Below are 56,757 nucleotides of genomic sequence, written 5' to 3'. Positions count from 1 at the left end.
CGGGTGTGCTGAAGCAGAGTGCGACGGCGGCGACCAGGGCGAGCCAGGCGCCGACGCTGTAGTGCAGGGTGTTGCGGCGTGCGGCGCCTTCGCTGAGGTAGATCAGGCCGACGATAAGACTGGATCCGGCGGGCCAGAGAATGTTCTGCAGATCGGGAAGATTCAGGGCGGATGTGAGGCCGGTGATGGCGACGGCCAGGGCGGCGAAACCGATGATCCAGGACAGGCCGAGGAGTTTGCCGGTGTGGGCTTCGGATTCGGCGGCGCCGAGCTGGGCGCGCAGGGCGGCGAGGGTGGCGCATACCGTGCCGATCGCGAGACCGATTCCGAGCAGGGTTATCGGTAGCCACTCGGGCAGAATCAGTACAGGGCTGGGGCCCTTGGAGAGCGCGGCGGATCCGTGTCCGACGACGTAGGCGAGTCCGAAGCTGATGTAAGTGGCGCGGTTGTCGACATCGCCGGGGCGGGCGGCGGGCGCGATGCGGGTGGTGGCGGTGGCGGTGCTCATGGCAGTTCGTCTCCGGGTTCGAGATGCGGTTCGGCGGATGTGAGATTCGTGGGTGGGAGAAACCGGCAGTGGTCACGCGTCGGGGACGAGGACAACTTTCCCGGTGACCGTGCGTGATTCGGCGAGGCTCAGCGCCGAACCTGCCTCGGACAGTGGGAATTCCGCGGCGATCTGTGCGGTGAGCACGCCGTCGGCCAGCAGTCGCAGGACCTGTGTGAGGTCCGCACGCAGACGGCTGCGGAAGGAATCGAGGCGGCGTTTGCCGGCCCAGAAGTTGTAGAAGCGTGCGCTCTTGCCGTTGGGCAGGTAGTTCCAGAGTGCCAGTTGCGCGAACAGTTTCAGTACGGGCAGTTGCGAATTGCCCTCGGTGTCCTTTGTCGCCGCGGTGCCGTAGGAAACCAGTGTTCCGCCCCGGCGCAGCAACTTCCACGACTCCGCTATCGCGGCACCGCCGACGTGATCGAATACCGCGTCGACACCGTCGGGCGCGATCTCGGAGATGCGCTGATACATCTGCGGATCGCGGTAGTCGACCGGGATCGCGCCCAGTTCGCGCACCGCCGTGTGGTGGCGCGGGGAGGCTGTGCCGATCACCGTGATCCCGTGGTGCCGGGCCAGCTGTACGAGCGTCGATCCGACACCACCGTTGGCACCCAGCACCACGATCGTGCCACCGGAACGCACCCCGGCGGTGCGGTGCAGCATCTGCCAGGCCGTGACGCCGTTGACCACTACGGTTTCGGCGGCGGCCGCAGTCACGCCGTCCGGTACCGCCACCAGGTCGGCAGCATCCAGGAGCAGTGAACTGGCCCAGGCGCCGACTTTGGTGACCGCGGCGAACCGGCGACCGATCAGGCCGGTATCCACCCCGGGGCCGGTGGCGGTCACCGTGCCCACCACGTCGTACCCGGGCACGAACGGGAACGGCGGCTGGTCGAAGTACTTGCCGCGGCGCATCTGCTGTTCGGCGAACGAGACACCGGTCGCGTCGAGGCGCAACACGACCTGGCCGGCGGCGGGCGCGGGGAGTTCGCGAGTGGTGACCTGGAGGCCGTCCGGTTCGACCTTGCCCGGCAGGACGATCTCGGTGATTCGGCTGGTGACAGTGTTGCTGTCCATGGTGGTGTCCGATCCTCTGGGTTGCGATAACGCTCGTAAGGTTACGGCTGTTAGGTGAATTTACGCAAGAGCTAACACCTGTAAGTTTTGTTCTGTAAGGTGACGGTATGCGAGAGGAAAAAACAGCGACACCTATCCGTACTCGCAACCGTCGAGGGGAGGGGGGCCGGTTGCGCGACGAGATCGTGGCCGCGGCGGTCGAACTGCTGGACGAGACCGGCGAGGAAAGCGCCATAACCCTGCGCTCCGTCGCCCGCCGCGCCGGGATCGCCGCGCCCTCGATCTATCGCCACTTCCCCGACCAGCCCGCCATCATGCTGGCCGTGGTGCGCAATGCCTTCGACGAGCTGGACGAACAGTTGCGCACCGCGCTGACCGCCGCCGACTCACCCCGGGAGCGGCTGCTGGCCGTGAGCCGCAGTTATCTGGAGTTCGCCGCGACCCGGCCCGGGCGCTACCGGGCCATGTTCGCCGGGGTCTGGATACCCGATCTGTCCCAGGGCTCGGTGACCCGCGACGATATGGCCACGCTCGGTCAGGAGAGCCTGCGGTTGTTCGCCGGAGCCTTCGGGGACTGTGTCACCGCCGGCTGCGCGACCAGTACCGATGTCCTGGCGGATACGGTCGCGCTATGGCTCGGCCTGCACGGACTCGCTCACCAGCGCATGGTCTCCCCGTCGTTCCCCTGGCCACCGGATATCGCCGACCGCGTCATCACGACGCTCGCGCACCTCACCGGGTGACCTGCCGGAGTTACGGCGGCACGTGACCTGTCGCGCTCCCCGGCGGCCATATGGACCGTTCACTCAACCGTCACCACCGCGAGGTCGCGGTTTCAGCGGCTGTTCCCTCCGATTCGTACGGTGGAGATCTCAGTGCGAGTACGGAATTCGAGGGACGGGGCCATGACGGATATCGTGCAGGCCGATACCGATGCTCTGCGTGGTCTCGGCAAGGATCTGTCCGGCCACGCCGACGTTATCGACGAGCTGAAGCTGGAAAAGACTGTCACGATGCCGGGGTCGCCGGTGCAGGCTGTCGCGGTCGACGTCGGCGAGGCAGCGCTCGCGGCGTTCCGAGCTCTCAGTCGGAACATAGCCCAGATGTCGCATGCGGCCACCGCGGGGGCGAAATCGTACGAAGAGCTCGAGCGGCGGTTCAGCGATCACTTCGAGCGGCTGCGGGGCGAGCTGCCCTCGTGACGACCATCGCCCATGTCCGAGGGTGCGTACCCACCTCGATGGGGACCTTCGGATCCGAACTGCATGCCCGGAATGCCGATTTCATCGAGCACGTCGACCAGATGGGCCGTGATGTCGCCGACGTGGTCCAGCACTGGCGCGGTGCGGGCGCGACGGCGGCTTCGGCCCGCGCGCTCGGCGAGCGGATGGCGGCCACCAATATCGATGAGGTCGCCGCGGCCCTGGTAGTCCTGTTCGACAGCTACGGCAAACAGCTGGACGGAACGAGAACCACTCTGCTGAACGTTGTCGACAAAGAGGCGGCGGGTGCGGGTATGGCAGTGGCCGACGACGGTTCGGTGACTGCGCCGCAGTATCCGCAGAGCGGGACCCTGGTCGGCCAGATCATGCAGTCACGGCTCGTCCAGCAGGCCGCGGACTTCGAGGCCGAGATCAAGGGCCTGCTGAAATCGTTCGGCGACGACGAAAAGCAGGCCGCCGATATGCTCCAGCAGGGTGTCGGCTTCCTGAAGATCCTGCAGAAGGCGCCGACGACGCCGATGTACTCGGCGGACGGGCGCTACAAGCTCGGTGCGCCCGAACGGCCCGGCCTCGAACACGACGACACCTTTCTCTACAACACGAAGGAAGGCACATTCGACGACTGGTTGAGCAAGGTGTCCTGGCAGGGCAAGCTGCTCGGCGGCGAGATGATCCGGTCGGACCTCGACGACGCGACCGCGATGTACGCCCACTACTGGGACAACGACGGCAAGCCCATCGGATTCGATTTCAGCGAGGCCTACCGTGAGGACGGTGCCATCAAGGACGCGGTCGACGACGAAATCCGCCGATCGGCCGCCGCGGCCGATATGTTCGCCCGGGCGGGCAACAAGGAATTCCGGATGACCGGCAAGCCCACCTCCATCGGGAAGGACACCGCGTATCCGGAAACCGAGAACTGGCAGAAAGCGGTCGGCGGATACCAGCAGTGGAGCAGCTCGAACGTCCGAGTCGAGGGCAACCGCGTCACCATGGACGTCACGGTCAACGCCGATGACTACTACAACTTCGACAAGGGAAAATCGGATATGGCCACCGGAGCCTCGGACCAGGAAAACGGCCGGTTCGCCGAGGTCGGCTGGGCCAGACCGTTCGAATCGCACGGCAGCTTGACACGGACCATCTCCTGGGAGATGGGTAACCCGCCCGCCCATGCGGACAGCGGGGGAACCTCGGATCCGGAACGGAACGCCGGCCGGGAGGATCGCACCGACAACCGGGATTCCGGTGACGGCAAACGCGCCCCGGACAACAACCGAGACACAGGGGGCACGCGTCCGAAATGAAACCGACGTTACGACTGTGCGCGGCCGCTGCCCTCACCCTGGCTCTGTCGGCGCCGCTCGGCTGCGGCGACAAGCCGCCAGACGTGGTCGTCCGGCACGACGCCGAGCCGCTGGTGAAATATTTCCCGGCCATCGGCGCGCCGGTCGCGGTCTCCTGGGTCGAGCGGGACAACGAGTCGGGCCGGGCACCGGGGCCGAGCATCTACTGGATCGATGCGGTCGTGGAACTCGCGCCGGATACCGCGGCGGAGCTGCGCGAAACCCACGTGCCCACCCAGCCGGTGGATCGGCCCCCGCTCGAGGGGCCGTTGCAGTCCGAGATCCCCGCGGGCACCTACCTGTCCGGCCACGATCTCGATATCGCTCTGCGCAGGTCCGAAGCGTGGGGCGGCGGTGCGACCGGCTACCTCCATCGGGACCGGCCGGTGCTGGTCCTGCAAGCCTCGACGGGCGGTTGAGTATGACGGGACCCTACGACGAACTCGGGCTGAAAGTGCAACGGGCACAATATGAGCTGGAACGGATTCGCGGTGTCGGCACCGTACGCGGGGTCACCGTCGTAGTCGACGCCGAGAACCGCCTGCTCGCCGTCCACGCGCCCAACGGCACAGCGATCCACGCCGCCTACCGGGCCGCGTTGGCGGATAAGGAGCCGCAGGTGGTCGCGGCGATGCGGGAGCTGTCTGCCGACCCGCAGGTGCAATCGGTGCAGTTCTTCGCCGAGGCGAATACCGCTCGGCTGGAGGCCGAGCGGCACGCTCGGGCAGAGTCCGAGGAGGAGGGCGGCGCCATAGGCCGCTTCTTCGAAGACAGTTGGTGAACCGGACTCATCCATTGCGTCGGTGCTTCCGGAGATTCGTTCAGAACCAGGTGGTGGGGCGGAGGTAGTTCGCCAGGTCTACGAGGGCGTAGCGGTGGCGGCGGCCGGGGGCCAGCCGGGCCAGGGTGCGCAGACCCCTTTCCGCGCCGTCACGTAGCGCGTTCTCGGTGAACGCGACACCAGTGAACGGTGGGCGAGGTTGTTCCGGGGTGTTGCCGGCTTGCAGCCAGGCCAGTGCGCTGCCGAGGGCGATGACCCGCAGCTGTACCGCCCGGCGTTCATCCTGGGGGAGTGCCTCTACCCGGGCGCCGGCCTTGCGGAGGGTTCGTTCGGACAACTCCCCGACGGGCGCGCTGGTCAGCAGGAGCAGGACGGCGGTCATCCGGGCGGTGGTGAAATAGCGTGAGGAGGCGGGCACTTCGTCCAGCGCGGCGACCGCCTCCGCGTAGCGTCCGGTGGCCGAGAGCAGGCGGGCGAGGCCGAACGCGGCGCTCACCAGGCCGTGGTCGGTGCGCCAGGCGGTGGCGTAGAAGTTCTCGGCGTAGGCGCGCCAGGCCTTGGTCTCGTCCGGATGCCAGTGCTGGAGTACGAGTTCGGCGGTGGCGGCCAGGGCCAGTTTGGGCGGCAGCTCACCCGGCAGCACGCGCAGGACGGCGTCGAAGGCGGAATAGGCTTTCTCGTAATCGTTCTCACGCAACCCGGCCAGACCCGTGTACCAGTCGATCCGCCAATCGCGCCGGTTCGCCCGCGGGATCGCGTCGAGCAGTTCGGTGGCGTCGTGGATCCGGTCCAGGTCCAGCAGGATCCGGGCTTCGGCCAGTCGCAACTCCAGTTCCAGGCTCTCCGGTGCCGCCGCCGGATCCTGGGCCAGTTGCTCGCGCGCTTCGTGCAGTGCCGCCAATGCCTGATCCGGATCTGCCTGTAGGGAGTCCGACAGCCGGCGAGCGACGGGGTCGGCGGGTGACGGGAGGGGGATCGGCAGCGCGGCCGCGATATCGGCGGCGTCGAGCGCGGTGTCGTGGCCGACGCCGTCGGCGTAGGCATCGGTCTGGCCGATCAATTGTTCGGTGCCGAACGCGGTGCGCTGTTTACCGAACACCACCGAACGGTGCGGATGTTCGGTTCCGGTGTCGAGCGCGAGGATCTCGCGCAAAACTCCGGACAGCTGATCGGCCATCGCGCCGGCCGAAGGGAATCGGCGGTCGGGTTCCGGGTCGGTGGCGCACAGCAGCAGGCGATGGAACGATTCGTACTGCGCCAGGATCGGTTCGTCCTCCGGCGTCGGCAGACCGTCGCGGTAAGCGCCGTTCTCGGTGGGAATATCCAGGGTCAGCACGGCCAGCGTCCGGCCCACGGTGTAGATATCGGAGGCGACGGTGGGACCGGTCCGGGCGATTTCCGGAGCCTGGAAACCTCTCGTGCCGTACAGATTTCCGTAGGCCTCGATCGGGGCGACAGCACCGAGATCCAGCAGCTTCACCTGATCCTCGGTGACCATGATGTTGTCGGGCTTGAGGTCGTTGTAGGTGAGCTCGGTGGCGTGCAGGTAGTCGAGAGCGGGCAGAACCTCGAGCACATAGGCGATCGCCTGCGCCACCGGAATCCGTTCGGGGCGGGGATGATCGTCGAGCATACTGCGCAGCGAACGGCCGCCCACGTACTCCATGACGATGAACCCGATCGGCTCGCCGCCGGGCGGTAGGTGTTCGACGAAATTGTGGATCTTGACGATACCCGGATGCGCGACCTCGGCGAGGAACTCGCGTTCGGCCACGGCCACGGCCTGGGCCTCGATATCCTCCGCGTGCAGCAGACCCTTGAGCACCACCCAGCGGTCGCTGACATTCCGGTCGATGGCCAGATAGATCCAGCCCAGCCCGCCGTGCGCGAGACAACCCTGGATTTCGTACTGGCCGGCGACCATATCGCCGGGCCGCAGGGTCGGGCGGAAGTCATAGGCCGCCCCGCAATTCGCGCAAGTGCCGCGGGTGGTTCCCGGCCCGCTCGCGCTCGTCCGGCCGACGGGTTTTCCGCACCGCCAGCAGAATCGTTTCCCTTCCGCCACCACCGGATCGGCCAGCACGGCCTGGGTGGGGTCGGCGGGTTCGATGGGCGGGATCTCGACCAGACCGGCGACAAGCGTGCGCACGACAGGCCGGGAACGTGCGGTCCGGGTACTGCGTCCGGTCCGGACCTGGCCGCCGCTGACCCGGCCCGAACCGAGACTGGTCGCGGCCCACGGCTCCCCGGCCGCCACAGCCGCGGTGCCGGGGATCGCCTCGGTACCGGGGTTTTCCCCGGTGCCGGACTCCCCGGGCTGCCGGGTGACGTCGAGTGCGCTGGTTTCCGGCGGTTCCGGGTCGTCAGCGGACCCGCGCCGGTTGCCGGACTCGTCCGTTGTCACGGTGATCAGTCCCGATAGACCGGCTGCGGAGGTGCGGGCGTCGGTCCCAGGACCCTGAGCCACTGGGTGTAGAGCCGGCTCCAGGTTCCGTCGGCACGGATCCGGTCCAGCGTGCCGTTGACGAACCGTACGAGATCCTGGTCGTCCTTGGGGATACCGATCCCGTAGGGCTCCTCGCTGATACTCGGGCCCACCAGTTCGGTATGCGGGTCCTGTTCCGCGAGCCCGGCCAGGATCGCGTCATCGGTACTCACCGCGTCCACCTGGCGCTGCTGTAGAACCACCAGGCAGTCGGCCCAGGTGGGCACGGTGAGAATGGACGCGTCGGGCTGGATCCGGCTGATGTGCTCGAGCGAAGTGGTGCCGCGGATCGTGCACACCCGTTTGCCCGCGAGATCTTTCAGGCTGTTGATCCCGGAATTCTGGACGGCCAGAACTCGCTGGTGGGCCTGCAGGTACGTCGTCGAGAACGCCACCCGCTGCAACCGGGCACAGGTGACCGTCATCGTTTTCACGACCATATCGACCCGGCGGTCCACCAGCGCAGCCTCCCGCTCCTCCGAGCCGAGGCTGCGGTATTCGATGCGGTCGGGATCGCCGAACAGGTCGCGGGCCACCTCACGCGCGATATCGGCGTCGAATCCGACGATCACACCGCTGTTGGGGTCGCGGAAACTGAACAGGTTACTGCCGGTGTCCAATCCGACGACCAGCCGGCCACGGGCACGGATACGGTCCAGCGCGGCCCCCGTGGCTGCCGGTCCGGCGGGGCGCAGGCTCGCGGTCGGATCACCGCAATTCGGATCGTCGGGCACCTGCACGGGACCGTCCGCCGCTATCGCGGTCGCCTGCGCGGGCAGGGGCGGCTCGGCGTAGTCGCCGTGCGGTGTCTCACTGTGCGGACCCGGTCCGGTGGCGCAGCCGGCCAGGAGCAGCGCGGTGCAGGCGATCCCGGCCCGTAGCGGCCAGGAACGGCCCGTTCGCCGCGATCCGGTTCGCGTCGCGGCCGATCGGCGCGGGGCCGCCGGCCGGAGCGGGTTGCGCGCAGGTCTCATCGATACTCCCGCAGTCTCGGCCAAATTCCGAAGGCGATATACGCCGCGGCCGCGATACCGAGGATCACCGCGCCGGGCGCCAGATAGTCGAGTACCCGTGCGCTGTGGAAAATATTGCTGCGCAGGGTTTCCCGAGTTTCGGTGATACCGGCACCCAGGGCGTTGTCCAATGCTTCCACGTGGACGGTCGCGTTCTCGGCACCGGGCCCGGTGGCGATCGTAGCGGCGCGGGCGAACTCGCCGCGGTTCAGTGTGTCGTTCATCCGCTGGTGTGCCGCCAGCCAGTGCAGTAACGCGGCGCGTGCCTCGGTGGTCGCGTGGTCGGTATGTCCGGCGAGCAGTTCGTTGAGCCGGGTGATGTTCGCGTCGAACGCGTGGTCGTAATCGCCGGTGGTATCACGCCGCACCAGTTTCAGGGTTTCCGCGGAACGCGCCTGCTGCGCCAGGATCCGGCCCTCGGTGAGCCGGGCGGCCGGAACCGTACCGTCGGAGCGGCCGGTGGACATCGCCGCGGCCGATACGGATCCGGCGATCACCGTCCACAGCAGCAGGATCAGTACCGCGCCCGAAGCCAGGAGCAGACCGGGGTTGAACGTCCGGTGCCAGCGCTGCGCCAGCAGGCGCTGCGCCCAGACCAGTCCGCCCAGCGCCGCTACGAGCAGGAGAATCGCGGGCCACGGTGGCCGGACATGCCGGTCCTGCGCGCTGTCCACGGCGTCCGCGCGCCGGTCGTAGAGCTGCTCGGCCACCGGCAGCAGCTGCATCTGCATCTCGTGTGACGCCTCGCTCAGATACGCGGCGCCGACCGGGTTTCCCTCTCGATTGTTCGCTCGCGCCGTCTCCACCAGACCCGAGTAGACCGGTAGCCCGGAGCCGATGCGGTTGCGCTGCCGATCGTCCTCCTCGCCGTCGCTGGACAGCGTCACCAGTTCGGCGCCGGCCTCGCCCAGGGCTTGGCTGTAGCGGTCGCGTACCTGCTCGGGTTCCAGACCGCCCGATATGAACGCCGTCGCCGCGGCGGCGTCCGCGACCGAGAGCGATGTGTAGAGGCGGTGCGCGGCATTGGCGTCGGGCTCGGTGTCGGCGAGCAGGATATCGAGGTCGCTCTGCCGGTCGTGCACGGTTGCCGCGGTGATCGCGCCGGATCCCAGGCACAGCACGACAAGTAGCAGCCCGATACCGATCAGTCGTCCCGGTGAGGATTGCGCGAACAGGCGTACGCGCGCCGGATCCACCCACTTCCAGGCCATTTCGACCCTGGGCCGCACCGAGTCGCTCCACCCGGGAGCGGGCACCGGTTCCGGCTGGGCCGGTTCGGGTTCGGAGACCACCCGATCCACCGCCGACCGAGTCATGTCCACCCTCCAACTCTGGGCGCCGTGCGCGCTGTATCACTCTGCCGTATGTGGGCGATATCGCTCACACCGCTGTCATGAGCGTATTCGGTATTGTGCACGCTCGCGCTCTGACGGCCACAACGACCATCGATACGACCCGGTACGGCAGGATGGAGGGACGGTCGACGAGGACGGTGCGAGATGCGCGGAGATGGAGACGGGTGGGCTTTGAGCCCCGGTGGGGTGCGGCACTGGGGGAAGTTCGGCGCGGCCGGGTTGTTGCTGCGGGCGCCGATCGGCAGCGGCGGCGCGGCCGTATTGCTGCAGCATCGGGCGCTGTGGAGTCATCAGGGCGGAACCTGGTCGCTGCCCGGCGGGGCCAGGGACAGTGACGAGACGGCTGTGCACACCGCGGTGCGGGAGGCGGATGAGGAAGCCGGGATCAAGGTCGCCGATATCCAGGTGCGTGCCGAACGGGTGACCGCCGTCGCGCCCAGCGGCTGGACCTACACCACGGTGATCGCCGACGCCGGTAAGCGCTTGCCCGTCCGGCCCAACAAGGAGAGCGTCGAACTGGCCTGGGTTCCCGAGGACGAAGTGGACCGCTTTCCGCTGCATGCCGGCTTCGCGGACGCCTGGCCGGGGCTGCGGGCGACCTTCGCCCGGATGGATACGAGCGAGTGCGCGCGGGCCGACGCGGCCGAGTTGGCCGTGACCCTGCCCCGCACGATCGATCTGGGCGCGGAATTCGTCTGGCTGCACGCCGACCCCGAGGGCCCGGGCGAACTGGCGGTCCTGCTGGATCCGCCGTATCCGGCCGAGGAATCCGATGGCGGGGAGTCCTCGGATGCGGCCGCCGCGGTGGCGGCGGCCGGTGATCCCGCCGCCGGGCCCGGCGAGACCGTTCCCGTGGAGGCCAGGGTGCTGGGGATCCCGCGGGGCCGGGTCCTGGGGCCGGAGGCCTGATGGGCGACGGGGGTGGCGGCCGGCCTTTTGTCCTGCTGTCGGTCGCGGTGAGTGTCGACGGATATATCGATGACACGGCCCCCGACCGTCTGCTGCTGTCGAACGAAGCCGATTTCGACCGGGTGGACGGATTGCGGGCCTGGTCGGACGCGATTCTGGTCGGCGCGGAGACGGTGCGCCGCGACAACCCGCGGTTGCTGGTCAAGAGCGCGCAGCGCCGCCGGGCCCGGGCCGCCGCCGGGAAACCCGAGCATCCCCGGAAAGTCACCGTGACCGCCGCCGGGAACCTGGATCCGGATGCCCGTTTCTGGCATCACGGCACCGAGGAGAACCCTCCGCTCGTCTACACCACCGAAACCGGCGCCCGGCGGCTGGTCGAGCGGCTGAGCGCGCCCGCCGAGATCGTCGCGCTGGGCGCCGAGCTCGAATTCGGCGCCCTCCTCGACGACCTCGACGCACGCGGGATCGCACGTTTGATGGTCGAGGGCGGTGGCCGGATCCACACTGCTTTCCTGGCCGGTGGGCTGGCCGATGAACTCCACCTCGCCCTCGGACCCGCCCTGGTGGGGGATCCGCGGGCACCGCGCTTCCTGCACCCCGCCCGATTCCCGGGTGGATCTACTCACCGCATGGAACTGCTCGAAGTCTCCCAGCTCGGGGATGTGGCAGTGTTGCGGTACCGACCCCAGGAGACCCGATGCCCGAACCCGACCACCACTACTGGATGAACCGGGCGATCGAGCTGGCGCGGCGCAGTCCACCGGCTCCGGGCGCTTTCTCGGTGGGGGCGGTGATCGTGGCCGACGGTACCGAGCTCGCCACCGGCTACTCGCGCGAAGCCGACCCCAAGAACCATGCCGAGGAGGCCGCGCTGGCCAAACTCGACCCGGCCGATCCACGGTTGCGCCACGCCACGCTGTACAGCACCTTGGAGCCGTGTTCGGAACGTGCCACCAAGAGCAGGCTGCCGTGTACGGACCGGGTGATCGCCGCGGGAATCCCGGCCGTGGTCATCGCCTGGCGCGAACCCGCGACTTTCGTCGTCAACTGTGTGGGCGTGGAGAAGCTCGAACAGCACGGGGTGCGGGTGCTGGAACTACCTGAACTGGCCGACGCCGCGATGGCGATGAACCGCCACCTCGACCTGTCCTGAGCCGCAGCTCAGGCCGGCCGGAACAGCGCTTTCAGGTGGCGGTCGGTGTTCAGGTACTGGTTCTCCCACCTGAACACCGAGCATCCATCAGGCCGTGCTGACCCGGTAGATCCGTAGATCCTCCGGGACGCCGCTGAGCGGCGCGGCGAAGAAACTGCGGCGGTAGGGGCGGGCGGTGTGCCCGAGCTCGTCGAGAGTTTCCGGTTCCATGGCGGCGAGGGTGGATTCGGAGATCATCATGCGGCCGTTGCCCGCCGCTTCCATCACCCGGGCCGCGATGGTCACGTCCACGCCCAGCCAATCGCCGCCGATCTCGCGCGGTGAGCCCGTATGCAGGCCGATACGCATCCGGGGCCGGTAGCTGCCCACCGCGATATCGGCGAGGTTGCGCCGGGCCGCGATCGCGGCCTCGACCGCGCCGTCGGCGGATGGGAACACGGCCATCACTCCGTCGCCCATCCGTTTGACGACCTGTCCACCCCGTTCGGCGATGGGCGGTTCGATCGCGCGGGCGACCTTGCGCAGCAGATCGAGGGTGGCTTCGTCACCGGCGGTCAGCGACCACGACGAGAACGAGACCAGGTCGGTGAACATCACCGTTATCTCCTGGGTGCCCTTACCGCGGCCGAGGCGTTCGAGTGCCGCCTGCCACACCTGCAGGGCGCCGAAGCCGATTTCGCGGGCGGCGCTGGGGCTGTCTCCTACGAGCCGGTCCGCGGCGCGGGCGACGGCACGGGCGCCGCCGGGGCCGGTGACCGAGAGTGGATCGCCGAAGGCCGGATCGCCGGGAAGTTGGGTGCGCGCCTTCCGGAGGACCTCGATCACGTCCGGACGCTGGTTGGCGGCGTTCATGAACGCGGAGAGCGGGCCGATCCGGGGGCGGGTGGTGCCGCGGGTGCTTTCGGTGGTGGACGCGGGGCCTTCTGCCACGGTGGGTGCGGGGCCGTCCGCGGTTACGCGGCGCTGCCGGTTCCGGGACTGCGGGGACCGTACGGTCGCCGGATCACCGTTCCCCGGGACGGGGGTCAGCTCGATTGTCGGGCCCTCGGCGCCGCTATCGGCCTCCGGCTCCGGTGCGGGGCTGCCGGAGGGTTTGTCGTTCACGCCCCGAGGGTATCTCAGGGGGTTGGACGTGGGTGGAGTGCTGAGGATCGTCACCTGTCACCTCTCTATCGGAGGAGTGCGGCACGCCGTTGGGTCCGCCGATGGAAAACGTGTGGTGCCTTGCCTGAACTCGATGGTAGCGAGGGCCGCGGGGCCGGAGGTGAACGCTCGGTTACTGATAGCCGGCGTTCGCGATGCGGCCCGGCCGCCGCGAATCGATGATCAGGACAAATGTCCAGGATGTGATTACGACCACCGGTCCGGCGCTCGGTGCGCCGGACCGGTGGTAAGTGCACCCCGGCGACCGGGCAGTGGCCGCCGAAGCGCGGGGTACGCGAAATCCTCCCGACAAGGTCGCGCACCCGTTACCCGAGCGGCGAGGGAAGCGGCTCGGGTAGCTCGCGTCAGGCGTCTCGCCGGTTGACCAGCAGTAACGCGATACCGGCGACGACGGCGACGAAGGCGATGAAGTAGGCGAGGCTACCCCACGCGCCCCAGTGCCAGCTCGCCGAGGACAGTGTCTCGTCCATCGTCGCGAAGCGGCTCGCGTTCTGGAACGGCAAGAACGCGCTGATCTCACGTCCCACTTTACCGAGCGCTCCGACCAGCGGTTCGATGATCAGCTGCCACAAAACGATCAAGGAAATCGCCGCGGCGGATTGCCGTACCAGCACGCCGACCGCGATCGCCAGCACCACATTGAGGAAGGCCAGGATCGGTACCGCGTACAGCGCCCGCCAGTTGCCGTCGAGCATCAGCGTGGCCCCCGCGTCACCCGCGACCGCTTTGGCCACCGCATAGGCGGCGAAGGCCAGCACAGTGGTGAGGACCGCCGCGTAGAGGCCCACCAGTACCGTCTTCGCACCGATGACGAGCGTCCGGTTGGGTACCGCCTGGAACGTCGTGCGGATGATGCCGAACCGGTATTCACTGGTCACGGTCAGGGTGGCCATGATGGCCAGCACCATGACCCCGAACCCGGTGATACCGAGGAAGGCGGTATCGACCGTGAGGGCGGGGGCGCCGGAGGACTGCGGATCATCGGCGGCGATCCGCCCGATGAGACCGAACAGCGCGGCGAAACCGACAGCCAGAGCCACCACGATCGCCGAGCACCACCACGGCGAGCGGGTGGAGGTGAGTTTGATCCGCTCCGCGGCGATCACACCCATTACTGCGCACCTCCCAGGACCTTCGGCTGTTGCGGCGCCGGCGAATCCGCCGCGAGCACCGCGGCATCACCCGCGGAGCCGATCTCGCCGTGATATTGGACATCCCCGCCGGTCATCCGCATGAATGCTTCCTCCAGTGAACCGCGCTGCGGCGCGAGCTCGTAGAGGGTGATGTTGTGCTCCCCGGCCAGCGCGCCGACAGCGTCGCTGGTCACCCCGTTCACGACCAGTGCCGCGCCCTCGGCGTTGTCGTCGTTCTGTTTGACCGTCATCCCCTGCGAGGTGAGCAGGCTGCGCAGCTCGTCGAGTTGCGGGCTGCGCACCCGCACCGACGCCTCCGACGCGCGTTCGATGAATTCCGAGGTGGTGGAATCGGAGATGAGCCGGCCCCGGCCGATCACCACCAGGTGATCGGCGGTCTGCGACATCTCCGAGAGCAGATGGCTCGACACCAGAACGGTGCGGCCCTCGGCGGCCAGCCGCTGCATGAAGCGGCGGATCCACAGGATGCCCTCCGGGTCCAGGCCGTTGACCGGTTCGTCGAACAGCAGGACGTTCGGGTCGCCCAGCAGCGCCCCCGCCAGCCCCAGCCGCTGCGACATACCGAGCGAGAATCCACCCGCCGATTTCCCGGCGACCTCGGAGAGGCCCACCAGCCGCAGTACTTCCTCGACCCGCGCTTTCGGCAGATCGTTGGATGCGGCCATCCATTCCAGATGGGCGCGCGCGGAGCGGTTCGGGTGCACCCATTTCGCGTCGAGCAGGGCGCCCACCTCGCGCAGCGGGTGGCGGATCTGGGCATACGGTTTGCCGTTGATCAACGCGGTGCCCGCGGTGGGCCGGTCGAGGCCCAGGATCATCCGCATTGTGGTGGATTTACCGGCGCCGTTCGGTCCGAGAAAACCGGTGACCTGACCTGGTCGCACTGTGAAGGTCAGGTCCTGGACCGCGACGGTCTGCCCGTAATGCTTGGTCAAGCCCCGGACTTCGATCATGGGGACCAGCATGCCCTATGCGAAGGGTCCGTGCGTCGCCCGCTGGTCGTGACCCGCGGTCATCCTGGAGGATGACCCGCATCGGCGAAAACCCCGGCCTACCCCTTACAACTCCGGCGACGACGCCTGAGCCCAGAAGCGCTTGGGTATCCGGCCCGCCGCGCGCGCCCGGTGCCCGGCCCGGACCGCGTCCGCCATGGCGGCGGCCATCAGTGCCGGCTGCCGGGCCCGGGTGACAGCGGTCGCGAGCAGGACCGCCGAGCAGCCGAGTTCCATGGCGAGTGCGGCGTCGCTGGCGGTGCCGATCCCGGCGTCGAGGATGACCGGAACCCCCGCGCGGCCCACGATCATCTCGATATTGTGCGGATTGCCGATCCCGAGCCCGGTGCCGATCGGGGCGCCGAGCGGCATCACCGCCGCGCAGCCCGCGTCTTCGAGTCGTTTGGCGAGGGCCGGATCGTCGTTGGTGTAGGGCAGCACCGTGAAACCGGCGTCGACCAGCTGTTCGGCCGCGTCGAGAAGTTCGATGGGATCGGGCAGCAGGGTGCGCTCGTCGGCGATCACCTCGAGTTTGACCCAGGTGGTGTCCAGCGCTTCGGCCGCCAACTGCGCCGTGAGTACCGCCTCGGCGGCGGTCCGGCAGCCCGCGGTATTGGGCAGCGGTGCGATATCGAGCCGTTTCAGCAGATCGAGCACACCCGTCCCGCCGGCCGAGTCGACCCGGCGCATGGCGACGGTGGTCAGCTCGGTGCCGGAGGCGAGCAGCGCCTCCTCCAGGACGGTCAGGTTCTCCGCCCCGCCGGTGCCCATGATCAGCCGGGAGCCGAAGGTGCGGCCGGCGATGCGCAGCGGTTCGTCAGCCACCCTGGACCGCCGTCAGCACATCGATCTCCCAGCCGCGGCCGACCGGTTCGTCCCAGCGCGATTTGGGGAATACCGCACCGTCGACGGCCAGCGCCACGCCCTGGCACGGCAGTTCCAGCCGTTCCAGCAGTTCCCGCACGGTGAGTGGTTCGCCGAATTCGTGCTCGGCCCCGTTCACAGTGACCCCGATGGGGACCGGCGATACCGGTGCCCCTGATGCTGATGACATTGTTATCGACTACCTCCTGAGAGTGTGGACGCCGCGAACCGCCGCGGACGGGCCGCCGCGGCCTCGGCCAGCGGTTGCCCGTCCAGTTCGGCGAGCACCGCGTCGGCGGTGAGCGCACTGGTCAGCATGCCATTGCGGCCGTGGCCGGTGGCGGCGATCACGCGGTCGGACAGGCGGCCGATCAACGGGAGATTGTCCGGGGAACCCGGCCGTGATCCGGCGCTCGCCTCGACCAGTTCGTATTCACCGATCCCGGGCAGTACGACCTCGGCGTCGCTGATGAGGTCACGGACCCCGGCGACGGTGACCGCGGTATCGAAACCGGCCTCGTACTGGGTCGCGCCGACCACCACGCCGTCGGCGCGGGGCACGAAGTACACGGGCCGGCCGTGGACGCGGGCGCGCACCACCCGGGTGGGGGGCGGTTGCGTGCCGGGGCGCTGCCGCAGCCGCAGGATCTCGCCCTTCACCGGCCGCACCGGCAGCCCCGGCCAGAGCGCGGCGGAGGCGGCGCCCGCGGCGAGGACGATCCGGCTGTGCTCGAGTTCGGCGAGATCCCGGACCTGGACGGGGCGCACGACCACCCCGGCTTCGGCGGCGGCTTTGCGCAACGCGGTGACCAGCTGCCGGTTGTCGATGGCGGGTTCGGCCGCGGCCAGCAGCCCGGCTCGTACGGTGCGCGCCAACGCCGGTTCCAATGCCCGCACCCCGGCGCGGTCCAGCAGCCGCAGATCGTGTCCGCGATCGCTCACCCAGTCGGCGACAGTGCGCAGGTCGGCGGCATCGGCGCTGTCCTGGGCGACAGTGAGGGTTTCGCCGGCCACGAATACATCCACCCCGGTGACGGCCTCGAGCCGGCCGGCGAAACCGGGCCAGCGCGCCAGCGCCGCGGCGCCGAAAGCGAGGACCTCGTCCTCACCGGGCCAGCCTTCGGAGAGCGGCGCGAGCATCCCGCCGGCCACCCACGACGCGCCGCTGCCGGGTTCCGGATCGAAGAGGGTGACAGCCCAGCCGGCTTCCGCGGCCCGCCATGCCACCGCGAGACCGATCACACCGCCACCGACGACGGCGACGGTCGGCCCGGGAGCGGTTTCCGGCATGGTCATCCGCGCCACCTCCTGGGTTTTCGTACGTCCGATATCGCGTCAGGAGTGACGCCGGGACCGTGCGAACCACGCGGCTCCCGTCCTCGGGCGGGATCTCGCGGCGCCGGTTGCGCCCGGTTCGTCGCCCGCGTGGTGAGCGCGGATGTTCGCACCACGTTCTACCTCCTGCAACATATCCACGTTAGCGCGGTTACCGTGGCAGTTGTGCAACCGTCCTCCGCTCGCAGACAACTTCCGCCGCGCGATCGTCTCGCGACCGCCCGGCTGTACCTGTGCACCGACGCCCGGCGCGACAAGGGCGATCTGGCCGCGTTCGCGGACGCGGCGCTGGCCGGTGGAGTCGATATCATCCAGCTCCGTGACAAGGGATCGCCCGGGGAGCAGCGGTTCGGTCCGCTGGAGGTCAAGGGCGAACTCGCGGCGCTCGCCGAACTGAAGGCGGCCACCCGCCGGCACGGTGCGCTGCTGGCGGTGAACGATCGTGCGGATATCGCGCTGGCCGCCGCCGCCGATGTGCTGCATCTGGGCCAGCAGGATCTGCCTCCGTGGTACGCCCGGCGCATTCTCGGGCCGGACGTGGTGATCGGACGTTCCACCAACGACCGCGAGCAGGCCCGCCTGGCCGCGGCCGACGAGAACCTCGACTACTTCTGCACCGGGCCGGTCTGGGCGACCCCCACGAAGCCCGGCCGGCAACCGGCCGGCCTGGAATTGGTGCGGGCCACCGCCGAGGCCGCGCCGACGCGGCCCTGGTTCGCCATCGGCGGTATCGACGCCGCGACGCTCCCCGAGGTGATCGCGGCGGGCGCCGAGCGCGTGGTGGTGGTGCGCGCGATCACCGAATCCGCGGATCCGGAATCCGCCGCCCGCGACCTGAAAGCCGCGCTGCTCGCGGCCGACTGATCACCCGCCCCGTAACGCGGGGACCCTCGTACTCCGGATCGTCCGGGCGCGGCCTCCGGGCGGGCGCAACCGCCGGAGTGCCCATGGCGTCGCGCGATCTACCGCAGTCGGAGAAGTGCCGCCCGTGGCCACCAGGAGCGTGCAGGCCGGGGCTGCTCGCCAGTGGTGGGGAGTCAATCCGGGTTGCACTGCACCGCCGATCAGCAATACGGCGACGGTGAACAGTGGAATCGCGGCGTTATCGACTGGACATGGGATGTATTTCCCGGTTGTGCAGGGCAAATGCCTTTCTGGGACGGCAAATCCGGCGAGCGGACATGCGATAATCGCATTCTCGAGAAACCGGATTCCGACGTGTCATTTGCACCGTCATCGACTCTGGAGGTCTTCAACCGGGTGGAGGACCGGTGTGGCACGTAGGTCGGCAATGTGCGATGCGTGGAAGTTGCGGCGTCCGCGGCTTTGACGCGCGTCGAATACGGGTCGCGGCCTGCCTTTTCGGCAGCGCGGAGTCGAGCTCCGCACGCCGGGGGGCGACCGGCCGATGCCGGGCTGCCGAGCGCCGAGGCGACTGATGGTCAACAAGCCTGACCCCACCGATGCCGCGGCAGCTATGAGAATGATAGCCCAGCGCACGGTCGGGTTAGCCCGCGATGGGGCCGAAGAAGCTGTGGCAAGGCCGGCCCGTGGGGTCGCTGGTCAGCTCAACGACCTTCAACAGGTGCGGGCGGACACGGGCAACCTACCTGGTATTCCGCGGCAGGACTCGGCCGACAATCGTGGGTCGCAGGGGCCGGGGGCGGCGCCGATCCCCGGTCCCCGGGGCGGAAACAGGACACCTGATCTCCCTGGAGGGAAGAGGCCGGTCCCCGCGCCCCCGAAGAGGATGTCCGGCGCGATATCAACACCGAAGGCTCCCACTGATCAGCCACTTGGTCATTGGGGAGTTGAATCGTCGGACGGCACCCTCCAGCGACGGGACAAGGCGCCGACACCACAGAACATTCGCATGTCCATGCGCAGCCGAGAGCACATTCTGTTCGGCAGCAGAAATGGTCTGACCGGTGGGCATGCGCCCGGTACCGGACTACCGTTCAAGACCGAGTTCCCCGTAGGAGTGAGCCACCCCAAGATCATCGCCCTCGTCGAGAGCGTAGCCAGGAATCCGGACAGACCCCCCATCGGTGAGGACATCACCCGCGTCCGGAGGGACGGCAGCGAATGGGAAGAACGCCGATGGGTGTGCTGGGGCAAGCGCGAGGTCGAAATCAAGGACCAGGACGGCAGCGATATTGTCGGCGAAATCGACATCAAAGTCGTTGTGGCCGAGAACGGCGTAATTGTGACTGGACACCCTCTTCGCGGTACGGGCGTGATGCGTAACGACCAGTACGGCAACCCGCACCCTGTCGAATAGGACAATGAGCTCGGATAGGACAATGAGCACCGTGGACCTCGTCAAGCTGCACAACGACTCGCGAGACCTGTTGGAGCGGCTTGCCGACCGGCTTCCTCCGGACCGACTCGCCGACTACCGGTCCGACAGCGATGCGGGGGAGTGGGGTGTACTGCTCGACGCGCTCTGTGCGCGCCTGGTGCGGCGACAGATCCCGGTCACCCTGCCGGAGCGCGACATTCTGGCCGGACTGCTGGCAATGTTGGAGATCGTGGAGGAAGGCGAGGAGGACTACGCCTACCTCAGTGACCCGTCGCGCGTGCTGTCCCAGCTTCACGTCGTACCCTCCTGACTGGTAGCGGCGGGTGTGGAGCGCGTGCTGTTGCGTGCGATCACCGAGTTCACGGACCTGAATCCGCAGCCGCGATCTGAAAGCCGCGTTGCTCGCGGCCGGCTGATCCACCCGTTCGCGGGCATTGCGGCGACCTGTGTTCCGGCACGACCGGTGGGCGTCGGCCCGATGCCGTAGTGCGAAGGCGGCATGACAATCGTCATGGCCGATCGATGACACACGTGCGAGGTATCGGCCGCGTGCACGCGGGACTGTGGATTCATGACAACAACAGCGACACCGCCGGTCGCGGGACCGGCGGCGGGCCGTGCCGGCGGGAGCGAACCGGCCGCGATCGAATTGCGCGATCTGTGTAAGAGTTTCCGAGTTCCGGGAAGTGAGGTCCGGGCTGTCGACGGACTCGACCTGGTGATCGAACCGGGGGAGATCGTGGCCTTCCTGGGCCCCAACGGCGCGGGTAAGTCGACGACCATCGATATGGTGCTCGGGTTGGTGACCCCGGATTCCGGCACAGCGCGAATTTTCGGCGGACCGCCGGAACAGGCCGTGGCCGCCGGGCGTATTTCGGCGGTTCTGCAATCGGGCGGGCTGCTGCCCGATCTGACCGTGGCCGAAACCGTGCGACTCGTGGCGGCCCTGTACCCGCGGCCACGGCCGGTCGACGAGGTGCTCACCCGCGCGGGAATTCTCGATATCGGCGCGCGCCGGGTGGGTAAATGCTCCGGCGGTCAGCGGCAGCGGCTGCGGTTCGCGCTGGCACTGCTGCCCGACCCCGATCTGATCGTGCTGGACGAACCGACCACCGGAATGGACGTCGAGGGTCGCCGGGAGTTCTGGAACGCGATGCGCGCAGATTCCCGGCGCGGCCGCACGGTGGTTTTCGCGACCCACTACCTGGACGAAGCGGACGCCTACGCCGACCGCATCGTGCTGGTGCGCGGCGGGCGGGTGGTCGCCGACGGTACCGCCGCCGAGATCAAGAACCTCGCGGCCGGCCGCAGTGTCAGCGCGCGGTTGCCCGGTGCCGATCCCGCGCGGTTGCTGGCGGTTCCCGGTGTCGACGATGTCGAGATCTCCGGAGATCGAATCGTCGTGCACACCAGCGATTCCGATACCCTCGCCCGCCATCTGCTCACCGAGACCGCGGCGGCGGATCTGGAGATCACCTCGCACAACCTCGAATCGGCGTTCCTCGCGCTCACCACCGGAGGCCACTGAAATGACCACTACCGTCCCTCGATCGCTGCCGGTCGCGCACCGCGTTCTCGGTGGATTCCGGGTCGCCTTCCTGCGCATGGAACTGATCCGGATGCTCCGCAACCGGCGTACCTTGCTGATCACACTGGTTATGCCGCCGCTGTTCTTCGCCCTGTTCGGGCTGCAATCCGATTACCGCACACAACCGTTCGGTTCGGGCAATGTCACCGGCTACGTCATGGTGTCGCTGGCCGTCTACGGTGCGATGGTGGCCACCACCAGCGGTGGTGCCATGGTCGCGATCGAACGCGCCCAGGGCTGGAGCCGTCAGCTCCGGCTGACCCCGTTGCGGCCGGTCGCCTATATCGCGACGAAGGTGGCCGTCGCGATGGTGCTGGGCCTGGCATCGGTCACTGTGGTTTTCGCCGTCGGCGCGATCTGCGGGGCGCGGCTCACACCCTCGGCCTGGGTGTTCTGTTTTCTGCTGGCCTGGGTGTGCTCGTTGGTGTTCGCGGCCTTCGGATTGTTCCTCGGATATCTGCTGCCCTCGGAGAACGTGATGCAAATCCTCGGCCCCGCCCTGGCGGCGCTGTCGTTCGGTGGTGGGTTGTTCATACCGTTGCACGGCTGGCTGGGGACCCTTTCGGCGTTCTTCCCCACGCACGGTGTGGCGACCCTTGTCCGGATGCCGTTCGGCGATACCAGCGATACCTCCATCGCGCTGGCGGTCGTGAACGTCGCGATCTGGACGGCCGTATTCGTCGGCGGTGCCGCGATGATGTTCCGTCGTGACACCGCGCGCTGAGCGGGAGATGCCGCCGCCCGGGTCGCCTCGGACTTCGGTACGGTCGGTTCTCGTGATCGACCACCGCGCGGGCCGTCGGTACCCCGTTACAGCAGGTGTGCTTCGAGTTCCCAGGGGTCGAGCATGAGTTTCCCAACCGTATCGCCACCGCCGGACCGGGTGTCCGGTCTCCTCGACCGGCTGGCCCGCGCCGACGTCTTCGCGGGCGGCGGTCGCCGCGGCTGGTTCGGCGCGCTGCTGGCGGTGCTCTGGCTCGCGTACCTCGTGACGCCGATTCTGCAGCGCTGGCGGCAACACGACCAGCCGTCCGCGGCGGCGGCGACGGTAGCGCTGGCCGCGTACGCGGCACTGACCGTCGTGGCGTTGGCCGGACTGCGCGGCACCGACCCGCGTGACCCGGCCTCGCCACTCGTGGCGGACCACCGGGTGTGGCCGGTTCTCGCGGCCATGGTGCCCTGCGTCGGCGTGCTGGTGGTGGTCCTCGGCCCCGCGGCGGTGCCCACCGTTCTCTATATCGCCATAGTCGCCGTTCTCCGTCTCCCCGCCCGTGGATCCGGCTTGGTCTGTGTGGCGGTCGTGCTCGCGGTATTGCTGTGCGTGCTCATCGTGCCGAGGCTGTCCGGTGTGCCGGTGTACATCGCGCTTCTGCCCGTGTTCATCTGGGTGGTACGGCAGATCGGACAGCGCGGTGCCCGGCTGACCGAGCTGGCCCGCCGCCAGCGGTCCGAGCTCGCCGTCGCCGAGGAACGTAACCGGGTCGCCCGGGACGTGCACGATATACTGGGCCATTCGCTCACCGTGATCACCGTGAAAACGGAACTGGCGCAACGGCTTATAGATATAGATATCGAACGTGCCAAGGCGGAGATGGCTGATGTCGAACAGCTCGCCAGGGATGCGCTGACCGGAGTTCGCGATACCGTCGGCGGTCTCCGCGAGGTGACATTGCGCGGGGAACTCGCCAATGCGCGCAGCGCCCTCGCGGCCGCCGATATCGCGGCCGACCTGCCCGACCCGGCACGACTGCCCGCCGGAAACCACGAACTGTTCGGCTGGGTACTGCGCGAGGCGGTCACGAATGTGGTCCGCCACAGTGCCGCCCGGCACTGCGCCGTCACCGTGACGCCGACGAGTATCGAGGTGACCGACGACGGCCGCGGGCTCCGTGCCGCCGCGGCCGGGTCGGGATTGGCCGGGTTGCGTGAACGGACCGCGGCCGCCGGTGGAAAGTTGACGATATCGGAACCGGCAGGAGGAGGAGTGCGTGTTGCCGTCACCGTTCCCGGCTGAGCCGGGGCGCGCCGTGTGCCGGACCGGCGGGTTCGCGTCACGAAGGGACCGGGCATGATCCGCCTGTTGCTCGCCGACGATCAGGCATTGGTGCGCGGGGCGCTCGCCGCCCTGCTCGGGCTGGAATCCGATCTCGAGGTCGTCGCCGAGGTGGGCCGCGGCGACGAGGTCCTCGATGCGGTCGCCCGCACGAAACCCGATGTGGTGCTGCTCGATGTCGAAATGCCGGGACTGGACGGAGTCGAGGTCGCCGGTCTGCTCCGCGCGAGATATCCCGAGGTGCGGGTGCTCATCGTGACGACGTTCGGCCGGCCGGGTTATCTGCGCCGGGCGATCGACGCGGGCGCCGGCGGGTTCGTGGTCAAGGACACGCCCGCCCGCGAACTCGCCGATGCCGTGCGGCGCGTCCATATGGGTCTGCGGGTCGTGGATCCGGCACTGGCCACCGAGACGCTGACGGCGGGTACCTCACCGCTGACCGCCCGGGAGCGCGAAGTCCTCGTCGCCGCGGCGGATGGGGCGAAGGCCGCGGTGATCGCTCAGCGCCTGCACCTGTCCGAAGGCACGGTGCGCAACCATCTCTCCTCGGCGATCGGCAAGACCTCGACCAGAACCCGCGCGGAGGCGGTCCGCGCCGCGGAAAGGCTGGGCTGGATCTAGGGTCCGCGCTGGCCCTGCCCGGCGCAGAGGGGTAGGGCCGGCGCGGTATTCGATCCGGCGACCGGCCCGTGGACCTGTCCGCCGTTCGGGGATTGCCCAGTCCTACGGCGCCGGAAACCACCGATCACAACAGCCAGAGCACCGCTCCCGCTGCCGCGAGAACCGCGCAGACACCCAGGCTGATCGCCAGTGGGCGCGAGTTCTTCCAGGTCGTGTAGGCACCGCCGATCAGGAATCCGGCGAGAGTGAACAACAGGACAGCAGCGAGATCGGTGGACACGGGACCCTATTTTGCCTGGTCGCCTCGGGTGCCGGTGGCCGGGTGGGATATCGCGCGGCCTCGGTTCCGGCGCTCCGGCTGTCGGTTCTCAGGGCACCTGGCGCACCGCACCTCGTCTGAGCTGCGATGCGCCACTTGCATCAGTCATGCGGGCATCGGTTTCTTCTCATCCAAAGTGGCGGATTATCGGTTGATCCGCTCTGATTCCGTCTGTCCAAGGTGCACTGACCTGGCGGCGCGGGGCCATTTCCGCCACTTCGGACGGGCTATAGATCCTGTCCGTGGACGTCGATGGCGTCGCGGACGTTCTGCTTCAGTTGCTGTTCCCGCACTGCTCCCAGGTCCGCGTCGGCAGCGTGACCGAGTCGCAGATCACGGTTCGGTTCGAGGTGGCCGCGGGCTTGGGACCGCATCGAAGTGGGCCACAGCCCTGGGGTTCCCAACGCAGCGCAGGTGTCCCTGACCGCGACTTTTTGACTGTCAAGGGAACCGAACGAATGAAGGGCACGTCCAAGTCTTGTGTGTGTGAGAACAGCTCTGGGCGGACCGCCCGGAGAGCTGGAGCTGACGAGTTGTTGGCAGGTCCGGATTTTTTCGGCTTGAAGCGGCAGGGGCGTGACTGTGGGACTTGGGGACAATGTCGAGTTCAGGGACCTTCGCGTTTTCCTGGAGGTCGCTGATTCACTACACTTCAGACGAGCAGCGCAACACCTCGGCTATTCGCAGGCTCGTGTAAGCCAAATCATCCTCCAACTCGAACGAAATATCGGCTGTCCGCTCTTCCTCCGGTCGAGCCGGCGAGTCGAGCTCACCAGCCGCGGAGCACGATTGAAGGCCGAGCTTCAAGCCCCGCTGCAGGATTTACGTGCTGCCTTGACGCACGCGGCAGGGCCTGCACGCGCTCTGTCCGAGCCGGTGCGCCTCGGGTTCGTCACGCCGGCTGCGGCAGGACCGTTCATGGTGGATATCGTGCGGGAGTTTCGCCAAAGACATCCTGAATCAACTGTCGAAGAAATCGATGTTGGTTTGAACCAGGACCCGCTTGCGTGCCTGCACCGCAAAGAAATCGACCTTCTGGCTATCAGGCTGCCTATCAACAGGGACGGGTTGACCGTGGGTCCGGTCGTCTCCAGCGAAAACCGAGTCTTGGCGGTCTGCATCGACCATCCTCTCGCCGAATACAATGCCGTCAGTTGGGATGCGGTGGCCGAGTATCTGGTAGCTGCGGTTCCGGCCTTCCCGATCGAAGCATATCGACATCTCGTGCCGGAGTACTCGCCGTCCGGCATCGCGATCCGCCGCGGTCCCGAAGTGCGCAGCTTTGCCGAACTCCTGCTCAGGGTAGCCCGAGGCGAAGTGGTCCATCCCACCGTAGCCTCCCTCAGCCTCTACCACCGCCACCCGAGGGTCACGACTGTGCCGCTGCTGGATCCGTCACCGAGCCGAAGCGGTCTTATCTGGTCAACACGCGATATCCATACTGCGGCAGCAGCGTTCGTCGACTGCGCACGCCAGATACTGGCCGAGTCTCGGCTGGAGCCGGTAAGCGGAGGTGATCGCTGAGATAAGTAAGTAGCTCTTGATCGCAGCCACTTTGGGCTGTGAAATGGGAACCAACGACCCGGGCAGCCGAAGGAATCGGCGATCAGGGGGACTCGGTCGAAAGTGCAACAGTAACTTGGGGGGATTGCGTGCGCGTATTCTACTTCACGAAATTTCCGCCGCTTCAAGGCGGCATGAGCGCCCGTGGGCTGTTCACCGCACTGGAGCTGGGGCGGCGAGGACACGAGGTGCACATTTTCTCCGATCCACTCGCCGCTGCCAGCCACGAGCGAGTAAACGCGGCCCCACTGCGAGAACTTTTCGATTACGTCGACCACAAGGTGACAATTCATTTCGCGGAGACGGACGAACATATCTTCTACCGTCGCCATCCCGGAGGCCGGCCCGCGGTTTCTCAGCTCGCCTCGCTGGCATTGTCCGTCACTGACGAACACAGGCCCGATGTCATTTTTGGGTCGTTCATGGAACCATACGGTATCGCTGCATACCTCGTCAGCAAGGTCACTGCCACCCCCCTTGTCGCAACCCACGCGGGAAGCGACATCGGACGTTTGATGCGTGCACGCGACAGCCAGTTCCTCTACCGCCAGGTATTTCTCGACTCCTCCGCTGTTCTCACCACACCGCGGCATTCGGCATACCTCGCCCTCATGGGCGTGCCAGCTCGGAAATTGCACGCGCTACCGGTTCCCGCGCCGGCCTGGGCACCCAATGCACCCGCTGCACCACACGATGGGCCGCCGACGGTGCTGATGTACGGCAAGCTTCCGACCGACGACAGCTATATCCGCCACGTTATCGAGGACTGCGCACACATCGGTGTCCGAACCGAGGTCATCGGACATATCGCCTGGCCCGCGTCCAACAGCACAGATGATGCGACCACATTGCCGACCTCCCCTTTCGTCTGGCCCTGGAAAATACCCGGCCTCATCTCGGAATCTGGTCTGGTAGCAGCGCTGCGCAGCAGCGGCAACGCAGAGGTGCAGCACCACCACGGGTTGACACCTGTCGAGGCGGCAGCGATGGGCCGGGCGGTCGCGCTGCACCCGAGCGACGCAGCCAACTTCCACATGACGAAGCTCGGATTACCCACTTCGCACACCGAGATGATGAAGCTTCTCGGTGCGCAAGATGCGCGCAGGGAGCTGATAGGACTCGGGCAAGCGTGTTTCGATTGGCTGCAAGAGCAATTGGCATCGGGCGTAATCGGCCTGGTGCCATTCGAGACCTATGCCGACCGCGTCGAGCGTGTGCTGTCGGCTCCTGACGAGCCCGCCGACGACAGAGTCGTCGCCGACAGAGTGACCAGGCTGCTGAAGGCTCACATCCCGAAAGGGGCGGATACGCAGGAAATTCTGCGTGAACGTCGCCAGGCATACCGCCCCAGTACGGCGTCGCTGCACCACATCGACTCGGGGGCCGACGCTCGAATCGTACGGCGAGTGCCGATGCGGTACCTCGAGCTCCCCGAGCAACAGTTCCACATCATCGCGCAATCGGCCGGGAGCCATCCACACGAGCACATCGTCGCGCAGTCGGCGATGGCACTGTTAGAGGCAGCCGACGGATCTCCAAAGCGCGCCGAACTCGATCCGGACGACATCACGCTACTGCACGGGCTGATGTCCCGTGGATTGATCGCGGTGTGCGACGCCGACCTGCTGCCGTCGAAGAACGAGGTGCCCTCACTGTCGAGAATCGAGCCGTCACATGGCTGATACGCGTCCCATGAATGTCGGACTTTCCTATCGGCCGAACTTCCGCGACTTCTGCTTTTCCGACGAGGGGCGTCGTCTGATCGGCCACCTGGAAATGCCGGTCGAGCACATCATGGGCTATGGCAGCGCAAGTGCGGCGGCGATCCGCTTGGCACGGATCTATCCGGTGATACTCCATGGCGTCAGTCAGTCATTCGGATCGGCGGCGTTTCCTCCCCGGGCCGACTCCACCCGAATCACCCGCCGAGCCGTCGAGTTGCTGCGACCGGCCTGGGCGGGTGACCACCTCTCGACCTCACTGGTCGGTGGGCTCGATTCCCGGCAACTGCTTCCGGTCGAGCGGTCCGCTCAGATGGCGACGGCGCTCGCACAGCGAGCAGAGGCCTTCCGTCGCGCCATCGGGATTCCCGTAGTGCTGGAATACATCGCCCACTCTTTCGATCCCGGCGGAACGTTGTCCGAGGTCGAATTCATCAACTCCGTGATCCGTGCATGCAATTGCGGGCTTCTTCTCGATCTGCACAACGTGTACGCGAACTCGATCAACTTCGACTTCGACCCCTTCGCACTTCTCGCCGAACTGCCGCTGGATCGAGTCGAACAGATACACATCGCCGGCGGTGAGTTCAACAACGGATTCTACTTCGACTCACATGACGCCAGCGTGCCCGATGTCGTCTGGGCTCTGCTGGCAGAAGTTCTGGCCCGGATCGGTCCCACCGCGACAACGCTCGAGCGGGATGGAACCAGCGCACGGCAGGACGATATCGCTGCCGACCTCGAGACCGCCATCCGCATCGCCGAGAAAACGGCGCACCGACCATGGACCAGCGCACCGCAGTCGACGATTCCACGGCGCAAGTCCGCCGATTCGCACGAACCGAATTCGGGCACCGGTTCCGCCGGTGCCGACGACGCGTTCGAAAATTCACGGAAAGCAAGAACCTGCTCGACGATACGAAAGAATTTCCCGCTCTCATGGAAAGTGGCCGAGCCTGAAATACTCGCGAATTGGCAATCAATCGAAAATGTGTGCGCGCAATACGCCACGGTTGCCGACAAGGCTGCTGCAGCAACAACGCTCATCGCCGACCTCGTCGATCCGGATGAGCACTGGCGCGTCGCCGTCGACACTCAGCTGTCGCTGCTCGTATACGCGGAAGACTCCGGAGAGCCAATTGTCGTGAAAATGCCCGCCAAGGACGGGGAAATCATTCTCCGGCGGAATCCGGACTTGACTATCACAGTCAAGCACCGCGCGACCGATGAGTCGCGTGCGTGACGAACCGAACAATTGACTTCATAGAAGGGAGGTGGCACACATGAACAAGCTGGAGGCAATCAGCGATGTCGAGTTCGGCATCGAAATGGAAGCGGACGGCGGGATCTGCGACCAGATCGTCCACGGCGGGTAATACCCGCGACCGATGCGTCCCGGGACGTGGCCATACGCCACGCCCGGGACGCACCACTACCAGAGAGGACGAACGTGACTGCTGCTGTGACACTCAGACAAGCGGGCTACTTCGTATCGCCGACACGGATACAACCCGAAACGCTCGAGCTGCTCCACACAGCCAGTGACGCTGCGGTGCGCAACGCCCAGGCCTCCTCTCGCTCCGAACACACCAACCGACTCGGACTCGCCCAGGACGGCGCGGCCTACGTCCGCCGGATCGAAAAGCTGTGGAAGCACGACCCGGCCTTCGCCTCACTGCTCGTCTTCGAACCCATCGTGAGCATCGCCGAATCGGCGATCGGCACTACGATCATGCCGGTCAACGCCCAGCTGGTAATCAAAGGAGCTCACGAAAACAACTCCCTGGACTGGCATTTCGATCCAGACATCGCCGAACACCCCCGGCCGAGCGAAGACTACGTCCTCGCAATCTATCTGGACACCTCAACCACCGATAACGGTGCTGTGCAAGTCGTATCCGGTTCACATCGATGGAGCCTCGCGCAGCGGCAGGCCTGGCTACGGAATCAACCGCAGATCTCCAGCCACAACCTACCCGCCGGCGCCGTCGAGCTGAATTGCCCCCGCGGCACAATCGGCCTGCACGAGCGAGGAATTCTCCACGGGTCACCCCGCAACCGAACGCCCCAGCAGCGCCGAACCATATACCTTCACTACCGCAGCACCGAATTCCTGCGCGCCACCAAAGGCCCCGACTACGTCGACAAACTGGCGGCCTCGCTCGCGGGCCTGCCGGGACTGGTCCCGGTGCACTGATGGGCAAGCTGACCATATGGCTCATCGCTGCCGCCAACGGCACCTCCGCATTGGGTAACACCGCGCTGTTCACCGGTGTCGTATGGATTCTCGTAAACGGCCACGGAGACGCCCGGACAGCAGGGTTCATGATGGCGGTCTGCGGCGCGACAACGGTGCTGTTGTCACCCGCGGCCGGAGCACTGCTGGACCGCCCAGGCGGAATACGAATGATTCTGGCAGCCGACTACGGCGCCTGTGCCGTTCTCAGCGCGCTCGTACTGTTCGGCGACGGCTCCTCGCTGACCGCCCTATGGATCGCGATGCTGGCCACCGCCGTCGGCGGGCTCGCATACGGCCCGGGCTTACAGATGCTGATAGGACGTTTCATCCCGGCCGACCGCCGCCGAAACGCGAACGCCAAGCTGCACTCGGCAAGCCGCATCGGGCTCATACTCGGCCCTCTCCTCGGCGGCGCAGTCGTCTCGTTCGCAGGGCAACGCGGACTCCTCGCCTTCGACGCCGCGACATTCCTGGTATCGGGAATCATCCTCACCGTCATCTACCTGCGTCCTTCCGCCCGCGAACATCTGCGCCGGAACCCGAGCCGAAAACAGGTCAGCTTCGCCGACAGCCTGCGCTTCATGATCAGTAACAGAATCGTCCGCTGGGTGCTCGTGGTCGGCGCGACGGTGAACATGCTGACCTCCGGGTTCGCCATCCTGCTGCCGGTGCTGGCCGCACGAACCGACGGATCCGGGGTGAGCTACGGCGTTCTGTACTCCATCTACCAGGGGGGTATGCTGCTGCTCGCGGTAACACTGAGCAGCGAGAGAAGTTCCCGGCTTCCAGCTGGGCGGGACTCCCTCGCAGTCGCCTGTTCGCTGGCAGTTTTCTCGGCAGGTTTCATCACCGCCGTTCTTGCCGACAATCTGTGGGTGCTCGGCGCCTCGGTATTCGCGGTCGGTGCGGGCCTCAGCGCGACCTCGCTGTTCGCCGACACCAAGTTCCTGGTCAGCGTGCCCGAGGAAATGCAGGGCCGCGTCTTCTCCCTGGCAAATTCGATACTCGGTAGCCTCCGCCCGGCTGGCAGCGCCCTCGGCGGTGTGCTCGCAAGCATCTCCACTGTCGCGATGGGCGTCATTGGCGCCACCGCCGCCGCCGGCTGCGCCGTGTTCATGGCAGCACGCAAACCACTGGAACCTGTCCACACCATGCAGGAGGCACATCGATGAACCGTCCCAAGTATTCACTGCCGGGCGCCCCCGTCATACGTCGAACCGCAGCCACGACCACCGTGCAGACCAGCGTGCTGGGCGGACAGCCCTTCTACGCCCACCACCACGACGCCAACGGCTGGCACATCTCACAGTCGCTCGCAGACATCACGGTCGGGCATGCGGACCCGGTCATCGACGCCGAACGAATAGCTGAGCTGCGTTCCGCACCGATGTCCTCATGGCCTGACGGGCTCACCTCCTTCATCCGTGACGTTCACGTGCTCGACGCGAACTCGACCTACCACTTCACGGACGGTGACCCCGAATACCGTGTCGAATCCCACCGCCACGAATGGACTACAAGTCCGTCACTGACACCAACCTCGCTCATCGAGCACCTGACCGCCGCGCTCCAGCATGCCCAGATGCCGCAATCGCCACTTCTGTTCCTCTCAGGCGGCCTCGACAGCGCTGTGCTGGCGGTCGTGATGGCCGACCGCGGAATAGATTTCGACGCCATCTGCATTTTCGACGGGCACAACGCCGATGATGTCGACTACGCCACCGCCCTCGCTACCGAATTGGGCCTGCCTTTCTCCGTGCACGAGTTCGACTACAACGCATTCATATCTGGACTGCCACGTGCTGTGGCGGCCTTCAGTGACCCACGACCGGACCTGTTCTTCGCATCCGGTCTGCTGGACTGCCTGTCCACGATCGGGCCCGGCAAGTATCGGACCGTCATCGGCGGCGAGCCCGCCGACGCACTGCTCGGCGGGCTTCGCACCCAGGTGACCGCCGTGAACGATAGAGCTCGTGAGGCTGTCCGAACTGCAGCGCTGCGCACTCAGATCCCACGAGACATAGCGATTCTGGAACAGGCCAGCGCGACCGTCGGCGCCGATGCCACCTGCCCCTACGGCTATCTTCCCCTGGCATCGGCTGCAATGTCGACCAGCTGGCCAAGCCTGCTCGACGCCGGCCACGCGCAGCACCCGACCGGCGAACTCGGCGGGCCAGGCTACAAGATTCTCCAGGCCGGAGCCGCGCAACTGCTCCCCAGCTCAGAGTTACGTCGAATAGCCACACGGACCAAACGAGGGCTCCCGTCTTCTGCTGCCACCCACTGGCGGAAACTCCAGAGCGAACTATCCGAGGACCCGCACGATGCCCAGCCCATGCTGGAACTCGGCGTGCACATCTACGAACAACTGTTCGTACACGGATTGAGCGTGACCGAGATATCTGTCGAAGAGTCGATCTCACACGCAAAGGGCGGCACTCGGGCATGAGCTTCGCTACCCGTGTACTGACAGAATCCACTCTGTCTCAGTACGTCGATGAGTACCACCGAACCCGCTTCACCCAGATACCGCACATGATCGGCGATCCCCACATACGAGAGCTGACCGAGACGATGTCGCAGCTCGTCGACGAGTCCGAACAAATCGTTGTCGGACACCAGGCAGCCGAGAACTCCCGCGAAATCACTGGCGGAAGCCGGTATCTTCGATTCGATCCAGGCCACCCACAAGCAGACCCCGCGCAACGCGAGATCCAGCTCGAACTGTTGAACCAATCCAATCTGGCCAAGCTCGGCGAACGGATCGCAACTGCACTGACACCTGTCGTCGGCGCAGTGCTCGGTGACCACGCCGAGTTCTGCCGCTGCTACTTCCTGGCATATCGACCCGGCGACTACATATCCGCCCACGACGACAAACAGACCGGCAATCGGATCAACGTGCAGATCCCAATCCCACACGAATGTCGCTCGTGCATCCGGATACTCGACGAAAACTCACGCTTGATGGAAGTGAAGGAGGACATCGCCGGCCAGCTTCGGTTCCTGGGACCCGCAGTCTGGCACGATGTGCCACCATTCGTTGCCGACTCCCACTCGATGCGCTACAACTTCATGCTTCGGTACCGCTACGGCAGATCCTGAGGGTCCATGCACAGCAAGTCCCGTGTCAGACGCTAGTATCCGTCCTCTGACCTGCAGCTATAGTGCTCCGGCCGTGCGCGAACCGGCTCCGTTATCTGGACAGACCGACATCCATCCGTTGTTCGCGGGGCGGTGATGCGCAGGCTGTCGCCCTGGCCACGTCATCAATTCTCATTTGAAGTGGTGGATTGCTGGCAGGATGGCGGTCTGGTAGTGCGGGTTGTAGGGGCGGTGGCTGTGGACGCGGCGCCAGTACTCGTGCCTGGTGGGCCGGTGGCGTTTGCGCTGGTCGATGACCCAGCCTTTGATCGGGTCGACGTGGTAGGACCAGGCGAGCCGGCGGCCGAATTCCCGGGATTGCCCGAGCCGGCGGGCGATGAGTTCGTAGAACTGGAGCAGGTCGACGTTGCTGTGGGCCATGGCGATGTGCCGGCGCCATTCGAGGTCGCAGAGCACTTCGGTGATGGTGACCGCTTCGGGCAGCACCAGCAGCCCCGGCGGCGTGCCGGGCGCCATGTGCATGGCGGTTGCGCGCGGTCACGTTCCCGGACCAGGTGCAGCGGCCTTGAGTCCATCACCGCCACCGTCCCGTCGGCCGAACGCACCAGTAGATCCGGGGCATGACGGCGCGGTTTACCCCGCTCCGGTGTCCACACCAGCCAGAACGGCTGCGACACGATCCCGACCACCGACGCATCGAAATCCAGCGCAACCAGGTGATCGCGCTCCACCCACGACTCGAACCCGATCAAACGGCCCAGCGTGCACGCCCAGTACCAGCCGGGATAGTTCCGCTGCCCCCGATACGACGGAAATGACCGCACCGGCCGCTCCAACTCCTCGACCACCTCCGGTAACCACCCCCATGGCACCCGGCGCTCCAACCCCGCCCTGGTCACGAACACTGCCTCGAACTCGTCGGCACAGCTCAACTGCGCAATTTCTCCCAGCACCGACGCATCATGCGCCACCCGAATGAGAAGCCGCGCCAACGCCGCGCCACATGAATGAGAATCGCGCCAGATCAACTGAGAACCGACACTTCGGCGGCTGATTTGTGCCCGATATCTCCCGATCCGGATTAACAAGCACGCGTGCTTGCTTTTTTCCGGAGGGGCTGTGATGCTTGAGCGGTACGTGGACAGCCACGGGCGTCATCTCTGTCCCCGCCCGGTGCCCAGTAGGAGGCGTAACCGCTGATGAGTGGTCTGGCCGCCGATCCGGACGTGATCCGGATCGGTAATTGTTCGGGGTTCTACGGCGACCGGTTCAGCGCCATGCGCGAGATGCTCGAGGGCGGGCAACTCGATGTGCTCACCGGGGACTATCTCGCCGAACTGACCATGCTGATCCTGGGCCGCGACCGGATGAAGGATTCCGGCCTCGGCTACGCGAAGACCTTCCTGCGCCAGCTCGAGGAATGCCTCGGACTCGCCCTGGAACGTAACGTCCAGATCGTCACCAACGCCGGCGGTGTGAACCCGGCCGCCCTCGCGCGGAAGGTGCGGGAACTGGCCGAGCGGCTCGGGCTGGAGGTGCGCGTCGGACATGTCGAGGGCGACGACCTCACCGGCCGCGCGGCCGAGCTCGGGCTCGGATCGCCACTGACCGCCAACGCCTACCTGGGTGCCTGGGGCATCGTCGACTGCCTGGAGGCGGGTGCCGATGTCGTGGTCACCGGCCGGGTCACCGACGCTTCCGTGGTGGTCGGCCCGGCGGCCGCCCATTTCGGCTGGGATCGTAGGGATTACGACAGGCTCGCCGGTGCCGTGGTCGCCGGGCACGTGATCGAATGCGGCACCCAGGCCACGGGCGGTAATTTCGCGTTCTTCACCGAACTCGCCGATCTCGGCCGGCCCGGATTCCCGATCGCCGAGGTCCGCGCGGACGGTAGCAGCGTTATCACCAAACATGCCGGATCCGGCGGCGCGGTCACCCTGGACACGGTGGCGGCGCAGCTCATGTACGAGATCCAGGGCGCGCGCTACGCCGGACCGGACGTCACCGCCCGCCTGGACACCGTGGAACTGGCGGCCGACGGGGCGGATCGGGTGCTGATCAGCGGTGTCCGGGGTGAGCCGCCACCGCCGCAGTTGAAGGTTTCGCTGAACACCCTGGGCGGTTTCCGTAACGAGATGGAGTTCATCCTCACCGGACTCGATATCGAGGCGAAAGCCGCGCTGGCCCAGCGGCAGCTGGAATCCTGGCTGCCCGAGCGACCCGCCGAACTCGAATGGACGCTGGCCCGCCTGGACCGCCCCGACGCCGATACCGAGGAGCGGGCGAGTGCCCTGCTGCGCTGCGTGGTCCGCGACCCCGACCCGAACAAGGTGGGCCGCGCCTTCTCCAGCGTCGCCGTGGAACTCGCATTGGCCAGCTATCCGGGCTGCAGTTTCACCGCGCCCCCCGGTAACGGTTCGCCCTACGGGGTCTACCGCCCGGGTTTCGTCGACGCCGCTGAGGTTTCGCATACGTCCGTCCGCCCGGCCGGCTGCCGGGTTCTGGTGGGCGCGCCGTCGGAAAGCCAGAAGCTTGCCGAGGTCGCCGAACCCGAACTCCCCGAACCGCTTCCGGCCGCGCCCACGAAACGTGTCCCGCTCGGCACGATCGCCCTGGCCCGTAGCGGCGACAAGGGCGGTGACGCCAATATCGGTGTGTGGGTCAGATCCGATGCGCAGTGGCGCTGGCTGGTGCATACGCTCACCGTCGACCGGTTGCGCGAACTGCTGCCCGAAACCGCGTCGCTGGAAATCACCCGGCATGTATTGCCGAATCTGCGCGCGCTCAACTTTCTGATCTCCGGTCTGCTCGGCGAAGGCGTGGCCTATCAGGCCCGGTTCGATCCGCAGGCCAAGGGACTCGGCGAATGGCTGCGGTCCCGCCATCTCGACATACCGTTGGAGCTGTTGCCGTGAGCACTGTCTGGAATACCCCGGAGCGCCGCGAATTGCGCGCCACCGTACGGGTTTTCGCCGAACGCGAGATCCTGCCCTACCTCGACGAGTGGGAGCGCGACGGCGAGATTCCGCGGGAGTTGCACAAGAAGGCCGGTGAGCTGGGCCTGCTGGGTATCCAGTTTCCGGAATCCGCGGGCGGATCCGGCGGCGACGGGATCGACGGCGCGATCCTCTGCGAGGAGCTGCACTACGCGGGAGTTTCGGGCGGGCTCTTCGCCTCCCTGTTCACCTGCGGTATCGCGGTTCCGCATATCATCGCCGCCGGTGACGCCGAGCAGATCGCGCGCTGGGCGAAACCCACGCTGGCCGGGGAGAAGATCGGTTCGCTGGCCATCACCGAACCCGGCGGCGGCTCCGATGTCGGCCATCTGACCACGACGGCCCGCCGCGACGGCGACCACTACATCGTCAACGGCGCCAAAACCTACATCACCTCCGGTTGCCGCGCCGATTTCGTGGTCACCGCGGTCCGCACCGGTGGCCCCGGATCATCCGGTGTATCGCTGCTGGTGGTGGAGAAGGACACCCCCGGATTCACGGTCAGCCGGAAACTGGACAAGATGGGCTGGCGCGCTTCCGATACCGCGGAACTGTCGTATCAGGATGTGCGGGTACCGGTGACGAATCTGGTGGGTCCGGAGAATTCGGGATTCCTGCAGATCGCGGCCGCTTTCGTCAGCGAGCGGGTGGGCTTGGCCGTCCAGGCGTACTCGAGCGCCCAGCGCTGCCTGGACCTGACACTGGACTGGGTGCGTAATCGGGAGACCTTCGGCCGCCCGCTGATCAGCCGGCAGGCCGTGCAGAACACGGTCACCGATATGGCCCGCCGCGTCGACGTCGCCCGCGTGTACACCCGGGATGTGGCGTCTCGCGCGGCCGCCGGGGAAACCGATCTGATCGCCGAAGTCTGTTTCGCCAAGAACACCGCGGTCGAAGCCGGAGAATGGGTGGCGAATCAGGCTGTCCAATTGTTCGGCGGCCTGGGATACATGCGGGAATCCGAGGTCGAGCGCCAGTACCGCGATATGCGGATCCTCGGGATCGGCGGCGGAACCACCGAAATCCTCACCGGACTGGCCGCGAAACGATTGGGGTATCAGGCATGACCACACTGCGCAGCACCCTCGATACCGGCACCGGTGAATACACCGCGGCGGCGGAGGCAATGACCGCCAAACTGGGTGAGATCGAAGCGGAATTCGAGAAAGTGATCGCCGGCGGCGGTCCGGACAAGCTGGCCCGGCACCGTAAACGCGGCAAGCTGACCGCCCGGGAGCGGATCGAACTGCTCATCGACGAGGATTCACCGTTCCTCGAACTGTGCCCGCTCGCGGCCTGGGGTAGTGAATTCCAGGTGGGGGCGAGCACCGTCGCCGGTATCGGCGTCGTCGAGGGTGTGGAATGCATGATCGTCGCACCCGACCCGACCGTGCGCGGCGGCACTTCCAATCCCTGGACACTGCGGAAAACCTTGCGGGTCAACGACATAATCCGGGAGAACCGGCTGCCGGTGATCTCGCTGGTGGAATCCGGCGGGGCCGACCTGCCCACCCAGAAAGAGGTCTTCGTTCCGGGCGGCCGGATGTTCCGCGACCTCACCCAGGCCTCCGCGGCCGGTATCCCCACCATCGCACTGGTTTTCGGTAATTCCACCGCAGGTGGCGCCTATATCCCGGGGATGTCCGACCACGTGGTGATGATCAAGGAACGTTCCAAGGTCTTCCTGGGCGGGCCGCCGCTGGTGAAAATGGCCACCGGCGAGGAATCCGACGACGAATCCCTGGGTGGCGCGGATATGCACGCCCGGGTATCGGGCCTGGCCGATTACTTCGCGCTCGACGAACAGGACGCGATCCGGATCGGCCGCCGTATCGTCAAACGGCTCAACTGGAAGAAACAGGGTCCGGCGCCGCGTCCGGCCGTGCTCGAACCGCACTACGACCCGGAAGAATTGCTGGGGATCGTTCCACCGGATCTGAAGATCCCGTTCGATCCGCGTGAGGTGATCGCCCGTATCGTCGACGATTCCGATTTCGACGAATTCAAACCGCTCTACGGTTCCAGTCTGGTCACCGGCTGGGCCGAACTGCACGGGTATCCGGTCGGGATTCTCGCCAACGCCCGGGGCGTGCTGTTCTCCGAGGAATCGCAGAAGGCCACGCAGTTCATCCAGCTTGCCAACAAGACGAATACACCGCTGCTGTTCCTGCACAACACCACCGGCTATATGGTCGGCAAGGAATACGAGCAGAAGGGCATCATCAAACACGGTGCCCAGATGATCAACGCGGTATCCAATTCGAAGGTGCCGCATATCTCGCTGCTCATGGGCTCCTCCTACGGCGCCGGGCATTACGGGATGTGCGGTCGCGCCTACGATCCGCGTTTCGTATTCGCCTGGCCGAGCGCGAAATCCGCGGTGATGGGCGGGGCGCAACTGGCCGGGGTCGTCTCGATCGTCGGCCGGGCCGCCGCCGAAGCGCGCGGGCAGGCGTTCGACGAGGAAGCGGACGCCGGGATGCGGGCCGCGGTGGAAGCGCAGATCGAGGCCGAATCGCTGGCGATGTTCATGTCCGGGCGCCTCTACGACGACGGTGTCATCGATCCCCGCGACACCCGAACGGTGCTAGGTATGGCCCTGTCGGCCATCCACACCGCTCCTGTCCAGGGCGCCGAGGGCTTCGGCGTCTTCCGAATGTGAGGCCGGTCGTGTCAGATACACAGCTCATCACCAATGTTCTGGTGGCCAACCGCGGTGAGGTCGCCCGCCGGGTATTCGCGACCTGCCGTCGGATGGGGCTCGGCACCGTCGCCGTGTACTCCGACGCCGACGCGGATGCACCGCATGTGGCCGAGGCCGACGCTGGAGTCCGGCTGCCCGGTAACAGCCCGGCCGATACCTACCTGCGCGCCGATCTGATCATCGACGCGGCTCTTGCCGCGGGCGCCGACGCCGTTCATCCCGGTTACGGTTTCCTCTCCGAGAACGCCGAATTCGCGCGGGCGGTCGAGGCCGCGGGGCTGGTCTGGGTCGGGCCGCCGGTCACCGCCATCGAGGAGATGGGTTCCAAGGTCGCGGCCAAGAAGATGATGGACGCCGCCGGTGTGCCGGTATTGGCCGAACTGGATCCGGACGAGGTGACCGAAGATCAGTTGCCGGTCCTGATCAAGGCGTCGGCCGGTGGTGGCGGTCGCGGGATGCGGGTGGTGCGGACCCTGTCCGAACTCCCCGAGCAGCTCGCCGGCGCCCGGCGGGAAGCCGAATCGGCGTTCGGTGATCCGACCGTGTTCTGCGAGCGTTATCTCGAAACCGGCCGCCATATCGAAGTCCAGGTCATGGCCGATATCCACGGAACGATCTGGGCGGTCGGCGAACGGGAATGCTCGATCCAGCGCCGGCATCAAAAGGTTGTCGAGGAGGCGCCCTCACCCCTGGTCGAGCGGATCGACGCCACGGACTCCGGGCCTGGCCGTAACGCTTCCGGCAGTGGCGTGGCGCCGGATATGCCGCGTAGCGGTGGTATGCGGGACCGGCTGTTCACCGCGGCCCGGCAGGCGGCCGCCGCTATCGGCTACACCGGAGCCGGTACCGTCGAATTCCTCGCGGACGAGACCGGCGAGTTCTTCTTTCTGGAGATGAACACCCGCCTGCAGGTGGAGCATCCGGTCACCGAATGCACCACCGGAATCGATCTGGTGCAGCTCCAGCTCGAGATCGCCCAGGGCGGGCGGCTCGATCCCGAACCTCCCGCGATGCGCGGCCATTCGATCGAGGTCCGGCTCTATGCCGAGGACCCCGCACAGGAATGGCAGCCGCAGAGCGGAACCGTGCACCGTATCGAAATCCCCTCGGTATCGACCGAATTCGATCTGCTCACCCGGCCCGGCGTCCGGCTCGACTCGGGCGTTACCGGCGGATCGGTGGTCGGCGTCCACTACGACCCCATGCTCGCGAAGGTCATCTCCTACGGACGCACCCGCGACGAAGCGGCCCGGCTGCTGGCCGGAGCCTTGCAACGGGGCCGGATCCACGGCCTGGTCACCAACCGCGACCTGCTGGTCCGGGTTCTGCGCCACCGGGCGTTCCTGGCCGGCGATACCGATACCGCCTTCTTCGCCACCCACGGCCTGGACACGCTGGCCGCGCCACTGGTGAGCCCGGACGACGAAAAGCTGTCCATCGTCGCTGCCGCGCTCGCCGAGGCCGCCGCCAACCGCGCGCGGGCCACAGTGGTCGCCGGGTCGCCCAGTGGCTGGCGCAACCTGCCCGCGCAGTCGCAGCGCAAGTCCTATGAGAGCCGGACGACCGGTATCCACGAGATCGACTACCGATTCACCCGTTCCGGTGTGGAGGTGGAGGGTTTCGCGGAGCTCGAATTGATCACGGCTACACCGGAAGAAGTGGTGCTGGCGGTTCCCGGCGGGCAAGGATCGAAAGGCCCGGTGCGGCGCTCGTTCGCCATCGCCCGTTACAGCGATCTCGTCTGTGTGGATTCCGCGCTCGGTCCGGTAGCCGTGCGGCGGCTGCCCAGGTTCACCGATCCCGCCGACCAGATCGTCACCGGTTCGCTGCTGGCTCCCATGCCGGGCAGTGTGATCCGCCTGGGCGCCGAAGTCGGCAGCACCGTCACCGCCGGGCAGCCGATTCTGTGGCTGGAGGCCATGAAGATGGAGCACACCATCACCGCGCCGGCCGACGGCGTGCTCAGCGCCGTGAATGTCGAGGTCGGCCGGCAGGTCGATGTCGGCACCGTGCTCGCCGTGGTGGATCCCGCCGCCGCTGAAGGCCATGAGTAGCACCGAGAACCAGGAGTAGCAATGAGCTTCATCGAATCCGACGAACGCAAAGAGTTGCGTGCCGCGGTCGCCGCGCTGGCCGCCAAATACAGCTACCGCGATTACGTGCTGCCGAAGGCCCGCGCCGGCCGGCCGCTGGACGAACTATGGGACGAAGCGGGCGGGCTCGGTTTCCTCGGGGTGAATCTGCCGGAGGAATACGGTGGCGGCGGCGCCGGAATGTACGAGCTGGCACTGGTGATGGAGGAACTGTCCGCCGAAGGCGCCGGGTTGCTGCTCATGGTGGTGTCGCCCGCGATCTGCGGAACCATCATCACCAAGTACGGCACCGACGCGCAGAAGTCCGAATGGCTACCGAAGCTGGCCGACGGCTCGGCCAAAATGGTTTTCGGGATCACCGAACCCGATGCCGGGTCCAATTCGCACCAGATCACCACCACCGCCCGTCGCGACGGTGACGATTGGCTGCTCACCGGCCGCAAGATCTTCATCTCCGGTGTGGACCAGGCCGAGGCCGTGCTGATCGTGGCCCGCACCGAAGACCATAAGACCGGGAAACTCAAGCCCGCCCTGTTCATCGTCCCCACCGATGCGCCCGGGTTCGAGAAGACCCCGCAGGAAATGGACATCATCGAACCGGATCACCAGTTCACGCTGTTCCTCGACGATGTCCGGCTCCCCTCCACCGCGCTGGTCGGTACGGAGGACGCCGCGCTCATGCAGCTGTTCGCGGGCCTCAACCCGGAACGCATCATGGGCGCCGCGATGGCCGTCGGGATCGGACGCTACGCCCTGGACCGGGCCGTCGAATACGCCAAGGAACGCACGGTATGGAAGTCCCCGATCGGTGCGCACCAAGGTATTTCGCATCCGCTGGCGCAGGTCAAGATCGAGCTCGAGCTCGCCCGGCTGATGATGCTCAAAGCCGCCACCCTGTACGACGCGGGAGACGAGATGGGCGCCGCCGAGGCCGCCAATATGGCGAAATACGCGGCCGCCGAAGCCAGTATCAAATCCCTCGACCAGGCCATCCAGACCCACGGCGGTTCGGGCCTCACCGCGGAATACGGCCTGAGTGCCATGCTCGGGGCCGCCCGTATCGCGCGGGTCGCCCCGGTGAGCCGGGAAATGATCCTCAACTTCGTCGCCCAGCATTCGCTGGGTCTGCCGAAGTCCTACTGAGCGAACGCAAAGGCAGGTTGCCGTGACCGGAGCAGATACCGCCGACCGCGTGGTGGGTTATGCCGTCGAGGACGGGTTCGCCACCCTCACCCTCGACTCCCCGCACAACCGCAACGCCATCTCGTCCGCGCTGGTGACCCAGCTATTGGAGGGGTTCGATCGGGCCGCCGCCGACCCCGCGGTGCGCGGTGTCGTGCTCACGCATACCGGCAACACCTTCTGCGCCGGCGCCGACCTGAAGGAAGCTGTCGACGCCGACCCGGCCGCCGCCGCCGATATCCGCACCCAGTGGATGGTCCGGGTACTGCGCACCATCCTGGAACTGCCGAAACCGGTGGTCGCGCGGGTCGAGGGCAATGTCCGGGCCGGCGGTATGGGTCTGCTCGCGGCCTGCGATATCGCTGTCGCGGGCCGCACCAGTAGTTTCGCCCTCACCGAGGCACGGCTCGGCCTGGCCCCGTTCGTCATCTCGCTGACCCTGCTACCCAAGCTGACGGGCCGCGCCGCCGGCCGCTACTTCCTGACCGGTGAGAAGTTCGACGCCGATACCGCCGAACGTATCGGCCTGATCACCGTCGCCGCGGACGATCCCGCGGCGGCAACAGCCGATCTGCTGACCGAACTCCGGCAGGGTTCACCCCAGGGCCTGGCCGAGAGCAAACGCCTCACAACGGCCGCCCTGCTGGCCGAATTCGACCGCAGCGCCGACGAATTGGCCGAACGCTCCGGCCGTTTCTTCGGCACCCCCGAGGTGATCGAAGGGATGACGGCCTTCCTGCAACGCCGTCCTCCCCGGTGGGCCGAGCCTGCCGCCTCACCCGGACGCTCCACGGAAACACGCTCGGCAGAATAGACACTTATGGCGACACCGCACGAACCCAAACAGGACCGCAGCCGGGCCACCCGGCAGCGCCTCCTCGAGGCGACCATCGACTGTCTGGCCGAAAAGGGCTGGGCAGCGGCAACTGTATCCGTGGTCGCCGAACGGGCCGGAGTGTCGCGCGGTGCCGCCCAACATCATTTCCCGACCCGGGAAGACCTGATCACCGCCGCCCTCACCTTCATGTTCGACACCCGCACCGACCAGGCGATGACGGCAGCGGTCACCGAATCCGGCCTCGCCCGCACCGAAGCGGTGGTCGCCGGCCTGGTCGAGTCCTACACCAGCCCCCTGTTCAAAGCGGCCCTCCAGGTGTGGACCCATGCCGCCGCCGACCCCGCCCTCCGCGAACGAATAGTCCCCCTGGAGGCCCGGTTCGGCCGCGGCGCCCACCGCCGCGCCGTCCGGGCCCTCGGCGTCGACGATTCCGATCCGGTCACCCACCACCTGGTCCAAGCGACCCTCGACCTGGCCCGCGGCCTCGGTCTGGCCGATGTCCTCACCGACGATTCGGCCCGCCGCAAACAGATCGTCCACCAGTGGTCGGTCACCCTGCACGAGGCTCTGGCCGCCCGGCCATAGGCCGTCCCGGACGCGATCACCCGGGATGATCCGAAAAGCTCAGCCGCCGATCGGTATCTTTTTCCACCAGTCCTCGATGAGATCGTTCACCGTATGACCGGGCCAGCGCGCGACGATGAGGTACTGCGAACGGGGTTTGTCCGGGAAGAACGTCCACACGTAGATCCGGTGGTCGGAGGTGTCGATCTCGCGTGAATAGTCCACCCCCTCGCAGGTGGCCACGGGGAGGGTCGCTCCGCCCGGATGCTGTATCCCCTGAGTCCGCGGCTCGCAACCGTCGAACAGTTCGGTGATCAGTCCGTCTACCCCGAGTCCTTCGGTCGGGGTGCCGGTCCGGTCGTGGATATCGAAGGTCAGCTTATCGGCGTCGCCGTTCATCGGGACCGTGCACGAGATACGGGCGCTGTCCCGGTAGGCGATGTTCTCCAGTGTTCCGGGATCGTTTTCGGTGCAGGTCGCGCCGTTCCAGCCGTTGTTGGCATTCTTCTCGCCGACGAGCCCGGGGAAAGCATGGGCCGCGGGGGCGTGGCGCGCGTCCCACCCGAACGCGGCGCCCGCGGCGGGCGTGGGTTCGTCCGTGGTCTCCGCGGTCGAGAACGGTTCGAGGGCGGCGACAGCCCAGCCGGCCACGGCGACCACCGCTATCAGCGCCGCGGCTGCCGCCACCAGCACGGGGGTCCGGCGCGCGGACCGGTGGACGGGCTGTGCGGGCCTGGACGGCGCGGGCGGTGTCGGTGTGGACGCTGTTCTGGTCGGTGTGGAGGTCGCCAGCGCGTCATGGGCCGCGGCGGTGAATTCGGCGCAGGTACCGAAACGGTCGTCGGGTTGTTTGGCCAGAGCTCTGCCGAAAACCGCGTCGAGTGCGGCCAGATCCGGATCGATATCGCCCGGCAGCACGGGCGGTGTGTACACGTGGGCGTGCATGAGCGCGAGCGAATCGGTGACCGGAAACGGCGGCCGCCCGGTCAGCAGTACGAACAGGCTGCAGGCCAGTGAATACTGGTCGGAACGGTGATCGACCGGGCCGCCGGAGATCTGTTCGGGGGATACGTAGGCCGCTGTGCCGGTGACAGAACCGGTTTCGGTCAGCCGGCTCGCCGAATCACGAAGCCGGGCGATCCCGAAATCGCTCAGCAGTATCTGTTCCGGCCGGCCCGGTTCGGCGTCGGCGATCAGGATATTGGACGGTTTCACGTCACGGTGCAGGACACCCGCGCCGTGGGCGTAGTCCAGGGCGTCGGCGACCCGGCTGCCGATCCGCAGGGCATGCATCGGTTCGATATTCCGCAGTACCGAAGCATCTGTTCCGGGGACGTATTGCATGGCGATCCACGGAGTCTCGCCGTCGACGCCGCGGTCGTAGATGGTGACGATATTGGGATGTTCGAGGCCCGCCGTGAGGTCGGCCTCCCGCTCGAACCGGAGCCGGGCTTCTTCGCTCGCTCTCGCCGGGTCCAGCAGTTTCAGGGCGACCGACCGGGGCAGCCGCGGGTCGCGGGCCAGGTAGACGGTTCCCCAGCCGCCTGCGCCCAGCCGGCGTTCGATTGTGTATCCGGCGAACACTACGCCGGGCCCGAGTTCGATCATCATCCCCTCAGCTGCGCACGAGGTGACTCGGTCGGTACGCGACAGCCGCGCTCGATGGGTATATCAGTACGGTAACGAAAATACCTGATACAGCGAGGTGTACCGCGAGTGGCGGCCGCGGGGTGTCCGCGCTGTGCGGTCGTCGGCGGATCGAACCGCCGCATGCTCCCGGTTCAGGACAGGCCGAACCGGACACCGGTGAGCTCTTCGGACACATCCCAGAGCCGGCGTGCCGTTTCGACATCGCTGGCGCGCGCGGACCGGCCGACGAGAGTCGGGTAGCCGTGCAGTTCGTTGCGGCCGTCCGGACCGACGTAGCTCGCGCCGGGCAGGTCCTGTGTCGCGGCGAACAAGGTCGGCAGCGCTGCCTTTTCCGGGGGCTGGGCCAGGTATCGGCCCGCCAGATGGACCAGGCCCACCAGGTACTTGTTCCGGCCCGCGGTGCCGAGTTCGGTGGCGGCATATCCCGGATGCGCGGCCGTCGAGCGAATATCCGATCCGGCCTGCCGGAGCCGGCGCTCGAGCTCCAGAGTGAACAGCAGGTTCGCGAGTTTGGACCGGCCGTAGGCCTTGATCGGGTGGTAGCCGCTCTTGTGGAGGTCGAGGTCGTCGAAATCGATACGGCCCACGCGATGTGCGCCGGAGGCGAGGGTCACCACGCGGTCGGTGATATGTGGCAGCAGCCGGTTGGTCAGCGCGAAATGGCCGAGATGGTTAGTGCCGAACTGCATTTCGAAACCGTCCCGCGTCCGGGATTCGGGCACCATCGCGACACCCGCGTTGTTCACCAGAATCGAGATATCGCCCGACCAGGATTCGGCGAAGTCGCGGATGGACGCGGAGTCGGCGAGATCGAGCCGGCGAATCTCGTTGCTTCCACCGATACGGCGGGCGGCCTCGGCGCCGCGGTCGGGGTTGCGGACGGCGAGTACCACGTGCGCTCCGGCCCGGGCGAAAGCGGCGGCGGTACCGAATCCGACGCCGCTGTTGGCGCCCGTCACCACGACGGTGCGGCCGTCGAGCGCGGGCATGGCGTCGGCCGTCCAGTGCGGGGAACTCATCCCCAGACCATAGCGTCGCCCGGCACGCGGCGTCGGACACGGTGAAGTTGTGCCGCCCGGCCCAGCAGTGCGGCAACAGCCCGGCTCGGGAACTTTCCGAATCCGGCTCCCGGCCGTTCGCGCACGTTCGCCTGCCGGTTTCGCAGGTCCCGGCTACAGTCGACGGGATTCAGCGAAAGTGCCGGTGTGGCAACAGGAAAGAGGACTGAACATGACCGCGATCGGTCGCGGTGGCGTGCGCAATCCGTGGACGCAACCGACCTACGGTTACTACAACAGTCGTTTCGAGCAATCACTCACCGAGCAGGACACCGCAGGTCAGCTGACCATGATGCGGATGACCATCAACAAGGAGTCCGCTCCGCCGCTGCATTTCCACACCCGCGAGGACGAATTCTGGACGGTGGTGTCGGGACGGGTGCGTTTCTGGCTCGGCGGTTCCACCCTCGAGACCTGTGCGGTGCAGGAAGCCGAACCCGGGGCCTTCGTCTTCGGGCCGCGCAACGTCCCGCACACCTTCCAGACGATCACCGAAACCGCGGAGGTCCTCATCGGGAACACCCCGGGCAAGTTGGAAGGCTACTTCACCGGAGTCGGCGCGGCGGACGCTCGCCACGACGACGAGCACACTGGCGTCTTGGAAGACTACGGCGTGTTCTTCATCGGCCCGGCTCCCATCTGGGCCGACTGGAACAGCTGATACTTCTCGTTTCCGCGCCGACGCTCATACGGCACCGCCGGTCGAGTGACCCGGCGCCGAGTATCGGTGGGTGCCCGGTGATCGCGGCGGGTAGCCTGTGCCGGTGGGGTCGAGGGAAAACTTGCCGGGCACGACGAAACGCCCGGGCGTGGCGCTGGCCGCGGTCACCGCCGTAGTGTTCGTAACCTTCCTGGACACCACGGTCGTCAGTGTCGCGCTCGGTGATATCCGGAGTGATCTGAAAACCGATGTGACCTCCCTGCAGTGGGTTGTCAACGGCTACACCTTGGTGTTCGCGTGCCTCATGCTGGCGGGCGGATCGCTCGGTGACCGCTGGGGTCGCAAACGGGTCATGATCGCCGGATTGGTGATCTTCTGCGCGGGGTCGGTGGTGTCGGCGCTGGCGGCCAGTGTGCCGGCGCTCATCGCCGGCCGCATGATCATGGGGGTGGGTGCGGCCGCTTCGGAGCCGGGAACCCTTTCGGTGCTGCGGCATATCTTCCCGGAGGAGAAGGCGCGCGCGAAGGCGCTCGGGGTATGGGCCGCGTCCTCCGGGCTGGCGCTGGCGGCCGGGCCGGTACTGGGCGGCGTGCTGGTGCACGCGTACGGGTGGCGGTCGATCTTCTGGTTCAACCTGGTGATCGGTGCGGTGGCACTCGTGGCGGCGCTGTGGTCGGTCCCGGAAAGCGCCGACCCGCGCGACGAACCGATCGACTGGTCCGGAGCCCTGCTCGGCGCCGGTTTCCTCGGGGCGGTGATCTACGCCGCGACCAGTGGTGAGGAAGTGGGTTACGCCGCTCCTTCGGTGATCGCACTGTTCGTCGTCGGGGGAATCGCCCTCATCGGCTTCGTCGCCGTGGAACGCCGGGCGCGTGCGCCTATCCTCGACTTCCGGTATCTGCGTCTGCCGACGGTGCGCAGCGCGCTGGTGGTGGCGTTCGCCGTCTACTTCGGCATCTTCTCGATCTTCTTCTTCACCGCCCTGTATCTGCAGGTGATGCACTCGTATTCGGGTGCGCGTACGGCCACGGTTTTCGCGCCGATGGCCGCCACGATAATTATCGGATCGCTGCTCGCGGGTTACTGGGTCGCGCGCCACGGTGCGCGGATTCCCATGATCGCCGGTTGTGCGGTCGGTGCGGGCGGGATCCTGCTGACCCGCCTCGCTCTCGAAGGGCCGATACAGGATCTTCCGCTGGCTTGTGCGATGGCGGTGGCGGGTGCCGGATTCGGGATCGCGGTGGTGCCGTTGACCTCGGCCGTGATGTCCGGGGTACCGAGTGAGCATTCCGGTATGGCCGGCGCGGTGACCAATACGATGCGCCAGGTCGGCGCGGCGTTCGGGGTGGCGGTACTCGGGGCGCTGGTGAACTCGTTGCTCACCGCGGATCTGCGGCAGCGGATGTCCGAACTGGGTCTACCGCCCGAACTACAACCCGGCGCGGTGGAGGCTGTCGAACGTGGCGGTATCCCACCGGGTATGAATATCACCCCCTATTTCCCGTATCTGGGGAAGTTGAACGAGGTGATCGAAACCGGAAAGGTCGCGTTCCATCACGGACTGGATGTCGCGCTGCTGGTTTCGGCGATCATGATCCTGGTCGCGGCGGTGTTCACCGCGTTCGATACGGCCGTCCGCCGGCCCGCTGCGAGTGATAAGGCTCCGTCGCGGCGGTAGCGAGCCCGGTCGGGCTGAATGCGCGGGCTCCGGTACCGGCCGGGCACTTCCTTCGGTCGCGTCCGGCCCCTACTTCCGTGACCGGCGAGTCACCAATTTATGTACCGCTCGATAGCGGTACATAAATCACCGCTTCAGAACGCGCTGCCGGTACCCGGCAGGCCCGGAAGGGCGGCCATCGGCAGGGGCAGATGGGGCAGCAGTGACGGCAGGTGCAGCGCGGGGATCGCCGGCAGCAGGGCGGGCGGGGCCGGCGGGATGTAGGGGTTGGGCATGTTCCAGGTCTGGTTGCCGCCGTTGTGCCCGGGGGTGTGGTTGGCCGGCGCGTCGTAATCGTGGCCGCGGTTGTCGCTGTACCCGGCGTGTGAATCGCGATCCCGGTGGCCGCTGTTGAACTGATCGTTCCAGCCGTCGTAATTCTGCTGGTTGTGGTCGCGATACCCGTAGTTGCCGTTATCGTCCCAGCCGTAGCCGTTATCGCCGACGCCGTAGTCGCCGGGCTTGCTGTCGCCGAGCTTGTTATCGCCGAAGCCGTGGCTGTCGCCGTTGCCGGAGCCGCCGGAATCGTGGGAATCGTGGGAATCGCTGACCGGGGTCGCGCTGACCGGATCGGCGAGAGCGGTCCCGGTGGTGACGGCCAGGGGTGCGAGGGCGATGACCGCGATCGCGGCGATACGGGCGGCGATACGGCGGGTGCGCTGTTCAGGGTTTCGGTTCATCGGTGGAGTCCTCACTCGTCGCGCCCCTTGTGCCTCTGGGGCGGTAGCGCTGTCGGGAGCGCTTATCGATACATTGATTACCGTACCGCTAGATAACGGCACATACAACAGGTATTTGAAAATCGAGCTGGTGCGCAACGATGTCTCCGGAGCCGCCCGATGCGACCCCGCATGCCGATCAGCCCTGGTGGCAACACGTGCAGCCCGTTACGGCCAGTAGCGGGTCCGCGCCCCAGGGGCTCGAAATCCACCCCCATTTCCAGAAGTCGCCGGAACAACGAACAGCCCTGGGTCATCTCGGCACCATGGAATGGGAACCCGCACCCGCCAATGCCCAGGCGGTTAAAGCGGCGGCCGTGACCGGACCCATCGCGATCCACTGGCTACGTTTTCGCACGCGCGCACGGCCGGCGTTTGCGGCCCGGCAGCTTTCCGGTGGTCCGGCCGGTGTCGAGCGCCGGTGTGGTGAAGGGGGTCAGGAGTCTGGATGGCGGTGAAGGTCATGCGCGCCTCGGTCGCACCGTGATCGGTCGGTGAACCACATCGAATTCCGTTGCCGCGAGGAGCCGATGGTGCCTCGCCGATGGTCCGCCCGTACCGCAACGAGCGACCCGCTCATCCGATACCGGGCCGCGCGGGCACCGCGGCGCGCTTCCGCGCCCCGGTGACCGGAGCTGTTGCGCGGAGCCCGGTCGCCGGTGCACGATGACTCTGGCGCGGCAGCTCGATATAGGCACGCCCCCGGGGGGATCGCGGGATCAAGCCGATGGGTCGAACCCTGCCCCGCCGCGGAAACGATCGAGATAGGTGGGAATCGTGCCGACAGACGTACGGCTGGCAGGTGATTCGCTGGAACTTCCCGGCGGTGTCCTGGTGAGTTTCATCCGGACCCTGCGGCTGCCCGAGAACGGCACCTATCCGCTGCCACCCGGCCTCGGCCAGTTCCCGCTACGCCGGGTGGCCGACTATCCGGATACCGTCCCGGAAGAATGGCGGCGCCGCGGGGGCGTGATGCTGCCGGTCTACCAGCGCGAGGCGATGTGGTTGAAATTCTCGGCGCTGGAACCCGCCGCGTTGAAAGTCGGGGTCGGGAAAGTGTGCGCGGTATCCGGGGAATCGTGGACCACCACTCTGGTCCGGAAACCACAGAACTATGTGCCGCTGCCGCAACAGCCGTGGCTGGACGGTATCAACTCCGGGAAGGGCACCGTCCGCCAGTTCGTCGCCATGCCACTGGGGCTCGGTGCGACGGTGGAAGGGCAGGTCACCGGTACCGAGCAATGGGGTGGGGTGCAACTGGCGGTGCACGGGCTCACCGAAGCGGCACGCACGGCCTGGCAGGCCCAGCGGATAACACCGGAATGGCTCGGCGCCGGCGCGGAGACGGTCGCGGTAGCCGGCTACGGGGGACTGTCCGGGGCGCCGCCCGCCCCGGGAGCGCTGCCGGCCTCCGGGGCTCCACCGGCCCCCGGCGCGGCGCCGCGCTCACCCGGCGGCCGTGCGATGGGACTCGGCGCCGGGGGAACCATGCGCCAGGAGGTCTACGCCGATTCGCGGCCCATCGGGGACTACCGGCCGGAACCGGACGGCCGGGTATTCGTCCACCTCGCCTCGGCCGCCGAATGGCAGCAGATCACCGGTGAGCCGGCCCCACCGACCCCGGTGACAGCCAAGACCTATGCCATGCACGGACTCCCGTGGTTCGATTACTACGACACGGACGCCGACGATCTCCCACCTGCCGACGAACTCTCCGCCGTCCGTCCCACCGGCCACTGGATCCCCGATGACGGGCCCGATACCGCTATCGACACCCCGCTGCCCATAGTTCCCCTGGACGGTAAGCCGGTCCAGGACGGGCAGTGGTGAGGTAGCGGCCTTCGTCCCACGTGGCGCGCTGCGCGTTCCGGAGCGTTTCCGGGGGCGCGACCGGGCTGTGAGCGCGGCGATAGGTCTCCAGGCAGCGCGGTTCGGCCACGAGGCGACGCTACGGTGCGAATTTCCGGCCGGCCGTCGCTCGACTCTTCTGGCCGAGGAGGATCCGGAACCGGCTCCGAGGCAATGCGATACCGATGTTGCCCGCATTCGATCAGCGCGCCGACTCCGCCGACCCGATCTTGTTCCGGTTGCGGGCCGGTGCTGTGTATGGCCAGATTGGCAGGCGCGGTCGATTCGATTGCGCACTGTTTGCTTTACGGTGCCCGCCCCGCGGCCGCCGAGATCTAGGAGCTCGACCATGACAACCGGATACGTGTGGAACACCCGCTACGGATGGGCGGACACCGGTTCGGGGAGCCTCTTCCCCTCCGACGCGACCACCGGACTCCAGCCCATAGGCCACCACCTCGCCCACCCCGACACCAAACGGCGTTTCCACGAACTCATTGCTGTTTCCGGGCTCTTGGACCGGCTGCACACCATCCGGGCGGTCGCGGCTACCGAGGAGGACATCCTGCGGGTGCACACACCCCAGCATCTGGCCAGGATCATGGAAGAAAGCCGGCAACCGAAGGGCGGCGATGCCGGTGACGGCACCTCGCCGTTCGGGCGCGGCGGTTACGAGATCGCGGCGCTGTCCGCCGGGGGTGCGATCCAGCTCGTCGACCAGGTGGTCGCCGGCCGGGTCGACAACGGCTACGCCCTGGTCAACCCGCCGGGTCATCACGCGACCCGGGCCACAGGCATGGGATTCTGCGTATTCAACAATGTGTCGATCGCGGCCGCCTACGCGAAAGATGTCCTCGGCCTCGAGCGGGTCGCGGTAGTGGATTGGGATGTGCACCACGGCAACGGCACACAGGACATCTGGTACAGCGATCCGACGGTGCTGACGATCTCGATCCACCAGCATCTCTGTTTCCCGCCGGGCTCGGGCTACCGCGAGGAGCGGGGAACCGGAGCGGGCGAGGGATATTCGATCAATATCCCCCTGCCACCCGGCAGCGGTGACGCGGCCTATCTGCAGGTGATGGACCAGCTGGTCATTCCCGCGCTGCGCGAATTCCGCCCGGACCTGATCCTGGTGGCATCGGGTTTCGACGCGAGCATGATGGATCCCCTGGCCCGGCAGATGGTCACCAGCGCCGGTTTCGCCCGGCTCACCCGGCGGATGCTCGATATCGCGGCCGATCTGTGCGACGGGCGTATCGCCTTCGTCCAGGAGGGTGGGTACAGCCCACATTATGTGCCGTTCTGCGGTCTGGCGGTGATCCGGGAACTGCTCGGGGAACCGTTCGAACCCGACCCCTACACCCCGATCGTCTCTACGCAGGGCGGAGATGTGCTGCTGGACCACGAGGCCGCGGCGATCGACGCCGCCGAACCCCTGCTCGGAGCCGTTTCCGGAGAGTCCGTATCCGGCTAGAACCGGTCTGAAGCGTGCGGGCCGGCCCGAGGGACAAGCCTGCGAATGAGGTTGCGGCAACCGAGGTGAACACCGAGTTCCGCTTCTCGGGCACACCCGCCGCGAACTTGGACTACCCTTGGCACCCATTACGAAAAGCCCTCCCTACCTGGGTATCTCACAAGGAGTAGTTGATGACGGTGGTCCGGAAACTGGTGGAGAACTACTACGAGCTGATCGACTCCGGCAAGCTCGCCGATGCGGCCGCGTTGATGACCGAGGATGTGAAGCTGACCTTCGCCAACGCGGAACCGGTGACCGGCCGGGACGCGGCGACCGCCTCGATCCAGTATGTACTCGACCAGACCACCAAGATCGAACACAAGGTTGTGCACTGGATCGAACCGCATCCGGCGACGAACGGCATCACCGAGGTCGTTTTCGAGATCCGCATTCACTACTGGTTGAAGAGCGGCAAGGAGGTGGATATCCCGGGCGCGGTCTACGCGACGGTGGACGCGGACAACAAGTTCACCGAGCAGCGGCTCTACGGTGATCTCACCGAGGTCTTCGCCGGTTGAGTCTTTGGCGCCTCCGGAGTTGCGGGGTCGGGCCTATTGACCCCGCTCTCGGCGTAGACCATTCGTGATGCTCTCGGTGTAGACCTTCCGTGAAGGGGCGGGCTGTAATTTTGGAGCCGCTCCGCGGCTCGAGGGCGGGGCCCTGTTAACCCGGTTCTTCACTCCGGCGCTCAGTCGCTGCGCTCCTTCGCTCTGTCGCTCAGTCGCTGCGCTCCTTCGCTCTGTCGCTCCAGAACCGGGCGGGCCCCGCCCGGTGGGGTGGCGGTTTCGGAGGTGGGGGCTACGGCCGAAGGCTCGGACCTGGAGGGGGCCGAGCCTTCGGTGTTGGTGCCGGTGTTTCTACTTCGGTGTGGTGAGGTCGTAGACGGTGACGTCGTCGACTTCGGTCGCGGTGAAATGCTCCTGCACCCACTGTGTGATCTCCGAGCCGGTGCCCGAGCGGCCGCCGGGCCCGCCGCCGCTACCGCCGAGGAAGTAGTGGATCTGCCCGGAATCGACATACTGCTGGAACTGCTCCAGCGTGGGCGACGGATCACTGCCGTTGAAACCGCCGATCGGCATCACCGGCAATTCGGTGGCCAGCTGGTATCCGGCCGCGCTGTTGGCGGATACGGTCGCGCCCGCCCAGGTGTAGGCGTCGGCGTTCTCCTCAAGCAACGCGACCAGGGCGTCGCCCGGGGCGCTGGCGCTCATCACGCCACCACCGGGTCCGCCGCCGGGGCGGCCCATACCGCCGTCCGCGCGGCCGCCGGCACCGGTTGAGCCACCGGGGCCCTGAGCGATCCCGGCGGGCGGCATCCCGCCCATACCGTTCGTTCCGTTCGGAGCACCGCCGGGCATACCCGGCCCGCCGTCCCCGCCGCGCATACCGGGCGGACGCATACCGCCGAACATTCCGGTATTCGGGCCGGCGCTCGGAATCGACCCGGCATGCGCCGAATTCAGCGTGTCCACCGTGTACGCGACCGGACCGGCAAGTCCGACCACTCCGGCGAGCAGTGCCGCCGCCACCGCGGCGCGGCGGGGGAGCGGAAGCAGGAGTGCGAGGGTCGCGACGATACCGCCCACCAGAATCATCCAGCGCAGCCAGGGTACGAAGTCCGCACTGCGCGACAGCAACATCCATGCGGTGGCCGTGGTCGGTCCGACTGCCACCGCGGCCGATACCCGCACCCACCAGCGGGACCTGTTGCGCCAGAACAGTACCCCGCCGATCCCGGTGAGCGCGGCGATCGCGGGCGCCAGCGCCACCGTGTAGTACTGATGGAAAATACCTGCCATATAGCTGAACACCAGCCCGGTGACCAGCAACCAGCCGCCCCACAGCAGAATCTGGGCCCTGGCGGCGTCGGTACGCGCGGCCCGGCCGCGCAGCAGCAGCCCGGCGACCAGCGCGACCAGTGCCGCGGGGATCAACCAGGCGATCTGCCCGCCCTGCATCTGATCGAACATCCGGGTGATCCCGGTCTGTCCCCACATCCCGTTACCACCCGGCGGCAGTTCGCCGCCCGGGCCGACGCTGCCGGCCTCGTTGCCGTTCAACCGGCCGAGCCCGTTGTAACCGAGAGTCAGTTCGATAATCGAATTGTTCTGGGAGCCGCCGATATACGGTCGCGAATCGGCCGGCCACAGCTCCACGGCCAGTAACCACCAGCCGGCCGCCACCACCATGGCCGCGCCCGCGGCGAACAGCTGAGCTATCCGTTTACCGAGCTTCGGTGGTCCGGCGAACAGGTACACCAGCGCGAGCACCGGCACCACCAGCATCACCTGCAGCTGTTTGGCGAGGAAGCCGAAACCGATGCACGTTCCGGTGAGCACCAGCCAGCGCCAGCGTCCGTCGTCGACAGCGCGCGTCATCGCCCACACCGCGGCGACCATCAGGAAAACCAGCAATGCGTCGGGATTGTTGAATCGGAACATGAGCGCGAAAACGGGTGTCACCGCGACGACCAGACCCGCGATCAAACCCGCGGCGGGGCCGAACGAACGCCGGACGGTCGCCCAGAGCAGCGCCACCGTGGCCAGACCCAGCAGCACCTGCGGGACGAGCATGCTCCAGCTGTTCAAACCGAACAGGCGGACCGACAGCTCCATAACCCACAGCGAAGCCGGCGGTTTGTCCACGGTGATCGAGTTCGCGGCATCGGAGGAGCCGAAGAAGAACGCCTTCCACGACACCGAACCCGCCTGTATCGCGGCCGAATAGAAGGAGTTCGCCCAGCCGCTCGCGCTGAGGTTGTACAGGTAAGCGAGCCCGGTGGCGAGCAGCAGAACCGCCAGCGCCGGAAACTCCCAGCGGTTGGCGCGGCCCGGCCCGGAAACGTGCGCGGTGGCCGCGGTTTTCGCGGCACCGGGAACAGCGGCGGTGATCGTCATCGTGCACCCGCCTCGGTGAGCAATGCGGGCCGGGCGGTCTCGCGGAACACCCAGCGCAATCCGATGAACCGCATCAGAGTGGCGATCAGGTTCGCCGCGACCAGTACGAACAGCTCCAGCTGAACAGGCGCGCCGGGCGCCCAATGATGCAGGGCGAACAACGAACCGCTGGTGACCAGCAGGCCGAAACCGAAGATCAGCAGACCCTGGAACTGATCCGACACCATCCCGGCCCGACCGCGCACCCCGAAGGTGAACGCGCGGTTGGCGGCGGTATTGGCGACGGCGGTGATCAGCAGGGCGGCGAAGTTCGCGACCTGCGCTCCGGTCATCGGCTGTATCAGCAGGTAGAGCAGCACATACGCGAGGGTGGAACCGACCCCGACCAGGGCGAACCGGATCAACTGCCCCACCATCCCGAGTGGCACCCCGGGAAGCAGCGGTTCCCGCCCTACAGCGCGGCGCAGTTCGGCCAGCGGTAGCGATCCGGTACCCAGGGCCCGGCCCAGCCGCCAGATACCCCGCAGATCCTTACGCGCGGTATCGACGATATCGACCCGGCTGTCGGGATCGTCGATCCAGTCCACCGGTACTTCGTGGATTCGCAGACCGGCGCGCTCGGCGATCACCAGCAGTTCGGTATCGAAGAACCATTCGCCGTCCTCGACCAGCGGCAGCAGCCGCCGGGCCACATCGGTGCGCATGGCTTTGAAACCGCACTGGGCGTCGGAGAAACGGGCCCGCAGCGACGCCTTCAACAACAGGTTGTAGCAACGGGAGATGAATTCACGTTTGGGTCCGCGCACTACCCGCGACCCGGCACCCAGCCGGGTACCGATGGCCAGATCGGAATGACCGGAGACGAGCGGCGCGACCAGCGGGAGCAGGGCGTTGAGGTCGGTCGACAGATCGACGTCCATATAGGCGACGACCTGGGCGTCGGAATGCTGCCACACCGTCCGCAGCGCCCGGCCGCGGCCTTTCGCGTCGAGATGTACGACGCGGACGTCGTCCAGTTCGGCGGCGAGCAGTTCGGCCACGGCCAAGGTGGCATCGGTGCTGGCGTTATCGGCGATGGTGATCCGGGCGGGGAAAGGGAATCCGCCGGCCAGATACTCGTGCAACCGGCGCACGCAGACGCCGAGGTCGGTTTCTTCGTTGTATACGGGGACGACGACATCGAGCACAGGAGGCGCCGATGGGCCGTCGACTAGTTCCGCCGGTCCGGCGACGGTCACGGTCTCGGTCATACGGACCAGAGTCGGGGGGTGGGCTGGGGGCGGGCTCCAGCCAACCTGGGAGGTTGCTGTGTTTTTGGCGCCGCCTGCGGCGGCGCGGGTTCGGGGCCCCCTTGGTCTCGTTCTTCACTCCCGGCGCTCAGTCGCTGCGCTCCTTCGCT

At 66.9% G+C, this 56,757-nt stretch carries 53 protein-coding genes and 2 pseudogenes (1 of these 55 only partly in view); 35 read left to right on the top strand and 20 right to left on the bottom strand.

The features are described from left to right. On the bottom strand, positions 1–508 hold the 5' portion of the coding sequence (locus ABZ827_RS24480; RefSeq protein WP_357240894.1) for an ABC transporter permease. Its footprint begins 104 nt before the window's first position; only the first 508 of its 612 coding nucleotides appear in the window; its start codon is at positions 506–508; its stop codon lies off the left edge, out of view. 72 nt (positions 509–580) lie between these two features. Then, positions 581–1,627 (bottom strand): medium chain dehydrogenase/reductase family protein, encoded by a 1,047-nt coding sequence (locus ABZ827_RS24475; RefSeq protein ID WP_357240891.1) that lies wholly within the window; start codon positions 1,625–1,627, stop codon positions 581–583. A 107-nt stretch (positions 1,628–1,734) separates the two neighbouring features. Between ABZ827_RS24475 and ABZ827_RS24470 the strand changes: the two genes are divergently transcribed. The 5 genes from ABZ827_RS24470 to ABZ827_RS24450 all read left to right on the top strand — a co-directional run bounded on the left by ABZ827_RS24470 (position 1,735) and on the right by ABZ827_RS24450 (position 4,977). After that, on the top strand, positions 1,735–2,370 hold the full coding sequence (locus tag ABZ827_RS24470; protein ID WP_357240888.1) for a TetR/AcrR family transcriptional regulator: 636 nt from the start codon (positions 1,735–1,737) through the stop codon (positions 2,368–2,370). A 162-nt stretch (positions 2,371–2,532) separates the two neighbouring features. After that, positions 2,533–2,829: a hypothetical protein gene (locus ABZ827_RS24465; protein WP_357240885.1), complete on the top strand. Its 297-nt coding sequence runs from the start codon at positions 2,533–2,535 to the stop codon at positions 2,827–2,829. After that, positions 2,826–4,157: a hypothetical protein gene (locus tag ABZ827_RS24460; RefSeq protein WP_357240882.1), complete on the top strand. Its 1,332-nt coding sequence runs from the start codon at positions 2,826–2,828 to the stop codon at positions 4,155–4,157. Before ABZ827_RS24465 ends, ABZ827_RS24460 begins: the two co-directional genes overlap by 4 nt. After that, a complete protein-coding gene (locus ABZ827_RS24455; protein WP_357240879.1) occupies positions 4,154–4,615 on the top strand; it encodes a hypothetical protein in 462 nt (153 codons plus the stop codon). The genes ABZ827_RS24460 and ABZ827_RS24455 overlap by 4 nt, the downstream gene beginning before the upstream one ends. Positions 4,616–4,617: 2 nt before the next feature. Next, positions 4,618–4,977, top strand: a complete 360-nt coding sequence (locus tag ABZ827_RS24450) for a hypothetical protein (protein ID WP_357240876.1) — start codon at positions 4,618–4,620, stop codon at positions 4,975–4,977. A gap of 40 nt (positions 4,978–5,017) precedes the next feature. On the opposite strand, the gene ABZ827_RS24445 is transcribed toward ABZ827_RS24450, so the two are convergent. Genes ABZ827_RS24445 through ABZ827_RS24435 form a run of 3 tightly spaced genes read right to left on the bottom strand, consistent with a single transcriptional unit; the run spans position 5,018 to position 9,791 of the window. Further along, a complete protein-coding gene (locus ABZ827_RS24445; protein ID WP_357240873.1) occupies positions 5,018–7,381 on the bottom strand; it encodes a tetratricopeptide repeat protein in 2,364 nt (787 codons plus the stop codon). Positions 7,382–7,386: 5 nt separating this feature from the next. Then, complete coding sequence (locus ABZ827_RS24440) at positions 7,387–8,436, bottom strand: glutamate ABC transporter substrate-binding protein (RefSeq protein WP_357240870.1); 1,050 nt, start codon at positions 8,434–8,436, stop codon at positions 7,387–7,389. Continuing rightward, a complete protein-coding gene (locus ABZ827_RS24435) occupies positions 8,433–9,791 on the bottom strand; it encodes a hypothetical protein (RefSeq protein ID WP_357241105.1) in 1,359 nt (452 codons plus the stop codon). Before ABZ827_RS24435 ends, ABZ827_RS24440 begins: the two co-directional genes overlap by 4 nt. A gap of 183 nt (positions 9,792–9,974) precedes the next feature. On the opposite strand from ABZ827_RS24435, the gene ABZ827_RS24430 reads away from it, so the two are divergent. The 3 genes from ABZ827_RS24430 to ABZ827_RS24420 are packed head-to-tail and all read left to right on the top strand — an operon-like array spanning position 9,975 to position 11,892. Beyond that, positions 9,975–10,739, top strand: a complete 765-nt coding sequence (locus tag ABZ827_RS24430; RefSeq protein ID WP_357240867.1) for an NUDIX hydrolase — start codon at positions 9,975–9,977, stop codon at positions 10,737–10,739. After that, a complete protein-coding gene (locus ABZ827_RS24425; protein WP_357240864.1) occupies positions 10,739–11,467 on the top strand; it encodes a dihydrofolate reductase family protein in 729 nt (242 codons plus the stop codon). The genes ABZ827_RS24430 and ABZ827_RS24425 overlap by 1 nt, the downstream gene beginning before the upstream one ends. Next, positions 11,437–11,892: a deaminase gene (locus ABZ827_RS24420; protein ID WP_357240861.1), complete on the top strand. Its 456-nt coding sequence runs from the start codon at positions 11,437–11,439 to the stop codon at positions 11,890–11,892. Before ABZ827_RS24425 ends, ABZ827_RS24420 begins: the two co-directional genes overlap by 31 nt. A gap of 87 nt (positions 11,893–11,979) precedes the next feature. On the opposite strand, the gene ABZ827_RS24415 is transcribed toward ABZ827_RS24420, so the two are convergent. The 6 genes from ABZ827_RS24415 to thiO all read right to left on the bottom strand — a co-directional run bounded on the left by ABZ827_RS24415 (position 11,980) and on the right by thiO (position 17,362). Then, positions 11,980–12,744 (bottom strand): adenylate/guanylate cyclase domain-containing protein, encoded by a 765-nt coding sequence (locus ABZ827_RS24415; RefSeq protein WP_357241102.1) that lies wholly within the window; start codon positions 12,742–12,744, stop codon positions 11,980–11,982. 656 nt (positions 12,745–13,400) lie between these two features. Further along, positions 13,401–14,168: an ABC transporter permease gene (locus ABZ827_RS24410; protein ID WP_357240858.1), complete on the bottom strand. Its 768-nt coding sequence runs from the start codon at positions 14,166–14,168 to the stop codon at positions 13,401–13,403. Beyond that, positions 14,168–15,163 (bottom strand): ABC transporter ATP-binding protein, encoded by a 996-nt coding sequence (locus ABZ827_RS24405; RefSeq protein WP_357240855.1) that lies wholly within the window; start codon positions 15,161–15,163, stop codon positions 14,168–14,170. Before ABZ827_RS24405 ends, ABZ827_RS24410 begins: the two co-directional genes overlap by 1 nt. A gap of 105 nt (positions 15,164–15,268) precedes the next feature. Then, positions 15,269–16,027 (bottom strand): thiazole synthase, encoded by a 759-nt coding sequence (locus ABZ827_RS24400; protein ID WP_357240852.1) that lies wholly within the window; start codon positions 16,025–16,027, stop codon positions 15,269–15,271. Then, positions 16,020–16,256 (bottom strand): sulfur carrier protein ThiS, encoded by a 237-nt coding sequence (gene thiS / locus ABZ827_RS24395; protein ID WP_357240850.1) that lies wholly within the window; start codon positions 16,254–16,256, stop codon positions 16,020–16,022. Before thiS ends, ABZ827_RS24400 begins: the two co-directional genes overlap by 8 nt. 2 nt (positions 16,257–16,258) lie before the next feature. Beyond that, positions 16,259–17,362, bottom strand: coding sequence for a glycine oxidase ThiO (gene thiO, locus ABZ827_RS24390; RefSeq protein WP_357240847.1), 1,104 nt, complete (start codon positions 17,360–17,362; stop codon positions 16,259–16,261). 204 nt (positions 17,363–17,566) lie between these two features. Here thiO and thiE point away from each other — a divergent pair, with 204 nt between their 5' ends. The 7 genes from thiE (at position 17,567) to ABZ827_RS24355 (ending at position 23,965) form a co-directional block, all read left to right on the top strand. Then, a complete protein-coding gene (gene thiE, locus ABZ827_RS24385; protein WP_357240845.1) occupies positions 17,567–18,265 on the top strand; it encodes a thiamine phosphate synthase in 699 nt (232 codons plus the stop codon). 1,009 nt (positions 18,266–19,274) lie between these two features. Next, positions 19,275–19,682 (top strand): hypothetical protein, encoded by a 408-nt coding sequence (locus ABZ827_RS24380; RefSeq protein WP_357240842.1) that lies wholly within the window; start codon positions 19,275–19,277, stop codon positions 19,680–19,682. Positions 19,683–19,704: 22 nt separating this feature from the next. Further along, positions 19,705–20,013 (top strand): hypothetical protein, encoded by a 309-nt coding sequence (locus ABZ827_RS24375; protein WP_357240839.1) that lies wholly within the window; start codon positions 19,705–19,707, stop codon positions 20,011–20,013. A gap of 261 nt (positions 20,014–20,274) precedes the next feature. Continuing rightward, positions 20,275–21,231 carry an ABC transporter ATP-binding protein gene (locus tag ABZ827_RS24370; RefSeq protein ID WP_357240836.1) on the top strand — a complete coding sequence of 319 codons (957 nt, stop codon included), beginning with the start codon at positions 20,275–20,277 and terminating at the stop codon, positions 21,229–21,231. A 1-nt stretch (position 21,232) separates the two neighbouring features. Further along, positions 21,233–22,015 carry an ABC transporter permease gene (locus ABZ827_RS24365; protein ID WP_357240833.1) on the top strand — a complete coding sequence of 261 codons (783 nt, stop codon included), beginning with the start codon at positions 21,233–21,235 and terminating at the stop codon, positions 22,013–22,015. A 123-nt stretch (positions 22,016–22,138) separates the two neighbouring features. Continuing rightward, on the top strand, positions 22,139–23,305 hold the full coding sequence (locus ABZ827_RS24360; RefSeq protein ID WP_357240829.1) for a histidine kinase: 1,167 nt from the start codon (positions 22,139–22,141) through the stop codon (positions 23,303–23,305). 54 nt (positions 23,306–23,359) lie between these two features. Then, entirely contained in the window at positions 23,360–23,965 is a 606-nt protein-coding gene (locus tag ABZ827_RS24355; RefSeq protein ID WP_357240826.1) for a response regulator transcription factor, read from the top strand. A 124-nt stretch (positions 23,966–24,089) separates the two neighbouring features. Here the strand turns inward: ABZ827_RS24355 and ABZ827_RS24350 are convergent, their stop codons facing one another. Next, on the bottom strand, positions 24,090–24,245 hold the full coding sequence (locus ABZ827_RS24350; RefSeq protein ID WP_357240823.1) for a hypothetical protein: 156 nt from the start codon (positions 24,243–24,245) through the stop codon (positions 24,090–24,092). Positions 24,246–24,511: 266 nt separating this feature from the next. Then, positions 24,512–24,658, bottom strand: a complete 147-nt coding sequence (locus ABZ827_RS24345) for a hypothetical protein (protein WP_357240820.1) — start codon at positions 24,656–24,658, stop codon at positions 24,512–24,514. A gap of 202 nt (positions 24,659–24,860) precedes the next feature. Between ABZ827_RS24345 and ABZ827_RS24340 the strand changes: the two are divergent. From ABZ827_RS24340 to ABZ827_RS24305, 8 genes and pseudogenes are all read left to right on the top strand, one after another. Continuing rightward, a pseudogene (locus tag ABZ827_RS24340) lies at positions 24,861–25,055 on the top strand (LysR family transcriptional regulator); the annotation flags it as partial. An 18-nt stretch (positions 25,056–25,073) separates the two neighbouring features. Then, entirely contained in the window at positions 25,074–25,808 is a 735-nt protein-coding gene (locus tag ABZ827_RS24335; RefSeq protein WP_357241099.1) for a LysR substrate-binding domain-containing protein, read from the top strand. A gap of 128 nt (positions 25,809–25,936) precedes the next feature. Next, positions 25,937–27,529, top strand: coding sequence for a glycosyltransferase (locus ABZ827_RS24330; RefSeq protein ID WP_357240818.1), 1,593 nt, complete (start codon positions 25,937–25,939; stop codon positions 27,527–27,529). Further along, positions 27,522–28,811 (top strand): DUF692 family multinuclear iron-containing protein, encoded by a 1,290-nt coding sequence (locus ABZ827_RS24325; protein WP_357240816.1) that lies wholly within the window; start codon positions 27,522–27,524, stop codon positions 28,809–28,811. The genes ABZ827_RS24330 and ABZ827_RS24325 overlap by 8 nt, the downstream gene beginning before the upstream one ends. 219 nt (positions 28,812–29,030) lie before the next feature. Beyond that, entirely contained in the window at positions 29,031–29,765 is a 735-nt protein-coding gene (locus tag ABZ827_RS24320) for a phytanoyl-CoA dioxygenase family protein (RefSeq protein ID WP_357240812.1), read from the top strand. Next, positions 29,765–30,979 carry an MFS transporter gene (locus ABZ827_RS24315; RefSeq protein ID WP_357240809.1) on the top strand — a complete coding sequence of 405 codons (1,215 nt, stop codon included), beginning with the start codon at positions 29,765–29,767 and terminating at the stop codon, positions 30,977–30,979. Before ABZ827_RS24320 ends, ABZ827_RS24315 begins: the two co-directional genes overlap by 1 nt. After that, positions 30,976–32,256: an asparagine synthase-related protein gene (locus ABZ827_RS24310; protein ID WP_357240806.1), complete on the top strand. Its 1,281-nt coding sequence runs from the start codon at positions 30,976–30,978 to the stop codon at positions 32,254–32,256. Before ABZ827_RS24315 ends, ABZ827_RS24310 begins: the two co-directional genes overlap by 4 nt. Then, a complete protein-coding gene (locus ABZ827_RS24305) occupies positions 32,253–32,912 on the top strand; it encodes a hypothetical protein (protein WP_357240803.1) in 660 nt (219 codons plus the stop codon). The genes ABZ827_RS24310 and ABZ827_RS24305 overlap by 4 nt, the downstream gene beginning before the upstream one ends. A gap of 171 nt (positions 32,913–33,083) precedes the next feature. Here the strand turns inward: ABZ827_RS24305 and ABZ827_RS24300 are convergent, their stop codons facing one another. Both ABZ827_RS24300 and ABZ827_RS24295 read right to left on the bottom strand, forming a co-directional pair. Continuing rightward, positions 33,084–33,434 (bottom strand): hypothetical protein, encoded by a 351-nt coding sequence (locus ABZ827_RS24300; RefSeq protein WP_357241138.1) that lies wholly within the window; start codon positions 33,432–33,434, stop codon positions 33,084–33,086. A gap of 29 nt (positions 33,435–33,463) precedes the next feature. Beyond that, positions 33,464–33,736, bottom strand: a pseudogene (locus tag ABZ827_RS24295) (TnsA-like heteromeric transposase endonuclease subunit); the annotation flags it as partial. A gap of 375 nt (positions 33,737–34,111) precedes the next feature. On the opposite strand from ABZ827_RS24295, the gene ABZ827_RS24290 reads away from it, so the two are divergent. From ABZ827_RS24290 to ABZ827_RS24260, 7 genes are read left to right on the top strand one after another with little or no spacing between them, the layout of a single operon-like run. Beyond that, positions 34,112–35,827, top strand: coding sequence for an acyclic terpene utilization AtuA family protein (locus ABZ827_RS24290; protein ID WP_357240800.1), 1,716 nt, complete (start codon positions 34,112–34,114; stop codon positions 35,825–35,827). Next, positions 35,824–36,975 (top strand): acyl-CoA dehydrogenase family protein, encoded by a 1,152-nt coding sequence (locus ABZ827_RS24285; RefSeq protein WP_357240797.1) that lies wholly within the window; start codon positions 35,824–35,826, stop codon positions 36,973–36,975. The genes ABZ827_RS24290 and ABZ827_RS24285 overlap by 4 nt, the downstream gene beginning before the upstream one ends. Next, the gene (locus tag ABZ827_RS24280; protein ID WP_357240794.1) at positions 36,972–38,570 is read left to right on the top strand and encodes an acyl-CoA carboxylase subunit beta; all 1,599 of its coding nucleotides are present in this window, start codon (positions 36,972–36,974) and stop codon (positions 38,568–38,570) included. Before ABZ827_RS24285 ends, ABZ827_RS24280 begins: the two co-directional genes overlap by 4 nt. 8 nt (positions 38,571–38,578) lie before the next feature. After that, positions 38,579–40,666, top strand: coding sequence for a biotin carboxylase N-terminal domain-containing protein (locus tag ABZ827_RS24275; RefSeq protein WP_357240791.1), 2,088 nt, complete (start codon positions 38,579–38,581; stop codon positions 40,664–40,666). A gap of 21 nt (positions 40,667–40,687) precedes the next feature. Further along, complete coding sequence (locus tag ABZ827_RS24270) at positions 40,688–41,848, top strand: acyl-CoA dehydrogenase family protein (protein ID WP_357240788.1); 1,161 nt, start codon at positions 40,688–40,690, stop codon at positions 41,846–41,848. 22 nt (positions 41,849–41,870) lie between these two features. Beyond that, positions 41,871–42,701, top strand: a complete 831-nt coding sequence (locus ABZ827_RS24265; protein WP_357240785.1) for an enoyl-CoA hydratase family protein — start codon at positions 41,871–41,873, stop codon at positions 42,699–42,701. A gap of 6 nt (positions 42,702–42,707) precedes the next feature. Beyond that, positions 42,708–43,310, top strand: coding sequence for a TetR/AcrR family transcriptional regulator (locus ABZ827_RS24260; protein ID WP_357240781.1), 603 nt, complete (start codon positions 42,708–42,710; stop codon positions 43,308–43,310). 39 nt (positions 43,311–43,349) lie between these two features. On the opposite strand, the gene ABZ827_RS24255 is transcribed toward ABZ827_RS24260, so the two are convergent. Together ABZ827_RS24255 and ABZ827_RS24250 are read right to left on the bottom strand one after the other, a co-directional pair. Continuing rightward, the gene (locus tag ABZ827_RS24255) at positions 43,350–44,900 is read right to left on the bottom strand and encodes a serine/threonine-protein kinase (RefSeq protein WP_357240778.1); all 1,551 of its coding nucleotides are present in this window, start codon (positions 44,898–44,900) and stop codon (positions 43,350–43,352) included. 170 nt (positions 44,901–45,070) lie between these two features. Then, a complete protein-coding gene (locus ABZ827_RS24250; RefSeq protein ID WP_357240775.1) occupies positions 45,071–45,958 on the bottom strand; it encodes an oxidoreductase in 888 nt (295 codons plus the stop codon). A gap of 211 nt (positions 45,959–46,169) precedes the next feature. Here ABZ827_RS24250 and ABZ827_RS24245 point away from each other — a divergent pair, with 211 nt between their 5' ends. Further along, a complete protein-coding gene (locus tag ABZ827_RS24245; protein WP_357240772.1) occupies positions 46,170–46,658 on the top strand; it encodes a cupin domain-containing protein in 489 nt (162 codons plus the stop codon). A gap of 103 nt (positions 46,659–46,761) precedes the next feature. Next, positions 46,762–48,336 (top strand): MFS transporter, encoded by a 1,575-nt coding sequence (locus tag ABZ827_RS24240; RefSeq protein ID WP_357240769.1) that lies wholly within the window; start codon positions 46,762–46,764, stop codon positions 48,334–48,336. Positions 48,337–48,470: 134 nt separating this feature from the next. Here the strand turns inward: ABZ827_RS24240 and ABZ827_RS24235 are convergent, their stop codons facing one another. After that, on the bottom strand, positions 48,471–49,055 hold the full coding sequence (locus ABZ827_RS24235; RefSeq protein WP_357240766.1) for a hypothetical protein: 585 nt from the start codon (positions 49,053–49,055) through the stop codon (positions 48,471–48,473). Positions 49,056–49,871: 816 nt separating this feature from the next. On the opposite strand from ABZ827_RS24235, the gene ABZ827_RS24230 reads away from it, so the two are divergent. From ABZ827_RS24230 to ABZ827_RS24220, 3 genes are all read left to right on the top strand, one after another. Further along, positions 49,872–50,924 carry a hypothetical protein gene (locus ABZ827_RS24230; protein WP_357240763.1) on the top strand — a complete coding sequence of 351 codons (1,053 nt, stop codon included), beginning with the start codon at positions 49,872–49,874 and terminating at the stop codon, positions 50,922–50,924. 367 nt (positions 50,925–51,291) lie between these two features. Continuing rightward, entirely contained in the window at positions 51,292–52,419 is a 1,128-nt protein-coding gene (locus tag ABZ827_RS24225; protein ID WP_357240760.1) for a class II histone deacetylase, read from the top strand. A 173-nt stretch (positions 52,420–52,592) separates the two neighbouring features. Then, entirely contained in the window at positions 52,593–52,979 is a 387-nt protein-coding gene (locus tag ABZ827_RS24220; RefSeq protein WP_357240757.1) for a nuclear transport factor 2 family protein, read from the top strand. A gap of 339 nt (positions 52,980–53,318) precedes the next feature. Here ABZ827_RS24220 and ABZ827_RS24215 read toward each other — a convergent pair whose 3' ends face one another. Next, complete coding sequence (locus tag ABZ827_RS24215; RefSeq protein WP_357240754.1) at positions 53,319–55,358, bottom strand: glycosyltransferase family 39 protein; 2,040 nt, start codon at positions 55,356–55,358, stop codon at positions 53,319–53,321. Then, positions 55,355–56,608, bottom strand: a complete 1,254-nt coding sequence (locus ABZ827_RS24210; protein WP_357240751.1) for a bifunctional glycosyltransferase family 2/GtrA family protein — start codon at positions 56,606–56,608, stop codon at positions 55,355–55,357. Before ABZ827_RS24210 ends, ABZ827_RS24215 begins: the two co-directional genes overlap by 4 nt. Positions 56,609–56,757 lie beyond the last annotated feature (149 nt).

This window comes from Nocardia sp. NPDC019395, assembly GCF_040632335.1.
GTDB lineage: Bacteria > Actinomycetota > Actinomycetes > Mycobacteriales > Mycobacteriaceae > Nocardia.
Note: the sequence above shows the minus strand (reverse complement) of the source record. Positions and strands in the feature narration are given on the sequence as shown.

Excerpts from the sequence above, each read along its gene's own strand:
- ABZ827_RS24225 (WP_357240760.1), top strand. The coding sequence starts at position 51,292 with ATGACAACCGGATACGTGTGGAACACCCGCTACGGATGGGCGGACACC.
- ABZ827_RS24310 (WP_357240806.1), top strand. The coding sequence starts at position 30,976 with ATGAACCGTCCCAAGTATTCACTGCCGGGCGCCCCCGTCATACGTCGA.
- ABZ827_RS24410 (WP_357240858.1), bottom strand. The coding sequence starts at position 14,168 with ATGGGTGTGATCGCCGCGGAGCGGATCAAACTCACCTCCACCCGCTCG.
- ABZ827_RS24260 (WP_357240781.1), top strand. The coding sequence starts at position 42,708 with ATGGCGACACCGCACGAACCCAAACAGGACCGCAGCCGGGCCACCCGG.
- ABZ827_RS24220 (WP_357240757.1), top strand. The coding sequence starts at position 52,593 with ATGACGGTGGTCCGGAAACTGGTGGAGAACTACTACGAGCTGATCGAC.
- ABZ827_RS24360 (WP_357240829.1), top strand. The coding sequence starts at position 22,139 with ATGAGTTTCCCAACCGTATCGCCACCGCCGGACCGGGTGTCCGGTCTC.
- ABZ827_RS24290 (WP_357240800.1), top strand. The coding sequence starts at position 34,112 with ATGAGTGGTCTGGCCGCCGATCCGGACGTGATCCGGATCGGTAATTGT.
- ABZ827_RS24475 (WP_357240891.1), bottom strand. The coding sequence starts at position 1,627 with ATGGACAGCAACACTGTCACCAGCCGAATCACCGAGATCGTCCTGCCG.
- ABZ827_RS24365 (WP_357240833.1), top strand. The coding sequence starts at position 21,233 with ATGACCACTACCGTCCCTCGATCGCTGCCGGTCGCGCACCGCGTTCTC.
- ABZ827_RS24355 (WP_357240826.1), top strand. The coding sequence starts at position 23,360 with ATGATCCGCCTGTTGCTCGCCGACGATCAGGCATTGGTGCGCGGGGCG.
- ABZ827_RS24210 (WP_357240751.1), bottom strand. The coding sequence starts at position 56,608 with ATGACCGAGACCGTGACCGTCGCCGGACCGGCGGAACTAGTCGACGGC.
- ABZ827_RS24375 (WP_357240839.1), top strand. The coding sequence starts at position 19,705 with ATGAGCACCGTGGACCTCGTCAAGCTGCACAACGACTCGCGAGACCTG.
- ABZ827_RS24280 (WP_357240794.1), top strand. The coding sequence starts at position 36,972 with ATGACCACACTGCGCAGCACCCTCGATACCGGCACCGGTGAATACACC.
- ABZ827_RS24455 (WP_357240879.1), top strand. The coding sequence starts at position 4,154 with ATGAAACCGACGTTACGACTGTGCGCGGCCGCTGCCCTCACCCTGGCT.
- ABZ827_RS24425 (WP_357240864.1), top strand. The coding sequence starts at position 10,739 with ATGGGCGACGGGGGTGGCGGCCGGCCTTTTGTCCTGCTGTCGGTCGCG.
- ABZ827_RS24245 (WP_357240772.1), top strand. The coding sequence starts at position 46,170 with ATGACCGCGATCGGTCGCGGTGGCGTGCGCAATCCGTGGACGCAACCG.
- ABZ827_RS24415 (WP_357241102.1), bottom strand. The coding sequence starts at position 12,744 with ATGAACGCCGCCAACCAGCGTCCGGACGTGATCGAGGTCCTCCGGAAG.
- ABZ827_RS24440 (WP_357240870.1), bottom strand. The coding sequence starts at position 8,436 with ATGAGACCTGCGCGCAACCCGCTCCGGCCGGCGGCCCCGCGCCGATCG.
- ABZ827_RS24315 (WP_357240809.1), top strand. The coding sequence starts at position 29,765 with ATGGGCAAGCTGACCATATGGCTCATCGCTGCCGCCAACGGCACCTCC.
- ABZ827_RS24370 (WP_357240836.1), top strand. The coding sequence starts at position 20,275 with ATGACAACAACAGCGACACCGCCGGTCGCGGGACCGGCGGCGGGCCGT.
- ABZ827_RS24420 (WP_357240861.1), top strand. The coding sequence starts at position 11,437 with ATGCCCGAACCCGACCACCACTACTGGATGAACCGGGCGATCGAGCTG.
- ABZ827_RS24250 (WP_357240775.1), bottom strand. The coding sequence starts at position 45,958 with ATGAGTTCCCCGCACTGGACGGCCGACGCCATGCCCGCGCTCGACGGC.
- ABZ827_RS24215 (WP_357240754.1), bottom strand. The coding sequence starts at position 55,358 with ATGACGATCACCGCCGCTGTTCCCGGTGCCGCGAAAACCGCGGCCACC.
- ABZ827_RS24465 (WP_357240885.1), top strand. The coding sequence starts at position 2,533 with ATGACGGATATCGTGCAGGCCGATACCGATGCTCTGCGTGGTCTCGGC.
- ABZ827_RS24270 (WP_357240788.1), top strand. The coding sequence starts at position 40,688 with ATGAGCTTCATCGAATCCGACGAACGCAAAGAGTTGCGTGCCGCGGTC.
- ABZ827_RS24470 (WP_357240888.1), top strand. The coding sequence starts at position 1,735 with ATGCGAGAGGAAAAAACAGCGACACCTATCCGTACTCGCAACCGTCGA.
- ABZ827_RS24255 (WP_357240778.1), bottom strand. The coding sequence starts at position 44,900 with ATGATGATCGAACTCGGGCCCGGCGTAGTGTTCGCCGGATACACAATC.
- thiS (WP_357240850.1), bottom strand. The coding sequence starts at position 16,256 with ATGTCATCAGCATCAGGGGCACCGGTATCGCCGGTCCCCATCGGGGTC.
- ABZ827_RS24325 (WP_357240816.1), top strand. The coding sequence starts at position 27,522 with ATGGCTGATACGCGTCCCATGAATGTCGGACTTTCCTATCGGCCGAAC.
- ABZ827_RS24305 (WP_357240803.1), top strand. The coding sequence starts at position 32,253 with ATGAGCTTCGCTACCCGTGTACTGACAGAATCCACTCTGTCTCAGTAC.
- ABZ827_RS24405 (WP_357240855.1), bottom strand. The coding sequence starts at position 15,163 with ATGATCGAAGTCCGGGGCTTGACCAAGCATTACGGGCAGACCGTCGCG.
- ABZ827_RS24300 (WP_357241138.1), bottom strand. The coding sequence starts at position 33,434 with ATGCACATGGCGCCCGGCACGCCGCCGGGGCTGCTGGTGCTGCCCGAA.
- ABZ827_RS24430 (WP_357240867.1), top strand. The coding sequence starts at position 9,975 with ATGCGCGGAGATGGAGACGGGTGGGCTTTGAGCCCCGGTGGGGTGCGG.
- ABZ827_RS24450 (WP_357240876.1), top strand. The coding sequence starts at position 4,618 with ATGACGGGACCCTACGACGAACTCGGGCTGAAAGTGCAACGGGCACAA.
- ABZ827_RS24380 (WP_357240842.1), top strand. The coding sequence starts at position 19,275 with ATGTCCATGCGCAGCCGAGAGCACATTCTGTTCGGCAGCAGAAATGGT.
- ABZ827_RS24435 (WP_357241105.1), bottom strand. The coding sequence starts at position 9,791 with ATGACTCGGTCGGCGGTGGATCGGGTGGTCTCCGAACCCGAACCGGCC.
- thiO (WP_357240847.1), bottom strand. The coding sequence starts at position 17,362 with ATGACCATGCCGGAAACCGCTCCCGGGCCGACCGTCGCCGTCGTCGGT.
- ABZ827_RS24235 (WP_357240766.1), bottom strand. The coding sequence starts at position 49,055 with ATGAACCGAAACCCTGAACAGCGCACCCGCCGTATCGCCGCCCGTATC.
- ABZ827_RS24345 (WP_357240820.1), bottom strand. The coding sequence starts at position 24,658 with ATGCGGTCCCAAGCCCGCGGCCACCTCGAACCGAACCGTGATCTGCGA.